The organism is Lentzea albidocapillata (genome assembly GCF_000719115.1).
Lineage (GTDB): Bacteria > Actinomycetota > Actinomycetes > Mycobacteriales > Pseudonocardiaceae > Lentzea > Lentzea albidocapillata.
In genome coordinates, this window is the sequence record NZ_JOEA01000025.1 from 1 (window position 1) to 56,804 (window position 56,804).

Sequence of the window (56,804 nt, forward strand, 5' to 3'; positions counted from 1 at the left end):
GGACGCCGGGGCTTGTTCGAGCCCGTGGTCTTCATAAGGACATCCTTCCAGGGGCAAAACCCCCTGAACTCAGATGTCCGTCAAAACGGATCAGGCCCACGCGCGATCAGCCCAATCCAACCGCGGACGCCGATTACCACGACGCAACACCGCGACCTCATGCCGCAACACCAGCAACTCGACGTCCTTGGCTACCGAAGACCGGCCCAGCAGAACCAGCCAGCCACCCAGCTGGACAAAGACGAGGTACAGCAGTCGCAGCGCCACGCTTACGATCATGCCGTTCGCACGACAGTGCCCGACCACCGCAGCTCAGCGCATGTGTACGGAGTTCTGGCACCCCACAGGCCGGGCGTTGAGGTCGATCGCGGACGTGCTCTTCTGCTACGAGACCGAACTGGACGAGCCCGCTGCCGACTGGCTGGAGAACACGCGTGCGGTATGCGAGGTCCTCGCCGTGGTCGGCACCGACAGGGCCCTTGTCCGAACCGATGAGGGGAAGCGCGTAGAACTCACCGGCCCGGAGCCGGACGTGAATGCCTCCGTCGTGTGTGGATGGCTTTCCAGCGACCAGCGCCTGGAAGATCTCCCGCCAGAACTGATCGTCCACACTGGACGGTCGAGCACTCTCGGATCAACGGCCATGTGCACAGCATGCCGTGCAGCGCCGCCGCCCGCATCGGTCGATCCACCCGTCACCGCGATCTCAGTTGGTGACAGACCTGCTACTCACCACGAGCAGCCTGTCGTCATCACGCAGCACCGCCACCGTCGGATCCTCTCCCCAGATCCGCTGGCCGCGCCGCATCACGGCGAGCACCTGATGCCCACAGGCGAGTGGCGAACGGCCGACCTCGTCCCGCGTCACCGCGCGCTCGGTCAAGATCCACTCGAGATCAGCAGACTCACCGCCGCCGTCCTGTGGCCACGCCACGCCGGGTACCCACTCGTAGACCTGACGGACATCCACAACGTGATCGGCGCCCGCATGTTCGATCAGCTCGCGAACTTCAGCGCTGCGGACGACGGTGATGATCGTGGCTGTCTCGTTGAGCGAACGCACGGCGGACGTGATCCGCACGGCCGTCTCGTCATCCGGAACCGCGACAACGACGTGATCGGCATTATGCGCGCCAGCCAACCACAAGGTGCGTAAGCGCCAGCAGGGACCGACCACCGCCGGCACGCCTTCCAGTACGGCCTGCTCGGCCCGCACGGGATCCGAGTCGACCACCGTGAAGCCGTTCGCGTGGCCGTTTTCACGCAGCGCCGCGACGACCATTCGACCGCGGACGCTGTAACCGATGAGCACGGTTCGCGAACTCACCAGATCTCCCGTCGCGGCCACTGCTCCCGATGTCGTTCCCAGGTCGGAACACGACCTCCACGTAGCGTTGTCCGGGAGCCGAACGGGTACCGGCCCGATGTTCTCCGGCCGCCGGTACTTCGTCCTCCCGGAGCAGTCTGGCGCGGGCGCTCACCACGACCGGTTCGTGTCCGCCTTCGTATTGTGGCGGAAACCCGCACTGTGCAACCTTGCGAGGTCCTTTCGATGAGATCGCGTATGTCGCGGCAAGCGCGGGCACGGGAGTCGATCGGAAACTGGACCGACAGCTGTGCATAGATCAACGGTCGCTGCGGATCATGAGACCCAGACCTGCTGCGAAGATCGCGGAGAACATGGTCAATCCCGCCCACCCACCCCAGGAGGCCAACGCCAGTACCGCCACAAGCACCACCGCGAACAATCCGGCCAGAACCGCTGGACGGAGGACGCCGCTGGAGTCGAACAAGAATCGGTGCATCACCAGCCTGGCAAACGTCCTAGAACGACATTCAGTCGGGCGGACACGCAGCACCGCAACTGCTGCTTGGCAACCAAGTAGCCTCTCGCACGAGGAGGCTCAATGGCGATGGAACCACCCGAGCACGAACCCGACTACCGGTTCTCGTTGGCCAACGAGCGCACGTTCCTCGCCTGGATCCGCACGGCACTGGGTCTGCTCGCCGCAGGTGTGGCGGTCCGGCAGTTCGTGCCCCCGTTCGCGATACCCGGCGCTACGACCGGCCTTGCACTGGGATGCGTCGGGCTGGCCTTCGTCGCCGCAGTGGCCAGCTTTCCCCGGTGGCGGCGCGTCCAGCAAGCGATGCGCACCGGGGCTCCCCTGCCGCGCAACTCGATGATCGTCGTCCTCGTGGCCGGAGTGGTGTTGATGGCGTTGTTCGCGGCGGTGCTGGTGGTGGTCGGATGAATCGTGACGCCGGCCTGCAGCCAGAACGCACTGCGCTGGCGTGGAACCGCACCGCGCTGGCCGCCGCAGCCTGCTCATTACTCCTGCTGAACACGGCAGCGCGGCACGGCTGGAGTTCGGCGATCGTTCCTGCGGTGTGCACGGCAGCCGTATCCGCATCTCTCGTCATGCTCGGCCGTCATCGTCAGTCGAGCATGACGCAATCGCGCGGACTGTTCCTGATCAGCGCTCTCGTGAGCCTCGCATGTGTCTCTGCGCTGCCACTCGTGTGGAACGGTCACTGAGCCCCGATGTGTTCAGCGGTCCCCTTGCTGATCATCGGATCAGGAGTCGTGTTGGACACTGAGTTCCGCAGACGTTGGAGAGTGGTCAGTCACCGACGGGTCCGCTGCTCAGCACGACCAGTTTGTCGTCGCCGCGCAACTCCCCGACCTCAGGATTCTCGATCCAGATCCGCTGACCGTCCCGCACGACGGCCAGCACGTCGTTGCCGCACTCCAGCGGCGAACTGCCGACCTCGTCGTGCATCACCGGACGCTCCAGCACGGACCACTCCAGCTCCGGCAACTGATCGCACACGAGGCTGTCCATCTCCAGCGCCCACTCGCCGACCCGCTCCGCGACCAGGACGTGATCGGCGCCGAGGTACTCGATGAGCTCCTGCAGTTGTGTGCTGTGGACCAGGGTGGTGGTGATTGTGGTGGTCTCGTTGAGGCTGCGCACGACCGAGGTGATGCGCAAAGCCAAAGCATCGTCGGTCACGGCGACGACGATGTGGTCCGACGTGTGCACGCCTGCCGACCACAGCACGTCCAGGCGCCAGCCTTCACCCGCCACGGCGCGCACACCGTCCACTCCGGCCTGCGCGACGCGTTCGGGGTCGGAGTCGACGACGGTGAAGTCCGTCGCGTGACCTCCGGCGTACAGCGCGCTCAGGACGACACGGCCGCGAGCGCTGTAGCCGATGAGCACGGCATGTGAGCGCATCCGACAATCCCCATCTTGCGCGGGCGGGTGCCGACCGATCCTGCCGGCCGGCACCGGATCTCCCCGTGGTGGCCTGGCACGGACGCCCGCCCCGACAGTGGCGTCCGCCCCGCCATTCTGATGGAGACCCGCACTGTGACCGCCTGGCTGCCCGACTCCATCGAGGTTGAGTTGGCCGGCCCCAACCTCATCCGCCTGTGGTTGCCGGGCCTGCACGCTGATGTCGACGTCGAGCGGCAGGTCACCATCGACTGGGAACGCTTGCGCATCACCTGGGGCAGCGAAACCACGACGAGCTGCAACGGCACCCTCCAGGTTCTCCGGCTGACCGCAGGCCGCAGCGCGGTGTCCGTACACCTGACCGGTCCGCCCGGAGCGTCACGGAGCACGGTCGACACCTGGGTCGAATCAGCGCTCGACGCCCTCGAAACCGTCGTAGCTGCCGAATGCCGTACAAAACAGGCGGTACACCAACCGGCTCTGTGATCACAGCACCGAAGTTGCGCTACAACAGTCGCATGACCCGGTCCAAGGTCGGCGCGAACGACGTCGACACGCTCACCGACGCCGTGCTCACAGCTTCGCGCCTGCTGGTCGCCGTGTCCGCGCGCTCGCTCGCGGCGTTCGAGGAGACCCTTACCCTGCCGCAATTCCGGATGCTCGTCGTCCTGGACAGCCGGGGAGCGATGAAGCTCAGCTCGTTGGCCGAACTGCTGGACGTCAACCCGTCCACCGTGACCCGCATGGTCGACCGCCTCGTGACGACCGGGATGGTCGCACGCCAGCCCAACCCGGCAACACGCCGTGAGGTCGAGACCGAACTGACCGACGAAGGCCGCCGGGTTGTGCGCGGCGTGACACGGCGGCGCCGTGTGGCAATCGAGAAGATCGTCGGGAGCATGCCCGTGGATGAACGGCGAGGACTCGTCGATGCGCTGACCGCCTTCACCGAAGCAGGCGGCGAGCCCCCGGCTGATCTCGGCTGGATCTGACCGGAGTCAACCCAGCCACCTCCCCGCATCGACGGCGACCACCAGCGACACCAGCGCGACAGCGGCTCCGACCACCACCTGGTTGATCTGGACCACCGAGCTGACGTCGATACACACGACGAACGCCGCCACGACGAGCGTCCCGGCGAGACCTGTGTTCGCCGTGCGCAACCCAGGAACGTCCAATGGCGCCAGAGCGCACAGCATTCCTGCCAGCATGATCACCACGGCCAGACCCAGCGGTATCCAGTACGGCCGGAAAAGGTGTTGTGAGGCCTGGAAATCGAGCAGCGGAGGAGCGGCGATCAGCCACACACCCGCGAGGAACGTGAAGGTTCCTGCTCTGGCTTCCGCTTGCCGACGTCCTTCTTCGCACACAACGATCTTTGCTCTCGACCAGCGGTTTACCGACCGGGCTCGACCATCGTAGGGAGTTCGCAACGTCCGCTGCCGGTGTGCGGAGCGACCGGTTCCAGCAACTAGTGCATTGCACGTCGAATACCGACGTGCCGCCACCTCATTCCTGCTCATCCGGACGATTTGGCGTCGGTCACGCGGAGCGGTATGCCCTGCATGCAGGTGGTCGGCTTCTCGAGTGCCGGTGTGCCTTCGACCATGACCTCGGCACCAGTCTGCAGCACGTCGGGATTACCGCCGAGAAGCAGGAACTGTCTGCCGTCGTCAGCCTTCAAAACCAGACAGCTCGGCTCGACACCACTCTGCACGACACCGGTCAGAGTGATCACGCCCGGCGCGCAGGACGGCGGCAGACTGGCGTCTCCATCTCCCGACGCCCCTCCACGATCGCGTCCAGGGGCGTCTCCCCTGCTCGGTCGGACTCGAACGTGACCGGGCACCGTCGTGCCCGGGAGAACCTCGTGTGAGAAGTCGACCAGGCGCAAGTGGCAGGCCAGCTCGTCGCGGCCACTCCGGTAACCCCGTCGTTGGCGGCCAGTGGGCCGTGCAACCTGCTCCCCGGAACCATCGCAGTCGCGGTCCCAGAAGATCTCGACGTCGGCGGCGACCGGCGTCTGCACGTCGACCAGCGCGCATCCGGATGATCCGCGCGGTTGAACAACGCGAGGCAGACCACACCGTCGTCATCCGGACGGAACGCATGGCCGTCAGGCGGCCGGGAGGTCGACGTTGCGCAGCTGGATCTCACCGAAGTCATCGTTCGTGCCGATGGTTCCGCTCTCGTACACCTTCTGAGGCTCACCACACGCCGTGGTTGCGAGGGCCAGCAGCGCCACCGCTGCCATCGATGTTCCTCTGGCTATCCCAATTGACGGCATGATCTCTTCTCCGCGATCCGTTCAGCTTCGGTGGGACTTGCCCGGCGATGCGAGCCCGGTAGGGGACTCCGCTCTGACTACGCCGTCGCCGGCCACACCGAATCCACAATGGATGTTCGTGACTTCGATCAGCTCGACGCCGCGCGGCCGATGACATGAGGTAGCGACGCCTTCATGTGGTGGCAACTCACCGTCGTTGGGGTACAACTGAGCCATGACTCGGTCCAAGGTCGATACCAGCAGCGTCGACGCCCTCGCGGACGCGGTGCTCACGGCGTCGCGCCTTCTCGTCGCCGTCTCCGCGCGCTCGATCGCCGCCTCTGGTGACACCATCACGCTGCCGCAGTTCCGTGCGCTCGTCGTCCTGCAGAGCAGGGGCCCGATGAAGCTCACCACGCTGGCCGAGCACCTCGGAGTCAACCCGTCGACCGCGACCAGGACCGTCGACCGACTGCTCGCGCTGGAGATGGTGGCGCGCCAGCCGAACCCCGCCACGCGCCGCGAGGTCGTCATCGAGCTGAGCGAGTCCGGCCGCAAGCTCGTCCGAGACGTGACCCGCCGGCGCCGCGCCGCGATCAGGAAGATCGTCGAGCGGATGCCGGAAGACCAACGGCAAGGCCTCGTCGACGCGCTCACCGCCTTCACCGCCGCGGGCGGAGAACCTCCGGTGAACAGCAGCGAACTCGGGTGGGTTTGACCACCCTCCTCCTTCGGTCCCACTCGCAAGCGGGTACCGCACCGGGCTCCCGACTCACCTGGCGCGATCAAGCCGTTACCAGGACAACGCCGATGCAACAGTTGCATGTACGAAACGTTTCCAACCTCGACGTTCTGACTGCGGCACGTTGACAACCACCGATCTGAGGTGGGCAAGGGAGACCAGCCCCACGAGAGGAGAAAGACGTCATGACCGAAAACATCGCCAGACTCTCCCGCAGGGTCTGTGGCCGGCATCGAGCACCGGGCTGTTCAGCATCAGCCGACGCTGAACCTGGCTGCACCGTCTTCGTTTGAAAGTTTCGAACAGCAGGCCTTCACGACCAGGCTGCGGGTCGGAGACCGGTTCGCCACGGATCAACCGTCGCGCAACCGATCGAGCGCGAGCGGTCGCCTTTCGTCTGTGCAACATTTTCTCGGACCAACGGATTGAGTCGTGCAACGCAGGCATCCACGTGCATATGGTGAAGCCTCTTGGGACGACACAGGAGCCGTGACGCTCGGCGTCCCTCCCCGCCTCCGTCGAGTTCCGCTTCGTCGTGCACCACCAGCTTGAGGTGAAGAACATGTCTGCTGCCAACCCGTTCGTGGAATCCAGTCGTCGAGGTGGTGTGGTCGCGGGTTTCGACGGCTCCGACCGCGCTCGAGAAGCGATCCGCTGGGCAGCGGCCGAAGCCGCTCACCGCCGCCGTCCGCTGCTGCTCGTTCACGCTCACCTGACGGCGGTCACGAGTGCGTGGGGCACTGTGGCCGCACCCGGCTGGGGCGCGGCAGCGGTGTTCGACGACACGCCCCTCCTGCGGCAGGCCGAGGAGCAGGTCTGCGCCGCCGCGCAGGAGTGCAGGCGGCTCGAGCCGGGTTTGGACGTCGAGACCCAGGTCGTGGCGGGGCGGGCCGCTCCGATCCTTCTCGAGGCGGCCCGGACGGTGGACGCGGACCTCCTGGTGGTCGGGAGGTCCGGACCGGGAGTGTTGCCCCGCACGGTGATCGGTTGCACGGCCACCGGCCTCGTGCACCAGGCGGACCAACCGGTCGTCGCGGTGCACAGCGGACCGGTGGACAGGAGCGGTCCGGTGGTCGTCGGAGTCGACGGCACTGCCGAAACCATTACCGCCCTGCAGTTCGCCTCCGCCTATGCAGACCGCCACGGGTGCGAACTGCGTCCTGTACACCAAGATGTCGACACGTTGCTCGCGCACTCCGAGCGAGCGCAGCTACTCGTGGTACGAGACCGCGGTCATGGCGTCGTGCACAGAGCGGTGTTCGGCTCAGTCAGCCGCGCGGCACTCAGCCGTGCGTCGTGTTCCGTCGCAGTGGTGCCCAATGTTCCAGTGAGTGTTTAGGCAGGCGGGGTGCACGAACAGTCGAGCGGCTTCATGGCAGGCCTGCGCATGCTCATCGTGTTCGTCGCAGCCGAAGTGGCGTTCCTGGCGTTGACCCTAGTGACGCTGGTCTGGTACGCGTCCGCTGATCCGACGATCGTGGAGAGGGGGCAGCTCCCCGACAGCGGGTTGCTCGTGATGCTGATCGTGCCGCCGCTGGGGTGGTGCCCCTCGCCCCCACCGGCTGGGGTCCCTCAGCGAGGCCATGACCGGGATGACGAGCAACTGACTTCCGTCCGTCCACGACGACTGGTTTCATCGAGATGGATTCAGCGGCTCTGGAACAAAGACGGACCGGTGCGGGAGGTGGAGGGTTTCCTCCACCTCCCGCTTTCGTCACGAGTCGCTGATGCCGCCGATGGGCGTGAAGTCCCTCGACGCGATGAAATCAGGTCGTGGGCTCGCTGCGGCGAAGGGCTCGACGAGCGTGTTCTCCACGCTGTTGAACACCAGAAAGATGTTCGAACGCGCGAACGGCGTGATGTTGCTGCCCGAGCCGTGCATGCTGTTGCTGTCGAACATCAAAGCCGACCCCGCCGGTCCGGTGAACTGCTCGATGCCGTGCTCAGCCGCCAGCGCGGTCAGGGCGCTTCGGCTGGGTACCCCGACCTCCTGCTCCTTCAACGACTCCTTGTAGTGGTCGTCCGGGGTCTCGCCAGTGCACGGAACGAAGGAGCGATGTGCGCCGGGCATCAACATCAGCCCGCCGTTGAACGGGAAGTTGTCGGTGAGCGCGATGGAGATGCTCACCGCCCGCATCGACGGCATGCCGTCCTCGGCGTGCCAGGTCTCGAAGTCCGAGTGCCAGTAGAAGCCGGTGCCGGTGAAGCTCGGCATGAAGTTCACGCGGCTCTGGTGCACGTAGACGTCGGAGCCCAGAATCTGCCGCGCGCGGTCGGCGACGCAAGGATCGGCGGCCAGCTTCGCGATCATCTCGCTGGTCCGGTGCACCTCGAAGATCGACCGGACCTCGTTGGACCGCTTCTCGACGATCGTGCGCTCGTCCTCTCGGACCGCCTCGCCGGTGCGCAGCCGGTCCAGCTCATGCCTGTAGGCGAGCACCTCCTCCGGCGTGAGCAGGTCGTCGACTGTGAGGAAGCCCTTGCTGTCGTAGGACTCCAACGTCGTGTCGTCCAGCGGCCCCTTCACCGCACCCGGCCAGACCACCGGTTCCGACCTGGACACCAATGCCGCCTCGTCGGGTGTGCGAGTCAGGTACCTGTCCTCGGTCCGCGTCGCGGTCATACGGGAGCCTCCTCTTCTCGCACCAGCGGGTAGACGCCGTTCTCGTCGTGCACCTCGCGGCCGGTCACCGGTGGGTTGAACACGCAGATGGCCCGGATGTCGGTCCGGGGACGTACCTGGTGCCGCTCGTTGCCGTCGAGCAGGTAGAGCGTGCCTGGGCGGAGCTGGTGAACCTCGCCGGTCTCCTTGTCGGTCAGTTCGCCCTCACCGTCGACGCACAGCACGGCCTCGATGTGGTTGGCGTACCAGAAGTCGTTGACCGTTCCTGCTTTCAGCACTGTCTCGTGCAGCGAGAACCCGACGCGGTCGCCGGCCAGGACGATGCGCTTACTGCGCCAGTTCGGGGTGACGACATCGCGGTCGGTGCTGTCGAGGTCGTGCAATGAACGGACGATCATGTTATTCCTCGTTCCGGGATCAGACGGCCGCGCAGGACAGCACCGACTCGGCGAACCGCGACAACCCGTCCTCCAGTTCTTCCTCTGTGATCGTCAGTGGTGGCATCAGCTTCACCACCTCGTCGTCCGGTCCGGACGTCTCGACGAGCAGCTCCCGCTCGAACGCCGCCTTCGCGACCTGACCGGCGATCGCGGCGTCCGCCAACGCGAGACCCCGCGCGAGACCCCGGCCGCGGGGCATGACCCCGGGAACGGATCGGGCGATGTCCTGCAGGGCCCGGTCGATCTGTTCCCCCTTGGCCAGAGTGCTCTTCTCCAGCCGGTCATCGGCCCAGTAGGTCTCCAGCGCCGCCGTCGCGGTCACGAAGGACGCGTTGTTCCCCCGGAAGGTGCCGTTATGCTCGCCCGGCTCCCACACGTCGAGGTGCGGGCGCACGAGGGTGAGCGCCATCGGGAGGCCGAAGCCGCCGATCGACTTCGACAGGCACACGATGTCCGGTATGATCTCTGCGGGCTCGAAGCTGAAGAACGGGCCGGTCCGGCCACATCCCATCTGCACGTCGTCGACGATGAGCAAGATGTCGTGCTTGCGGCACAATTCGGCGAGCCCCGCCAGCCACTCGAACCGGGCGGCGTTGATCCCGCCCTCGCCCTGCACGGACTCGACGATCACCGCAGCCGGTTTGTTAAGCCCGCTGCCGCTGTCCGAGAGCAGCCGCTCGAAGTACAGGAAGTCCGGGTAGCGGCGGTCGAAGTAGTTGTCGTAGGGCATCGGGGTCGCGTGTACCAGTGGGATGCCCGCACCACCGCGTTTCATCGAGTCACCGCTGACCGACAGCGCGCCGAGGGTCATGCCGTGGAAGGCGTTGGTGAAGTTGACGACCGACTCACGGCCGGTCACCTTCCTGGCCAGCTTCAGTGCCGACTCCACGGAGTTCGTTCCGGTCGGCCCGGGGAACTGGACTTTGTAGCCCAGACCGCGCGGAGCCAGCACGAGCTCCTCGAACTTCTCCAGGAACGCACGTTTGGCCGCCGTGTGCATGTCCAGCGAGTGGATCACGCGGTCCTCGGCGAGGTAGTCGACCAGCGCCTGTTTGAGAACCGGGTTGTTGTGACCGTAGTTGAGGGCGCCCGCGCCGGCGAAGAAGTCCAGGTACCGGCGCCCGTCCTCGGTATGCAGCCAGCTGCCGACCGCGCGGTCGAAGACGACCGGCCAGCTCCTGCAGTAGCTGCGCACCTCGGATTCAAGGCTGTGAAAGATGTCCACGCGTTCTCAGTTCCTCACCAGGTGTGGGCGTCGTCAGCTCGGCCAGGGACCGAGGCGGTACAGGTCTTCTGCCTCGTGCCCGTGGGGGAACAGCTCGCTGGGAAACAGCGGGCTGTACTCCAGGCCGACACCGAAGGCGCGGGCCAGCGACGTGAAGAGGCGGACGGAAGGTTCGTTCGCGGGAGTGATGGTGGTTTCGAGGAACCGGGCTCCGCGCGCGTAGGCACGATCGATGAGGCCTTCGAGCATCGCGCCCGCCACCCCCTTTCCCCGGTGACGCGCGTCGACCGCCACTTGCCAGACGAAGAGCGTCGTTGGCGCGTTGGGGCGCAGGTATCCGGACACGAAGCCCACGACCTCGGTGCCCATCCGTGCCACCACCGACGTCTCGGCGAAGTCACGCGTCCACAGCAGGTACGCGTACGACGAGTTCAGGTCGAGCACACCCGAGTCGCGCGCGATCCGCCACATGGCGGTTCCATCGGGCAGATCAGGCCTGTCGATGACCAGGATTGACGACGGTCCGCGGCCGTCGCCGGTGTGTTTCGTCCGGTTGCCGAACATGCTGCCGGAACGTAACAGCTCATGGCGACACTGCACATATTTTGTCATACACAACATTTGCTGAAGGGGTGCTTCATGCACCGCTGACCTGCCGAGACCCAGATCAATGTGAGGCCGCTCATAACTTGATCATCCATTGTGGACCATGTTGCGATGTCCTTTCGGTCGAACGACCTATCGGCTCGATCGTCCATTCAGGATTACAGTCGGATGGCCCTGTAGTCGAAGTTGGGACGCCACTTCGTGTCTTCATCGCAAGTGAGTCGACGACGGTTCCTCGGTGCGGGACTGCTGGCCGTCACGCTGAGCCCGGCCTGCAGCACCGTGGACCTGAAGGCGGAACAAGACGGCGGAAACCTGCTCGAAAGACTGCGCGCCGTGGGCGAAGTGCGGATGGGCTTCGCCAACGAGGCTCCCTACGGTTACGTCAACCGGGCGGGTGTGCTCACCGGTGAGGCGCCCGAGGTAGGCAAGGCGGTCTTCCGCAGACTGGGAGTGGACAGGTTCGTGCCCGCTCTCTCGGACTTCGGTTCACTGATCCCCGGCCTGCGCGCAGGTCTGTTCGACGTCATCGCCGCCGGAATGTTCATCACCCCGCCGCGATGCGAACAGATTCTGTTCTCCGACCCCGACTACAACGCGCCCGAAGCACTTCTCATCCGCTCAGGCGACGCGGACAAGCCCACGACACTCGAAGACTTCGCCCGCCGCGACGACCTCCGGCTGGGCGTGCTGCTCGGCAGCGTCGAGGTGGACGTCGCCGCGGGTTACGGCGTGCCGGCCGAGCGGGTCGTCACGTTCGCCACACAGGCAGGCGGGATCGACGGGCTGCTGGCCGGCCGCGCGGACGGTTTCCTGCTCACGGCGATCTCGCTGCGGGACGCACTGTCACGCCGGCCGGACGCGCCACTCGAACTCACCAAGCCGTTCGTCCCGGTCATCGACGGCGTCGAGCAGTACGGAGCGGGGGGCTTCGGTTTCCGGCCGGACCAGACCAAGCTCCGTGACGCGTTCAACGCCGAGCTGCACGATCTCAAGAACAGCGGAGAGCTGCTGGAGATCGTCAGACCGTTCGGGTTCTCCGAGTCCGAGATGACCGACCTGACGGCGGAACGCCTCTGCCGGCCCGCCGCCTGACCGGAAGGATCTCCCCGACATGTCCGGAGGTCTGTGGCTTCGCCTGCTCGACGGCCTTCTCGTCACGCTGCAGCTGACCGTCTACGGCGCGGCGCTGGGCCTGGTGTTCGCGTTCGGCGCCGGACTCGCCAGGCTCAGCCAGAGCCGGGTCGTGCGCGGGCTCGCGTTCGCCTACACCGAGGGCTTCCGCGGGCTGCCCGCGCTCGTCGTGCTTTTCTGGCTCGTGTTCGCCCTGCCCAGTATGGGTTTCCAGCTCGAACCGCTGTTCGCAGGCGTGCTCGCCCTGTCGTTGAACATCGGCGCGTACGGCGCCGAAGTGGTGCGCGGCGCGATCCTGTCCGTGCCCACCAGCCAGCTCGAAGCGGCGACCGCGCTCAACTTCACCCGCTGGCAACGAATGCGGCGAATCGTGCTGCCTCAAGCATCCGTGTCCATGGTTCCGCCGTTCGGCAACCTGCTCATCGAACTGCTCAAGGCGACCGCACTGGTGTCCCTGGTCTACCTGCAGGACCTCACGTTCCAGGGCCAGATCGTGCGCGCCGCGACCGGGAACACCGCGATGACCTTTCTCGGACTGCTCGTCGGCTACGGCGTGATCGCGTTGATCCTCACAGTCATCATGCGGCTGGTGGAGCGCCGTGCTGCCGCGTCGGTCGGCCGAACCGTCCAACCCGGACTGTTCACCAGGAGGGCCGCATGAATTTCGACTGGCAGACCGCCTGGGACGCGGTTCCCCAGCTGCTGCAAGGCCTTCTGGTGGCATTGCGGGCAACCGCGCTCGGCTACCTCTTCGCGCTCGTGCTCGGGCTGGTGTTCGCCCTGGCAAGGCGCAGCCACCGGACGTGGCTCAGACTGCCCGTGGCGTTCGTGATCGAGTTCGTCCGGTCCACGCCCCTGCTGGTCCAGCTGTTCTTCCTGTTCTTCGTGCTGCCGACCGCGGGCATCGAGCTGTCCCCCATGTGGACCGGAGCGATCGGGCTCGGCGTGCACTACGCCACCTACACCTCTGAGGTGTACCGCGCGGGCATCGACGGGGTGCCCGCAGGTCAGTGGGAGGCGGCGACAGCGCTGAGCATGCCCCGCCGCCGAACCTGGACGCGGATCATCCTGCCGCAGGCGATCCCCCGGGTCGTTCCCGCGCTGGGCAACTACGCGATCTCGATGTTCAAGGACACGCCTCAGCTCACCGTCATCACGGTCGCCGAGATGCTCAGCATCGTGAAGTCCCTTGGCTCGCAGAACTTCCAGTACCTGGAACTGATCACCATGGCGGGCCTGCTCTACCTGGTGGCCGCGCTGCTCATCGCCTGGCCGGTGCGGATAGCGGAACGCCGGCACCGAAGGGAGAACGCATGACGCCCGCCGACCGCGACCAGATCGTGTTCCACGGAGTCACCAAGAAGTTCGGCGAGAACGTCGTGCTGGACGACCTGTCGTTCGGAGTGAGGGCCGGCGAACGGGTCACCCTGATCGGGCCCAGCGGATCGGGCAAGACGACGATCCTGCGCATGCTCATGACGCTGACCGAGCCGGACAGCGGCACAATCACGGTGGACGGCAACCACCTCTTCCACGAGGTGCGCAACGGCACCCTCGTCCCGGCGGGCGAGCAGCACCTGCGCGCCGTCCGCCGCAAGATCACCATGGTCTTCCAGCAGTACAACCTGTTCCCCAACATGAGGGTGCTGCGCAACATCACCGAGGCACCCGTGCACGTGCTCGGCCTGTCCAAGGATGAAGCGGAAGCCAGAGCACGGGAACTGCTGGAGATGGTCGGTCTGTCCGACAAGCTCGACGCCTACCCGGCGCACCTGTCCGGCGGGCAGCAACAGCGCGTCGCCATCGCCCGAGCGCTGGCCATACGGCCCGAGGTGCTGCTGCTCGACGAGGTGACCTCCGCCCTGGACCCCGAGCTCGCCGCCGAGGTGCTCGACGTGCTCCGCGACGTCGCCAGGACTACCGAGGTCACGATGCTCTGCGTCACCCATGCCATGAAGTTCGCCAGGGACATCTCCGACCGTGTACTGATGTTCAACGAGGGACGGATCATCGAGTCCGCACTGCCTGCCGAGCTGTTCGACTCGCCGCAGCAGGAGCGCACGCAACGTTTTCTCCACTCATTGCGCGACGAGGCGTGAACACCAGTTCCACTGCGTTCACCGCTCGACCCCGCGCACGAGGGCGCGATCTCAGATTCGGGTGTTAACGAGTTCGTGTCCAGCGAAGCCCGGAGGGTCACGACAGACTGTTGGAAAGTCTGGTGAACGAAGCTGCGAGCGCGGTCTATGAAGTCTGGGTGGGTCTGCTGCACCGTTAGGTGACATCTGAGTTGGCTTGCCGTGATGGTGAGCTGGGAGGATGTCGCTGTGCCCAAGCCCTACCCCCAGGAGTTCCGCGACGATGTCGTGCGGGTCGCTCGTGACCGCGAGCCCGGCGTGACCGTTGAGCAGATCGCCAAGGACTTCGGGGTGCACCCGATGACGTTGTTCAAGTGGCTGCGCCAAGCAGAGATCGACGAAGGCGTTCAGCCCGGTGTGAGCAAGAACGAGTCGGCCGAGCTGCGCGAAGCCCGCAAGCGGATCAAGCTGCTGGAGCAGGAGAACGAGGTCCTGCGCCGGGCGACTGCGTATCTGTCGCAGGCGAACCTGCCGGGAAAAGGCTCTACCCGCTCGTGACGAAGCTGGCCGCGGACGGGATCCCGGTCACGGTGGCGTGCCGGGTCTTGAACATCGCTCGACAGCCGTACTACCGGTGGCGTGCCCGGCCAGTCACCGAGACCGAGCTCGAGCGGGCTCATCGGGCGAACACGTTGTTCGATGCGCACCGCGATGATCCGGAGTCCGGCTACCGGTTCCTGGCCGATGAGGCACGCGACGCCGGCGTGTCGATGGCGGATCGGACCGCGTGGCGGATCTGCTCGTCCATGGGCTGGTGGAGTGCGTTCGGCAAGAAACGCGGCCGCAATGGGAAGAAGGCCGGTCCGCCGGTGCACGATGACCTGGTCCGCCGCGACTTCACCGCCACGGTACCGAACCGTCTGTGGCTGGCCGACATCACCGAACATCGCACCACAGAAGGAAAGCTGTATCTGTGTGCGATTAAGGACGTCTGCTCCAACCGGATCGTCGGCTATTCCATCGACTCCCGGATGAAGTCCCGCCTCGCCGTCACCGCGCTCACCAACGCCCTCGCCCGCCGCGGTGAGGTCGCCGGCTGCGTGGTGCACACCGACCGCGGATCGCAGTTTCGATCCAGGAAGTTCGTCCGTGCACTCGCGCGTCACGGCCTGTCCGGTTCGATGGGCAGGGTCGGCGCGGCGGGAGACAACGCCGCGATGGAAAGCTTCTTCGCATTGCTGCAGAACAATATTCTCGACCGGCGTTCCTGGTCCACCCGCGACGAACTCCGGACCGCGATCGTTACCTGGATCGAACGCACCTACCACCGCCGCAGACGCCAAGCCGCCCTCGGCAGGTTGACCCCCATCGAATACGAAGCAATTATGACCACGCCAGCCAGTCAGGCTGCGTGACTACTGCTGTCACCTACTCGTGCAGCAGACCCGTTCGGTAGTGGTGCGCACGTACGGGAAGTACCGCTCGAAGAAGTCGCTGATCTTGGCGCTTCACACAGGTCTCGGTGGCGAGCGCAGCGCGCGCCTCAGCCATCCTGCGGCGCCCGCATACCGACAGCGCCGATCACGCCGTCGGCATGCCGGCTGTGCATCAGCTTGATGGCGGCGGTCAGGTACTCGTCGGCAGGTCCGAAGTCGGTGTTGCAGAAGAAGGAGACGTCGAGACGGTCGGTGCCGAGGCTGGCCGGCGTGGTCTTGAGCTGATGATGGGATCTGCGGGTCCGTGTGATCGTCGCGGTTGCAGCGGCCTGGACGCCCTAGTGATCAGGCCGGCCACCGTGGTGGCAGTAAGCCGCGACGCGGACGACCACAACTTGTTCTCCAGCGTCGGCGCGATTGAGGTCCTTACGGAGTGGTGACGTTGCGGATTGCGTTCTGCCGACGCCGCCTGCGCCTACGTATGCCCTGTCAGACAGGGGCACCAACGAGGAGGACGAATGACACACCGCGTAGTCGACAGGCGGAAGTTCCGGCTGATCGCCTCGTTGTCGGCGGTCGCCGTGGTGGCCGCCGGTACCGCCACCGTGGCACTGGCCGCGAAGGACGGTGACCCGGCGCCAGCCAGCGCGTTCGTGCGCATCGAGCAGGTCGGTAAGAACGTCGTCAACCCGAAGGTGCAGCAGGGCGGCACCAGTGGTGTGTTCACGGTCGACTGCGGCACGAACGAGAAGGGCAAGTTCAGCGCCGACAACCCGGTGGCCCAGCCGGGGCTGCCCCACGGTGCCCAGCACGTCCACGACTTCGTCGGCAACCTGTCGATCAGCGCCGAGTCGACTGACGAGAGCCTCGAGGACTCGGAGACCACCTGCAAGAACGGCGACAAGTCGTCCTACTTCTGGCCGGTCGTGCGGATCAACCCGAAGGCCAACGTGAACTCGTCCGGCTCCAGCCCGGACAAGGTCAAGGAGGCGGGCACACCGCACGTCACCTGCCCGTCGGTCAAGGACCGTCTGCCCGCCGTACCGCAGCAGGCGAGCGGCGAGGTGGACCGCAACCTCGAGCTGCTGGACAAGCAGCTCAAGGAAGCCAACGACCGGGTGGCGCGCAACGAGAACCCCGGTGGGCGGCTCGGGCGGCGACGCGACCCCGACCGTGAAGTGCCCCTCGGTGCGCGGCGCGCTGGGTGCCGTGCCGGACCAGGCGATCGCCGAGGTGGACCGCAACCTCGCGTTGCTGGACAAGCAGATCGCGGAGGCCAACCAGCGGATCGTGACCACCAAGGGGCAGGGCGGCCCGAACTTCGTCAACAACGCCATTCTGGGGCCGTTGACCGCGGCAACGCGACCAGCAAGGTCACTGCCATGCCGAAGTTCCTGAAGATGGTCGTCGGTGACGCGAAGCCGACCAGCCGCGGTCCCGCCAACGCCCGCGCCACGTGGACCTGCAGCGGGTTCGAGGACCGGCTGTCGGACAAGTACGTGATCTGCCCGAACGGCAGCAAGGTCATGCGCGTGCACGACTTCGCCGGTTGCTGGGACGGCAAGAACGCCGACAGCGCCAACCACCGCGACCACGTCGCGTTCGCGGACAAGAAGACCGGCGCGTGCCCCAAGGGCTTCAAGGCGATCCCGCAGCTGCGGATCAGCATCTCCTACGACATCGCGCGGGACGTGCAGGAGAAGGGCCAGTACCAGCTCGACGCCTTCCCCGAGGAGAACCACAACCCGTTCTCCGACCACAACGACTTCGCCAACGTCAACTCCGACCAGACGATGGCGCAGATCGTGAAGTGCGTTAACGAAGGACGGCGCTGCGGCTGACCGTTGCCGTCGGGGGTGCGGTCGCGCGGTCCGCACCCCCAACTCGGCATGACGTTCAGCACCGCCGACGGGACGTGCTGGCGGGCCCTGTTCAGGAACTCCGCGCTGGGGAACTCCAGGCGAAGGTCAGAAGTAGCAGGTTCGAGCAGCAACACAAGCAACGTGTGCACGGTGTCAGCGCCTGGATGATCTCGCGCACGCCGTCGATGCCCTGCCGATGCCGATCACGACCAGCACGTCACCTGCCTTGAACACCTCCGCCGGCGGGGGTAAGGCGATCACCTGCTCGCTGCGGACGATCGCGACGATCGACGCACCGGCGCGAGATCGGCCACACGTGTGGCCGAGCGGCTGGACCGCGTGCGCGGACGCGGTTGGCACGTCGATCTGATCGGAGTCGAGGCCTGGCACCTCCCTGGTGAGGTCGGCGAACCGTCCGGCGATGCGGGAAGCACTGAGGATCTCAGCGACCGTGTCAGCTTCCTACGTCGTCAGCCGGAACTGTAGGCGCAAGCGATCACTCAGGCGGTTGGTGCGTCTCGGGCTTCGCGACCTTGTCTTGTGTCAGCTCGACGTTCGGCGGCGAGCCGGTAGAACTCCGTGCGGATGGCGGCGATCTCGCCGCCGTGCTGCCGCCCGAACTGCTGGCCCGTCCACTCGACCAGGAAGTCCTCGATGTTGTCGGGGCCCCACCGGTGGATGTTCCAGGCGAGGTCCATGCAGAAGGACAGTCCGGCCTCCTGCCCTGCGACACCAGGTCACAGTTCCGTGCCCCATGGGCAGTCGCCGCGGTCGCGCTCCACCGCCCGCTTCTTGATCGTCTCGAAGTTGGAGACGAAGCTCGCGTACGCGGACGGCCTGTTCATGATCCTGAGGACGGTCTCGTCGTTCAGGCTGAGCGAGTTGGTGTTGAGGTTGTGGCTGCCGGTCCACACCACCCGCTGGTTCGCCGCGCCGCTGTAGTGGCCCTGGATCATCAGGTTCTTCTCGTGGACGTAGGGCTGGAGGAATCCGAAACCCCACGCCCGGACGTTCTTGTGCCCCACGAGCATCTTGCAGGCCGTCTCGTGGAACTTCGCGACGATGATCTCGATCTCGCACTTGGCCTCGGCGAGCCGCAGCAACTCCTCGGCGACCGCCTTCCGGCTGAACGAGTAGTTGGCGATCCGGATCTTGGTGCCGCCGTCGCACTTCACCGCGCGCAACGTGTTGGCGAAGGTGTCGCCGCCGTCGCCACGCGGGTAGAAGTAGGCCTTGATCCCCTCGAACTCGCGCGGCTTGCGGTGGTCGTAGTAGTTGTTGTCCCGGTTCTCGGCGAGGAGATCCTCCACGTACCCGCCGTAGTACTTGTAGAGGCCCTCGTTGTTCGTCTCGGTGTACCAGGAGTTGAACGTGTTCTCCGCAGAGTCGTCGTTGAGGTTCGCGGTGCCGACCGAGACGACGTTCTTGGCGCCGAGTGTCTCGGAGAACAAGAAGAACTTGCTGTGCATGCGGCCGCTTCCGATGCAGGCGTTGCTGCTGTCATCTGTGCAGATGACAGCGCGTGACCCGTTGCCAGCCTCCTTCAGCTTTTCGAGCAGCTTGTCCGCGTCGTCGTTGGCCGCGTCGTAGATCACCGTGACGCGGATGCCGCTCCTGGAGGCGTTGAGGAGGGCGTCGATGACCCGGCGGTCCTCGAACACCATGGCGGCGGCGACGATGCTGGAGCCCTTCTTGGCACCGTGGATCATCTCCACCAGGTGTTTGACGATCCTGTCCTCGCCGTCGCCGCGTGGATTGTTGAACACGGTTTGACTGGTCAGTTCGCGTGGTGCGGCCGCGGCGGTGCCGGTGAGGACGAGCAACCCGGCGATGGCCGCGGCGGCGATTTTTCGCAGATGCATACGCCCCACTGCGCCCGTCCCGCCGCAGGCTGGGCAAGCGTTTGGGACGGTGGGACGAAAAGTCGTGTGCCACCTGCGCGAACGGGTACCTCATCGAACGGGGAGTGGAACGTTCGAGGGGAGAAACGATGGGGCGAACGGCGTACAAGGCCGATTTCGCGGAACGGTTACGCGCGCTCAAAGATCGCAGCGGCCGCAGCTATCACGCACTGGGCAAGCGTTGCGGGGTGTCCAGCTCGACGCTGCACCGCTACTGCACCGGTGGCGGGGTGCCCGCGGAGTTCCTGCTGGTCGATCGGTTCGGCAGGGCGTGCGGGGCCAGCGGGGAGGAACTGGCCGAGCTGCGCAGGTTGTGGATGTTCGCACTGGTGCGGCCGGAGCCGGAACCCGCGGTCGTCACGCCGGTTCGCCGGTCCTTCGGGTGGCGGACCCCGGTCGGCGTCGCGGTGGTCGCGTTGCTGACGTACGGCCTGGTCACGGCCAGCCGTCCGGTGACGCCGGCGGTGCGGCAGACCGGCGCGAGCTCGGTGCCGATGTGGACCGACAAACCCATCGGCGTCGGCCGGGAGTTCGTCGGTGTCACGAAGAATTCCACGTCACGGGAGATGCCCGCGTTCGGGGTGGGCGCGGTGCGGCTGTGGAACTCGGGCACGCGGTGGGAGAAGCTCGAGCCGGAGCGCGGTCGGTTCGAGTGGTTCCGGCTGGACCGGCTGGTAGAGCCAGCGCGGGAAGCGGGCGTGCCGGTGCTGTTCACCCTGGGCGGCACACCGGCGTGGGCGAGCCCCGACGGACCGGAGACCGTGTTCGGCGACGGCTCCCGGACGTCACCGCCGGACGACCTCGACGACTGGGACCGGTTCGTCGGGGAACTGGCGCGCGTCTACCGGGGCCGGATCGACGCGTACGAGCTGTGGGACGCGGCCAACCACCAACGGGTCTACAGCGGGTCGGTGGAAACCATGGTCGCGATGACCGAGCGGGCGGCCCGCGTGATCAAGGCGGCCGATCCCGCCGCCGAGGTCGTGTGTCCCGGCATGGCCGAGCTGTGGGAGCCACAAGCTCTGCGGTGGCAGGAGCGGTTCGCGGAGCTGGGCGGCTACCAGCACTGCGACGTGCTGGGCGTGAAGCTGCACCAGCGCTGGTCAGCCGACCCGCCGGAGCGGATGCTCGAGCTCGCCACGGAGATCGACAGGACGCTCTACCGCGCGGGCGTGCCGGAGATGCCGCGGTGGAACATGGGGCAGGGCTTCGCCACCGGGGTGGAGGAGCGGCTGGACCCCGAGCTCGCCGCCGACCACGCGGTGCGGTTCTACCTGGTCAGCCTGTACGCTGAGTACACACGGGTGTACTTCTACAACTGGGGCAGCGACCGGATCCCGATCGTGCTCCAGCCCAGCGGCGGCATCCCGACCCGTGCCGCCCGGCACGTCGACGAGCTCGGTTCGTGGCTGCGGGGCGCGCGGAACACGTCTGCGGCAACGGGGCCAAGCTCGGCCTGCCCGACCACGTGTGGCAGTGCGGCTTCACGAAGGACGGCACCGAGTTCCAGATCGTGTGGACCGACGGCCCGGCCGTCCCGCTCACGCCGCCCCAGGGTGTGGAGGCGGTCGAGGTCATCGACGGGGAACGCCGGCCGGAGCTGCCAGGCGGATCGGTCGAGATCACGGGCCGCCCTGTGGTGTTGCGGCTGACCTGAGTCAGAGGTGAGCCGACAGGAAACCGTTCGCTCGCGTCACGGCCGTTGAAACTGGTGACATCGCCTATTCGACTGTCGCCAGCTCTGGGGGCGTGTAGCGGTGAGTGAACGCCTGGGGCGTAGCGGCTCCTGTGGGGTTGTGCGTGCCGAAAACTGCATCCGCGCAGGTTAAGCGGCATGGCGATACTCGTGGATGACTCCGCCGAGACGGTCCTGTCGATCTATGGTGAGGCGTTCGATCTGGTCAGGCACGAGAGGCTGAGGGCGGGCTCTCAAGGGTGCCGCGGCGGCGAGTGATCGGTGGGTGCGGTGTTCGTTGTAGTGCCGCTCGTACTCGCGCAGTGCGTGGCGTAGGTAGGTCTGGTTCCAGATCAGCGTGCGGTCCAGCAGTTCGGCGCGGAGTGTCTTGACCCAGCGTTCGATGATGGAGTTCATGCGGGGTATCCGAACACCGGTCTGTACCGTGGCGATCCCTGCGGAGCTGAGGATCTTGTCGATCAACGCAGGATATTTGGCGTCGCGGTCACCTCGACGCGCCAAGCACATGGCGTCAGGTCATCAGCTCGCGGCTATACGCACACGTGATGATGACGGCGGCCTCACCCGCTTCACCAGCCCGGGCATCCTCCTTCCAGAGCGCGGTGGCTTCAACTGTGCGACCGCATCACCGAACAGGTGCCTCATCTTCACGGCATGTTGCACGAGCGGACCGACAAGAACGACGAGCATCAGCAGGCTGACCGGGTCCGTGACCCCCTTGGAAACCGGTTCGGCCAAAGTTCTGACGGCAACCACCAGGAAGCCCGCCGCGAACGTCCAGAACACCTGCTTCGCGTGCAGGTTGAGCTCGCTTCGAGAAGCAGCAGGCATCTCGAATGCGTAGGCCACGAACCACCGGAACAGACACATGAAAACCGGCAGCATCACGACGCTCAGCGAGAGCCCGAAAAGCCAGCTGTGGCCCCGCCACAATGCCAGCACAGACACCCCTGCGCAGCTCGCCGTCGCCAGGATGTCGAAAACCAGCCCCACTCGCCTCATCCGGTACATCGCGTAGCGGGGAGAGCGCAGCCGCCACGGGCGATAGCGTCGTTTCAACCTGGCGCGCGCACGCGCACTTCTCTTGGCTGGGTATCGTCTCACGTATGCAGAGTGACATGGGCCCTCAGAAGTCCACCACTTGCAACGGTATTGAGAGTCGACATGTCGTACATCGCCTCTGCATCAGGAACCCACCGTGGGTGCAGTTCCACGTTGTCAGTCCAGATGACTCCGGCTCTGGATAAGAGCGCGAGCTCCTAGTCGCCATCGATGCCGACAGAATCAGGATTTCCCGTAGAAGATGGGTTCCTGGGCCTGTGCGTGCCGAAACTGCATCCGCGCAGGTTAAGCAGCATGGTGATACTCGTGAATGACTCCGCCGAGACGGTCCTGTCGATCGACGGTGAGGCGTTCGATCTGGCTGGGTTTGAGAGGCTCGGGCAGGATCCGGAGGGGTGCTGCGGCGGCGAGTGATCGGTGGGTTCGGTGCTCGTTGTAGTGCCGCTCGTACTCGCGCAGCGCGCGGCGTAGGTGGGTCTGGTTCCAGATGAGCGTGCGGTCCAGCAGTTCGGCGCGGAGTGTCTTGACCCAGCGTTCGATGATGGAGTTCATGCGGGGCATCTGAACACCGGTCGGCACCGTGGCGATCCCTGCGGTGCCGAGGATGCGTATCCGCCTGCCGCTACCGAGGGAGGTGCCGAGGAGAGCCTCGATCTGCGCGATACGGTTGAGTACAACCTGCGGCATGAGGCAATCCGCTCAGAAGGCCCGGGGTCAGGACTGATAGGCCGCCGCCTGCAGACGGTACAGGCTCGCGTACGTACCGCCGAGTTCGAGAAGTGAGGCGTGGTTTCCGGCCTCTGCGATGTGGCCGTTGGCCACGACTACGATCAAGTCGGCCATTTTGACAGTGGAGAAGCGGTGCGATACCAGAACGGTGATGGTGCCGTTGGCCTGTCCGATGCGGCGGCCGTGCTCGGCGTAGCGTTCGAACAGCTGGTGCTCGGCCTCTGCGTCAAGTGCCGAGGTGGGCTCGTCAAGGATCAGAAGCAGCGGGGCCTTGCGCATCATGGCACGGCTGAGGGCGAGTTTCTGCCACTGGCCGCCTGACAGTTCCCTGCCGTTGGCGTAGGTCTTCCCCAGCTGGGTCGTCAGCCCTTGGTCGAGCTGGTCGATCACACTGGCGGCACTGGCGCGGTCCAGCGCGGCGAGGACGGCGTTCTCGTCGTTCAAGAACGGGAGGTCGCCCACCCCCACGGTCTGCCCTGCGGCGACTTCGAACCGGACGAAATCCTGGAATCCGGTCGCGATCCGGCCGCGCCATGCGTCAAGCGGAAACCGGCGGATGTCGGTTCCGTCGAGCTCGATGGCGCCCGCGGTGGCGTCGTAGAACCGGCACAGCAACTTGACCAGCGTGGACTTTCCGGCGCCGTTCTCGCCCACAATCGCCACGGTCGAACCGGCGGGCAGGGTGAGGTTGACCTCGTGAAGTGAGGTCCGCCCAGTGCCTGGGTAGGCGAATGCCACGTCGGTGAGCCGGATGCCGGTGCGGATGGAATCTGGTACCTCGGCGTCGGCGGGCGGCGGCTGGTGAGCGGCTATCAGGGCGCGCAGCCAGCGCAGCCGGGTCATGCCACGCGTCATGCGCTGCAGCCGCCGGAACATCTCCAGGGCTGAGTTGATCTGGCGGTTGACCTGGGTGGCGAGGGTGATGACGAGGACGACTGAGCCGACACTGCCGTGTCCGGAGATGGCCTGGCGCAGTGAGAGCAGGACCGCCGCGATGTACGCGGCGGAGAAGGCCAGTTGTCCGGCCGCCTCGATGAGTGCTGATCTCAGTTCGGCGCGGGCCAGTACCCGGCCCTCGTCCGCCCACAGAGCGTGGTGGCGGCGCCGGAACTCGTCCTGCAGCCGGAACACGCGGATCTCCTTGGCGGGTGCCGCGCTGGTCCCGAGCTCGAAGAGGTTCCGGGCCTGCCGGGAGACGGTGGCGGAGCGTTCGCGGGCTCCGTTCTGGACGTCCTGGGCGCGGTGAGTCGCGTACATGGGCAGCAGGGCGGCCACCGGTAGCAGCATCAGCCACGGGCTGACCGATGCGAGCAGCCAGGCCGTGAACGCTGTAGACACCCCCAGCGACAGCAGTGCCATCAACCCGACCAGAGCGTCCGGATACTGCCCGATCTCCTTGCGCAGCAAGGAGATCTCGTTGGCGTAGTCGGGCCGCTCGTGGTGCTCCAGGCCCGCGGAGCCGTTCGCGAGCTCGATCAGCTCGCAGTCCATCGTGACGGTGACGAGGTCAGCGGCCTCCCCGTAGGGGATGAAAGCGAAGTGGTGCAGCATGAGTGAGCAGACAGCCAGTGTTCCGACCAACCCGCCGGTCAGGACCGCGCCCGCGACGTCGCCGGCCACCACCTGGTCGATGCCGTCCTTGAGCGCGAGCGCGAGAAGCGGCGGCGCGGCACCGCCGAGGATCATCAGCACCACCGACAAGGCCATTCGACCTGGGCTGTCACGCCAGGCGGCCGCCATGATCTCGCCGGTGGCGCGCAGTGCGGCGATCACCGCTGGATCCCTTCGGTGGCATGGTCGTCGATGTCTTCTCCGGCTTGGAACCGCCGCGCCTGGAGGTGGTACAGACCGGCGTACCGCCCGCCTTGGTCCAGCAGGCTCTTGTGGGTGCCGTCTTCCACGACCCGGCCATGCTCGAGAACCACGATGCGGTCCGCGTGCCGGATGCTCGAGAACCTGTGCGAGATCAGCAGTGTTGTTCGCCCCCTGGCGTCGGCGATGAACTCCTCGTAGAAGGCCGCCTCGGCCCGTACGTCCAGCGCCGATGTCGGCTCGTCCAGGACGAGCAGCTGCGCTCCGTGGTCCACGGCGTACAGGGCGCGAGCGATCGCGATCCGCTGCCACTGGCCTCCGGACAGCTCGGCTCCTTCCACGTACTGGCGCGACAGCAGGGTCCCGATGCCGTGCGGCAGCTTCGCGATCGCCTTGCCGATACCAGCCGTGTGAGCGGCCGCGGCCACCCGTCCGGGATCGGCCGGCTGCTCGACGGCACCGAATGCGATGTTGTCCGCGACGGACAGTTCGTAGCGGTTGAAGTCCTGGAAAATGACTGCGATCTTGCGCCGCCACGCGTCGACGTCCAGCGACGCGATGGCCCGGCCGTCGGCCAGGATCGCACCGCTCGTCGGCTCGTACAGGCGAGACAGCAGCTTCACCAGGGTCGTCTTCCCAGAGCCGTTCAGACCGACCAGAGCCGTGCACTGCCCGGCGTGGATGGTCAGATCGAGTCCGTCGAGCACCAGGCGCTCGCTGCCGGGGTAGGCGAACGACACGTTGTCGAACCGAATTCCGCCGCGGAGCAGCCCGGCTGGTTCGGCAGTCTCTGCGGACTGAGCTTCTGGGGCGTCGAGCGCCGCGGCGGCCTCCTGAAACCGGTGCAGCGCGCTCACCGACTGCATGCCGAACTGCGTGCCGTTGTCCGACTCGTGGTAGAACTCGCCGAGGGAGAGCACCCCGAGCGTCGCCTGGACCCCGAGAACCAAGTGGGTCAGGGAAAACTGACCGGCGGCTGCCGCCCGCAGCATCCAGGTGAGCACCAGCGCAGCCATGACCACGCCGAAGACGGTCCGCCACGCAAAAGCGGCTCCGTTGGCCTTCCTGCGTTCGCGCCACACCGGGCGCAGCGCGGCCAGCGCGCTAGCTCGATATCGGTCCGCGAGCCATCCGGTCAACCCGAACACCCGCGTCTCCTTGGCGGCGCTCGGCCCGATGCCCAGTTCACGGAAGTACATCGACTCACGGCGCAGCGGGCCCATCACCGGGCGCAGTCGGGTGTAGATCCGAACCACTGCCCGGTGCCCCACCCGAAAAGTCATCGTGACCAGACAGACCACGGCCGCGGCCCACCACGAAACGGCGACCCCCAGCAGGACCGTGTACGCGGCCAGTTGCACGTACTTGACCACCAACGCCACCGTGCCCGCCGCCGCGTCACCTGGGGTGCGGCCACGCTCCAGCTGCTCCGCCGCCAGCCACAGGTCGCCTGCTGCCTTGTCGTCCTCAAGCCCGGCGATCCCCGCACCCCGCAGTGACGCCGCCAGGATCTGATCGTGGAACTCGCCGTCGACCTGGTGCTTCAAGATCCGCCCGAGCGAAACCGACAGCGGTGCCAGCAGCTGCTGAACGAACAGCAGGCCAGCGGACGCCACGAACGCCGCAACCAGCGAACCCCACGCCGGCGACCCGAGCCCGCCGACGACCGCGGCCGGCGTGCTGCCGACCACGATGCTCGAGGCGATCATGAAGCCGCTGGGGAGCACACCGACCAGCACGTTCAACAGCGCGAGCCAGATCGCCAGCGGACCGGCCACTCCACGCAGCTCCCGCAGGAGGTACAGCCGCGGCTCAATTCGTTCTTCTTTGTACGTGCGCCACCACCGCTGCACGCTCAGATCCCCGCCATCGAGCTGCGAAGCTGCTTCTCAGCCTCGGCCAGAATCTGAACGGTGTCCTTGGCGGAGCGCGCATCGCACGGGTGGGTGCGCCGGCGTAAAGCCGCCACAGCGGCGAGTTCTGCGGCCGCGACCCGCAGCGACTGCCTGGGATCGACCGAGCTGACCGGCATGGTCGAACGGCCGGACGGGCCCCACAGGAAGAGATCAGGCCCAGATGCCGGCTTGGGCGCGCTCAGCGTCATCGTGGCTGTCGACGACGCGCCCGTCACGTGCTGGAGCACCAGGTAACTCACCTCGCCACCGCCCGGCACAGCGGTCACCGAGGTCACCGGGCCGAGGCACGCCCCCAGCATGTCGACCAGGTGCGGGCCGACGTCCCACAGCGCGCCCGTCTCCTGTCGCCACGGTGTGTTGAACGGCGAGCCGGGCCGCAGCGCCGTCGCCAGCCAGAGCGCGGCACCGCCGGCCCAGCCGCCTCCCGGCTCCTGCTTCTCGGCGAGCCAGGCGCGGATGTCGGGGTTGAAGCGCCAGGTGAAGAAGACCACCGAGGCGACACCCGCGTCATCGATGGCCGAGACGAGTGCATCCGCGTCCTCCGGAGTCAGCGCGATCGGCTTCTCCAGCAGCAGGTGCTTGCCCGCCTGCGCGGCGCGGATCGCCAAGGACGGCTGAGCGCGCGGCGAGACCGCGAACGCGACGGCGTCGACCGCGTCCAGGAACGCGTCGAAGTCGGTGAACGCGACCGCACCGTGCGCCGCCGCGAGTTCAGCGGCGGCATCGGGATTGCGCCCCCAGACGGCGTCCAAGGTCGAGCCGGGAGTGGAGGCGAGAGCGGGCGCGTGCGTGAAGTTCGCCCAGAAACCAGTACCAATCAGGCCGAAGCGCATGTCGGTCCTTCCTAGCTCAGCCGCTCGAGGAGGTGCTCGCCGACTCTGAGGGCGTTGGCCATGACGGTCAGCGCGGGATTCACAGCGCCCATGCTCGGCAGGAAGCTCGCGTCGGCGACGTACAGGTTGTCCAGTTCGTGCGCCTTGCAGTTCAGGTCGAGCACCGAGGTCGCAGGGTCTGCGCCGAACCGGCAGGTGCCCGCTTGGTGCGCCACGCCCGCGATCGGGTTGGCTTTGTGCCGGAAGAAGTTCTTGTCGAGCACACGGTCGGCGGTGAGGCCGATGCGGCTCATGGCCGTCGTCAGCTCACGGCGGAGTCCGTCGGTCTCGGGCTGGTTCGTCAGCCGGTAGGCCAGGTGGATGTTTCCGTCCCGATCGACGGTGACCCTGTTTCCGGGTCTCGGCAGGTCCTCGGTGGTCAGCCAGAAGTCGACGGCGTGGCCGGCGATCTCTGCCGGGTTGAGCCGCAACCCGAGCGTCGACAACAACGGATCCGCGCGTCTGGTCACCATGCTGGACTTGCCGACCATCTGGATGTTTCCCAGCGGCCACGGCCTGCCATCACCGGCGAAGTAGAAGTCGTTCAGCCCCAAGGTCTTCTGGAACGCCGAGTTGTTGGGCTCCTTGGCGATCACCACCACGGGCTCGCTGTTGTGCAGCATGAGGTTCCGGCCAACCTGGTCGGAACGGTTGGCCAGGCCGGCGGGGTGAGCTCCGGACGCCGAACTCAGCAGGATGCGGGCGGTGTTGACCGCGCCTGCCGCAAGCACCACGATGTCGCCGCTGTACGTCACGGTCTCCCCCGCGCGCGAGACGACCACTCCGGTCACGGTCTTGCCGGAAGAGTCGGTGGTCAGGCGCCGCACCTCGGCGTCGACCACGAGGGTGACGTTGTCGAGGTCGAGAACGGGCCGGACACCGATGACCTCCGCGTCCGCTTTGGCGTGCAGCAGGCAGGGGAAACCGTCGCAGGTGCTGCATCGGATGCATGCGCTCTTCGGCCGGTTGGCCTCGTCGAGCAGGATGCCGCACGGGGCAGAGAACGGGTGGTACCCAGCTCGCTCCAGATCGTCACTGAGCTGCTGGATGCTGTGCTCGTGGGAGACGGCGGGCCAGGGGTAGTCCTTCGACCAGTGTCCCCCGGGTGGGATCCTCGCCATGCGTGCCGTGCACCTGGTACAGCCACTCCGCCTTGGTGTACCAGGGCTCGAAGTCGTCGTAGCCCAGCGGCCAGGCCGGGGACGGCCCGTCGATGTGACGGACTTCGCCGAAGTCACCGGGACGCAGCCGGTACAACGCCGCACCGTACATCTTGGTGGCGCCACCGACGAAGTAGTAGACCTTGGGCTGGAACGGGCGTCCTTCGTCGTCGTACCAGGTGTCCCGCGAGACGTACCGGCCGTTGGCGCGAACCTCGTGCGGGTCCCAGTTCTCCCTCTCGCGCGGCAGGAAATCACCGCGCTCCAGCAGCAGAATGCGCTTTCCGGCGTGTCCAAGAACATTGGCGAGTGTTCCACCGCCGGCGCCGGTACCGATGATGATGACGTCGTAGTGTTCGCTCACGTCCGGATCGCATCCCAGGCGGAGAGCTGGAAGTGGCGGTACAGGTCGCGCAGCTCGGAAGCCGGGTAGTTGTCCTGCCAGGGTTTCTTGCGACCGGCGAAGTGGATGACGGCCGCGCTCTTCTCGTCCTCGATGAGTCCGGCGAGGGGGTTGACGTGCTCGGCCGGGTGGACGTATTCGGGTCCGCGGGGGGACATCGCGAAGGTGTTCCAGCGGGACTCGATTCGGTGCCAGTCGCCGTCGGCGGCGTAGTTGAGCGCGTCCTGGTCGTAGAAGTGCACCTTGTCGGGGTGTTCGGCCAGGAACTCGCGCGCCCGCTCGAACAGGCGGGAGCCGCGGATCCGGGCGAGATCCAGGAGCATGACACCGCTGTTGAAGTAGGCGCGGCCTTCGGGGAGGCCGAGCGCCTTCCACCCCGGCATCCCGGGGCCGTGCCCGATCAGCGGGCTGATCGGATCGCGTGCCGCTCCGATCGGATGGCCGCCCAGATCGCGGACGAGCAGCGGTCGCAGGTCCCCGAGCACCAGTGTGTCGACATCCATGTACAGAACCCGTGGCTCGTCCTCGATCACGTCGGGAATGGTCATGCGTGCGTAGATGGCCCTGCTGTACCAGGCGCCGATGGGCAGGTCTGGATCGGCGTCGGGAATGGAGCGGATCTCGACCAGCAGGCCCAGGCTCTCGGCGTCGCGTAGAATCGATGCCGTGTTCTCGGGCGCGAGTCCCTGGTCCAGGACGACGAGCCTCAGTTCGTCTACATCCGGTCCGTGCGCCACCGCTATGGACCGCATCAGAGTGCGCAAAGGCTCTACGTAAACGTCGTCGATCGCGCAAACGATCGGCGCCAAAGGTGTTGCCACGTTCACTCCGTCTCACTCACTGCCTTTTCCGGGCCGCCCGGCGCTCGCGCGCTTCGTCATCCCGGCTTCGGTAGACTGAAAAGATGCGCTCGGCCGCGTCAGGCCAGTCCGGGTACTTCGAATAGTTCGCGTCGCAAGAATGGAAGGCGAAGCGACTGTCCCGGACATCGATCCTTCCGTCGTGATCCCTGAGGTACTGGAGGAAGGCCTCGGACTCGCCGACGACAGAATGGTGAAGCAGCTTCCACTTCCCCGAGGAGTACGCTTCCGCCCGCTCCTCCAGGCGATCTCTCACCGACAACGTCCACTTGAAGTGGTGCACTTGGGCACAGAGATCGCCGATCGGCGCAGCCTTCCCAGTCCAAGCCCTGTGCTGGCCGTAGTCGAGTTCCACAGAGCCGCGAGCGATCGTCACCTTGGTCGGCCGCCCGTTCAGCAAGGGGAACGTGAGCAGTCCCGCCAGGGGAAACTGGTCCCACAGTGAGCGGCGTCCGACCGGTTCCACAGCCGTGAGCCGGCCGTCTTCACTGACGCGATCGAGAAAAGCGCCGGTCACGTAGTCGTAGCCGTCCTCCTCACACAGCGCGATGACATCCGTCAAACTGCGGTCGTAGACGTGAAACTCGTCAAGATCCGCGATGACCCACCAGTCATCAGGATGTTGCAGCATCAGCCCCCGGATGAGCTTCGCGTTCAGGTCTTCATGCCAGGGTCCGATTTCGATGCGGTCGAATTCGAGTCCGAAATCCGCCATGGCCGAGACGGACTGACGGAGAGCCGGGTCTTGCTGGTCCGCCACGTGGCGGACGATATGGAAGGATTCGATCCCCATGGCGGCGTAGTGCGCCAATGAGTATGGCAGCAGAGAAACGTCTCCACCCACTACCGAGACAAGCCGAACAGTCATCATGACCCTCTCAAAGCATCTTCCAGAATTCCGCCGAGCCGATCTTTGTCATATCGGTCCCATGCTGCCGAATACGAACGTGACGGATCACCCAGGAAGTACTTCTCGAAGAGGACTTGACGGGAGCCGAAAGCCTCACCGACGAGGTCCCAGGCCAGCCGGTAAACACGTGTCCGTTCGTTGCCGTCCATCGTCGCACCGCGGTAGTACTGACCGATCACAGCCGCAAGCGGGCCCTCCAGATCCGCGGAGGTGGGCGTCATGAACAAGCCTGAGGCCGACAGGTCTCGCAGCGTGTCGACAGCGGAGGCATACACGTCCTTGCTGACGCGAAGTCCTGCCAGAACCGGTTCGGTGGCGGGCACCCACATTCCCCAGTCCGTGGTGAAGGCGTCGGCCTCGGCCGCTCTCAGGCAGGCTTTGGTGACGTCGAGGCCGGTGACTATTTCACCGAGTCTGCGGCGCGGCTCATCGGCTTTCGACAGCCCCGTGCTTTCGACGACGGCGGCCGCGGTCGCCAGGACGAGCTCGATCTTCACCGCACGTCGTGCGAGCACCTGCTGCCCCACGTGCTCGTTGAAATGGGTGGCGACCTTGAAGTTCCGGTCCAGTTCGACGTCTCGGTAGACGAAGACCCGCTCCCACGGAACGACCAGATCTTCGAAGATGGCTACGCAGTCCATCTCGTCGAAGCGCGAGGCGAGAGGATGGTCGACACTTCCCTTGCGGGTGAACGGTTCCCGGCAGACCAGCTGCAACCCCGGGGTGTCCAGCGGGATCGCGAAGGAGATGGAGTAGTCCTCCTCCCCCACCTCCAGAGGGCGGCCGGCGCCGAACACCAGAAGCTCATCGGCGAGCGGCGCGAGCGTTGCCAGGCTCCGCATGCCCCGGACGATCGGACCCGAATCCGTCTCTCCGACGATCCGCAGAGGGGTGGCGACACTGCCGCCCTGCCCGGAGACCGTCTTGCTCTTGTCCGTACGCGGACCCGCGAACGTGTGGGACAGGCACAGGTCACGTCGTCGTGCGTCCTCGTGATACCGGACCAGGTTCTCCGCGAACCCCTTGTTGTCCCGGGCCGAGAAGAACTTCTGGTTCGCCGCGAAGGCTGTCAGGCAGGTCGCCATGTAGTCGGGACTGCGGCCCAGCATCCCCAACGATGCGCGGGCCCAGACCTCGAAACCTTCGCGACGGGCCACCAACTGCTCTGCCGAGCACGGAGGCATGAAGGCGCGACCACAGCGCTCTCCGTGGTGCTCCACGGAGAGCGCCGCCCGGCTCGGCAGCTCGTGCTGCAGGTCGTAAAGTTCCGCGATCTCACGAGCGGCAGGCATCAGGCCCTCGTGCGAGGTCACATCGTCGACCGTCGCACCGCCCAGCCAGACTCTGCGGCCGTCCTTCAGACGCTGCAGGTATTCCGCGCCCGTTGTGAGGCTCACGCCTTTTCCTCCACGCCGCCGGCGTCTCCAGCGCCGCCGTCGAAATCCGGGAGAACGGCCTCGTGGTCCTCCGCCGGAGGGACGGACGGGACGTGGACGACAAGCAGCACGGCGGGCTCTCCACTTGCCTTGAAACCGTGGGCCGTGCCCGGCGGAAGGTAGAGCGTCGTCCCCGCTTCGATCGCCTTGACCTCGCCGTCGACGTAGGCGGCCGCCGACCCGGACACGACGTAGACCAACTCCCCCGACAGGGCGTGGCGCGTCACCGGCGCGGGCCTGCCCGGCTGTACCCCGACATAGGACGCTCGCAACCGTGCCTGGCTGGCCGGAAAGTGGCCGATGGTGCCGAACGGTCGTTCCTGCACGGACAGTTGCCCGGCTTCGGTGGTCCAGATCTTCTCGGTCGTCACGTCTTCGACGGTCATTCTGTCTCTCCCTTGGTCAGCGCATCAGATGAGTGCCGGCGACGACCAGGTCCTGGCCCGCGAGCACTTCGTTTTCCGGGTCGAGGAGGAACGCGATGGCGCGCGCGACATCTGCGGCTTCGACCGCCCGGCCACGGGGCAGGTCCTCCTGCCTCGGTGGTGGTGATGGTCGGCCTTGCCGCTCGAACAGCCGCACCAGCCGCTCTCGGCCGGCGCGGCCCAGGTCGGTGTCCACGCCGCCCGGACTCACGCAGTTGACCAGAACCGAGTCGCCGATGACCTCGGCTGCCAGACACTGGACCGCGGCTCTCAGTGCCGCCTTGGTTGCCGCGTACGGGATCATGAACGACCGGGGCCGCAGCGGTGCGAGCGATCCGACCGCCACAATCCGGCCGAACTCGCTTCTCCGCATTGCCGGCAGGAGGTCCCGGGCGAGTTCGACGAACGCCACGACGTGCAGTTCGAAGAGGTCGCGCAGCACCTGTCCGTCGATGTCCTCCACGGCTGCCGGCATACCGCCGCCGGCACAGTGGACGAATCCCGTGATCGGAGGGCCTTCGCGGGCTGCCAGCTGCTCACGAAACCGCTGCCGCTCGTCGGGGCTCCGCAGATCCACCTGATAGGTCGCCGCAGCGGCTCCCGTGCCGGTGACCGGTGTCGTCGGGCCCTTTGTGTGCCCGACGAGGATCAGCTGTTCGCAGGAGTTCCGCAGGTGCCCGGCGGTGGCCAGGCCGATACCCCGGCTGGCTCCGGTCACCAGAACGGCTCCATGACTGCCCACGCGTCATCCGCCCAGAGGAGGATCGGCCCGGCGGACGCGCAGATCCAGAAGCGCGGGCCGGTCGGCCGCCAGAGCGTCACGGACCGCTTCCCGGACCTCGTCCAGCTTCTCGACCCGCCGGGACCACAGTCCGAGCCCCGCGGCCACGGCCGCGAAGTCCATCTCGTGGAACTCGGTCGAGATGATCCGCCCGTCGAAGTCCTGGATCTGGGCGGTGCGGATGCGGCCGAGGGCGGCATCGTTCACGACGACCCAGAGCACGGGGATGTTGTGGTTCACCGCGGTGGCCACCTCGCCGCCGTGCATCAGGAAACTGCCGTCACCGGTCACCGAGACCACGGGCCGATCCGGGTCCGCCAGCTTCGCGCCGATCGCCGCGGCGATGCCCTGTCCCATCCCCCCGAGAGACCGGCCGGGAAGGATCGCGTTGCTGTACCCGGCGCGGAAGATCTGCATCGTCCAGATCCAGTGGCTTCCGCTGTCCGGGAGCACGCGTGCGTCGGCCGGAAGGGCATCTCGTACCGCGGCGAGGGCCTCGCCGGGATGCATGTGCTCGTCGTACGAGCCGTCCGAAGAGACCTCATCGGGTTCCGGTGCGGACGTCGCCGTGAACAGCTCCGTGCGAAGCAGCGGGGTCGTCGTCTCCGAGGCGGAGTTCGTCAATGCGCTGAGCACGACCGCGGCGTCACCCACCAGGAGCTTGTCGATGGGCCACACAATGCCTGTTTCCTCGGCATCGACGTTGACCGAGACGACGCGGCCAGGTGCCGGCAACCCCGCCAGGCCGCCGAGCGACATGGCACTCAGGGACGTTCCCACCGCGAGGACGAGGTCGGGCTGCGTCCGTGCCCACCACCCGGGCAATCCCGGATCCCCGCCCGCACCCACGTGACCCAGCACCAGCGGCGTGCTGGCGGGCACAGCACCCTTACCTCGCACGGTGGTGACGATCGGGATGTTCCGTGCTCGGGCGAACCGCACGACGTCGTCTCCGGCCCGTGAGCTGGCCACACCACGGCCGGCCAGAATGACCGGCGCGGTCGCGCCGGCGAGTTCTTTCTCCAGCGCACGCAGTTCGTCGGCAGATGGGCACGGCCGGTGCTGGTCCTCGACGATGCGTGCGCGCAAACGGTCGAGATGGGGCAACGTCACCGGCTGGTCCCACAGCTCCATCGGTACGCTGATGTGCACGGGGCCGGCACGTCCATCCCGAGCTGCTGACAAGCCGCCCGCCAACAGCCTCACCAGTTGGTTGGGGTTCACCGCAAGGCTGCTGCTCTTGGTGATCGGTGAAAAGGCGGCGACGGTGTCCACTCCGCGCGCGAAGCTCGTGGATTCCTGATATGCCCTGGTCCCGAAAGCGGCCAGCCGCGACTGGCCGGTCAGGACCAACAAGGGAATGCCCTCCGAGTACGCGGTCGCGACTCCGGTCATCAGGTTCAGAGCGCCGGGACCGGTCGTCGCGCAGCACACGCCGACAGTGCCCCGGACCTGCGCCCATCCGGTAGCGGCGAAAGCCGCGCCCGTTTCGTGCGCACAGAGCACCGGCTCCGGGGCGCCGCCTCGGTCGTGCAGCTCGTTGTAGATCGACATGATGGCCTGGCCGGGTACCCCGAACACGTGGCCGACGTCGAGATCTTCCAGGACGTCAAAAAGGAAACTGACTGCGGTGGTCACTGTGCCGGCCTTTCGCTCAGTTCTTGTCCGGTCCGGCGTCCAGCCCACATGGTCCGGTCGGCATAGGTGAAGAAGAGATCAGCGGAATCGGGAATGCGGTAGCCGTTTTTCCACGGTTTCCGTTTGCCCGTGAAGTGGCGGACGCGAGGATGGCGCAGGGCGGCTTCGCTGACCGCTGGGACGGAGATCCCGCTCGCCGCGGGGTGCGGCGCCCCGTACCGGACGTCCATCATGTTCCAGGACTCGTCGACGGCGAGGAATTTGCCGTTGACGACCGCGTTGAGGGCTTCCTGGTCGAGCAGGCCTATGCAGTCGGCATGTTCTTCCACATAGGCGAGCGCCTTCGCGGCGACCTGATCTCGTCGCCACACGTCCAGGTTGATGAGCAGCATGCCGGCGTTGAAGTACGGGGCGCCGGGATCGAGACCGGCTTCCTCCCAGCACTGCACGCCTCTGGAACTGCCGATCAGAGGGTTGAACGGGTCGATGACCGCGCCGAGCGGCAGCCCGTGAAGGTCCAGCTCCCACAGATCGTCGAAGGGCGACAGGGTGATCGTGTCGGCGTCCAGGTAAATGACCTTGTCCCAGTCGCTGGGCAGCAACTGCGGCATCAGGAGACGGGCATAGGTCGCCGATGACGGATGGCTCAGGAAGGGGGATGAGGTGGGCCACGCCGACAGGCTGTTCACATCGATGTCCAGGAAACGGACGAGGCCGTTCACTCCGGTGTCCCAGGACGCTGACAGCCTTCGCTTGGACTCGGCAGAGATCCCGCACGACAGGACGACGACCTCGAGTGGCCTTTCCTCCTGCGAGTTGTCCAACACCGACCTGACCGATGCTGCCAGCGGGAATGCGTAGTCGTCGTCGGCTGCTAGAACTATCCGGATTGGTTCTACGGCCACGAAACCACCCTTTGTTCTGAAAGTCTGACAACTCGACCAGGCCGTGGAGATGCCATTACTGGACGCTTTCGGCCAGCCGAGTGCGCTTTGCGATCGAATAAGCCATGTGCCCAGGCTGCCCGGCGCCTGTATCCGTCCGGTATCCGCGCGACCGGGACGGCGGGTACAGGGGTGCGCGGCGCCGGCCTGCCGCGCTGAAAGGGAGAACCGGGCTGCGGGAGCTGACGTGCGCGCGACCTCGCTCCGCCCGCGTGGATAATTCGGGCGTGAACGATGTCGGCATCGGTGTTCTCGGGCCTTTCGAGGTGACGGTCGGCGGAGCGCCCCGCACGCTCGGCGGACATCGTCAGAAGCGGCTGCTGGCGTTGCTCCTCCTCCGCGCGAACACGGCCATGTCACCCGACCAGATGATCGACGCACTCTGGGACCACGAGCCGCCCGCGACGGCTCGAAGCCAGGTGCGCAACGCCGTCGCCAGGCTCCGGCGCGACCTCGGCAGCGCCGGGGCGGCTGTGGTGACCGACTCCGGCAACTACCGCCTGTGCATCGACGACGACCAGGCTGACGTCCTGCGGTTCTCCCGCACGGTGAAGCGCGCCCGCGAACTGGCCCGTGCCGGGGCGAACGAGGACGCCATCAAGGCCGTGCGCGCGGGCCTGTCGCTGTGGCGAGGTACTGCGTTCGCCGGGCTGGACGGCCGGGTGTTCGAGGCGGCGGCGGCATCTCTGGCCGAGCAACGGCTCGCCGCCCAGGAACTGCTGATCCACCTGCGGGTGGCAACCGGCGACACGACCGGCTTGGTCGGTGAACTGTTCGTGCTCACCGCCTCGTACCCGACCAGCGAGCCGTTCGTCGCACAGCTCATGACGGCGCTGTGCCGTGAGGGCAGGCAGGCGGACGCGCTGCGGGCGTACGAGCGGCTCCGGGGACGGCTGGCAGAGGAACTCGGTGTCGACCCCGGCCCTGGGTTGCGCGACCTGCACGAACGCGCGCTACGCGGCGACATCGCGCTCACGACGACGCCGGTCACCGAACTCTCGGCCGTGGAACCTCGATCCCTGCCACGCGACCTCCCTGACTTCACCGGCCGTCACGACGAAGTCCGCAACCTCATCATGCTGATGGAGAAGGCCTCCGACACCGCCGTGATCATCTCGGCGATCGACGGGATGCCCGGTATCGGGAAGACAACTCTGGCCGTGCGGGTCGGACACCTGACCCGAAGCCGGTTCCCACATGGGCAGCTGTTCGTCGACCTGCACGGCCACACGCCTGGACGGCGGCCATTGCCACCGGACGCGGCGCTCGATGTGCTGCTGCGAGGTGTCGGCGTACTGCCCGAGCAGATCCCGGAAGGCCTCGACCGGCGGGCGGACCTGTGGCGCTCGGTGATGGCCGACCGGCAGATGCTCATCGTCTTGGACAACGCTGCCGACACCGCACAGGTCCGTCTCCTGCTCCCGGCCTCGTCCTGTGTGCGGGTTCTGGTGACGAGCAGGCGTCGGCTCACCATGCTGGAGGGTGCGTCGTCGTTCTCCATCGAAGTGATGCCGCCGGACGACGCAGCCCAGCTGTTCTGCCGGGTCGCGGCTGTGTCACCTGCCGACGGGCCGGTCGCCGACGTGGTGGCACTGTGCGGCCACCTGCCGCTCGCCATCAGGATCGCCGCGTCGCGGTTGCGCAGCAGACCGCGGTGGACGGTCGCGCACCTCGCCGACCTTCTGCGCAACGAGAGCCGCCGGCTGGCCGAGCTGTCCGCGGAAGACCGGAGCGTCCGCTCGGCGTTCGCCGTTTCCTACGACAATCTCTCCGCTTCGGAGCAACGGTCATTCCGGCTCCTGGGCCTGCTGCCCGGCGGTGACTTCGGTGAGCACGCCGCAGGCGCCGTCATGGACCTGGAGCTGCCGGACGCACGCCGGACGCTGGAAGAGCTGGTCGACATCAACCTGCTCGTCAACCGTGCTCCTGGCCGATACCTGTTCCACGACCTGTTGCGCCAGTTCGCCCGTTCGCTCTGTGCCGAAGATGAACGCGCAAAGGCGATCGGCCGCGTAGTGGAGTACTACCTCGACCTCGGCCACACCGCCGAACAAGTAGCGCACCCGGTGGGGATCCAGGAGGAGAGACAAAGCCTTCACCCGCTGCCGGACATGCGCACGGCACACGAAGTGCGATCGGTGATCGACACCGAACACCGCGCCATCGCCGAGCTGATCGACCTGGCCGGCGAGCACGGGCTGTCAGAGGAGATCGCCGAGCTGGCGTCGTTGTTCGGGCCGGTTCTGCAGCGCCAAGGCCATCTGGACGACGCGTTGGCCGCCTATGAATCCGGCCTCGCGGTCGGGGTGTCCCTGCAGGTCAAAGCCGACCTCTACCGAGGCCTCGGGAAGTCTCTGATCACCGCTCGTCGCTTGGGCGCTGCACTGCGGGCGCTGCGCACGGGACTCGCACTCGAACAGAAACTGGGCAACGACCGAGGCGCCGGTCGCGCGCACAACAACCTCGGCATCGCGCACTACCGCCTGGGCCGCTTTCTCGAGGCGCGCACCAGTTTTCATCAGTCACTCACACTGCTGAGCGAGGTCGGCACGCCCTACGACAAGGCCACACCACTGATCAACCTCGCTGCCACGCACATCGGTCTCGGCAACTACGCCGACGCCATCTCCGCCGCCACGGAAGTGCTGGCCCAAAGCCCCGTTCTGAACAACCCGCACCTCCAGGCGGTGGCCTTCTACAACCTCGGCCACGCCCAGCTCTGCTGTGGAGACACCGACGCCGCGCTGAAGAACCTCGAACAGTCGAAGACGATCAGTTTGGAGATCGGCGCGACGGAGATCGAGGGCCGCAACCTCTACACCATCGCGGACTGCCACCGCCAACGACGCGACTTCACCGCCGCCCTCGATGGAGCGCGCGCTGCGCTCATCCTCGCCCGCCGCATAGGCAACCGCGACATCCAAAGCCACGCGCACGTGGTCCTCGGCCGAACACACCTCGACCTCGATGCCCCTGCCCTCGCCGCGGAGTGCTTCCACGAGTCGCTGAGACTCACCGCCGACGATGGAGACAACTTCACCGAAGCCGCGGCTCACGACGGCCTCGCCCGCATCGCGTACGACGAGCAGGACCTGCCCCGCGCAGAACACCATTGGCAGGCCGCGTTGAACCGCGCTCACGCTGGTGGCCTACCTCAGCGCGAGCAGTATCAGCGCAATTTGGCCGACCTCGGCACTACGGCCGACCGGCGGGCGAGATCTTGAGCCGCCGATACGAGCATGAAGCCCTCGCCATTCTGATCCCGGATTCGACGCCGGGCGTGGGCTCACCGGCGGCGCGTGGACTCGCAACCCAGCTCTGCAACCAGGTATGTCCACAAAGGATAGCCTGAGTGGTCCCGACGAGCAGGGGCGAGAGCGCTCACGACGCAGATCCGCTGGCTTGCCCGTCTGGACGTCACGGGTGCACCTCGGCGACTCCTACGACAACGCGCTGATGGAGAACTTCTTCTCCACGCTGAAGATCGAGCTGCGACAGACTCAGACAGTCGGGCCCACGCACACTTCTCGTGATCCGTTCGCAGAACGGGCATGAATAGAGCCGCTGAGTTCGGTCAATGGGCGTCCCGTCGCCGAGGTGCGATGAGCCGTGACTTCAGCAGCGATGGACAACGCTGTCTCCGCCGGCGTGTGTGCGCCCAGGTCAAGTCCGAGCGGTGACCGCAACCGACCGAGTTGATCAGGTGTGACGCCGGCTTCGCGTAACAACGAGACGCGCTCCGCATGGGTGCGACGCGAACCCATCGCCCCGACGTATGCCAGTGGCATCCGCAGGGCGCGGGTCAGCACGGGAATGTCGAATTTGGGATCGTGGGTCAGAACGCACACGACTGTGCGTTCGTCCGTTTCGGTGCGCTCCAAGTAGCGGTGCGGCCAATCGACGACCACCTCCGCGGACGGAAACCGGGCGCGAGTGGCGAACACGGGCCTCGGATCGCAGACGGTGACCCGGTAGCCGAGAAGTTTTCCTACCTCGCTGAGTGCCGCGGCGAAGTCGAGCGCGCCGAAGATCAGCATTCGGGGTGCCGGGGACGCGACCTCGACCAGCACCTCCACGGGCTCGCCGGTGAAGCGGTCGATCCAGCGGATCATGTCCGTGCCCCGGCATGCGAGAACGGCGTTGTCCAGCGCCGGATCTCCGAGGGTGACCGCCGTGACACCGTCGTCCGCGATCAGCCACCGGCCCGGCCAGCCGACCGGTCCGCGGATGACCCTCGCCACGAGCAGATGCTCTCCGCGGGCGGGGACCTCAGGTGTCGGATGCACGAACACCTCTATCGTTCCCCCACAGGTCAGCCCCACGGCGAACGCCGACTCGTCGGACCAGCCGAACCGGTGGACAGCGGGCTCACCGGTGGCCAGCGACTCGCGGCACAGGTCGTAGACGGCGCCCTCCACACAGCCCCCGGAGACGTTGCCGATCACCTCGCCGGACTCGTCCACCGCGAGCGCGGAACCGATCGGGCGCGGCGCGCTGCCGGTGACGGACACCACCGTCGCCACGGCGAAGCGGCGTTCCTCTCGGCGCCATGTCGTCAGAGCATCGACCAGTTCGAGCAACACACCCTCCTCTACAGCAGCTTGTCCTGCGTGATGGGCAGATCTCGGACGCGCCGGCCGGTGGCGTGGTAGATCGCGTTGCCGATGGCGGCGGGTACGCCCGTGATCGGCGTCTCGCCGAAGCCACGTGCGCCCAGCGCGGTGCTTCCGGGGTCGGGTTCGTCGACGAACAGTGCTTCCAGTTCGGGAGGCGCGTCCGCGCACACGGGCACCAGGTAGGTCGACAGGTTGGGGTTGACCACCCTGCCGCTGTTCCGGTCGTAGACGGTGTGCTCCATCAACGCGTGGCCGATTCCCCAGGTGACGCCACCGATCACCTGCCCGCGCGCGGTGCGGCGGTTCATCACCCTGCCGATGTCGTGTGCTGTGACCACCCGTGTCACCCGCACCGAGCCCAGTCGCGCGTGGACACGGACTTCCGCGAACACCACGCCGTAGGACAGGCCTGGAAGGTTCGGCCCACTGCCCGTCGCCTCGACCGGCTTACCCGCCCTGCTCACCACAGCGCCATAGCTGTCCCGACGTTGGTGGTTCCGGGTGTGGATCAGGTGACCGTGCCTGGTTTCGACTTCGTCCGCCGGGACCCCGGACAACGGGGATCGCTCGTCGGCCACGGCGAGCGCCACCACCGCGTCCCGTGCGGCTCTGGCCGCTCGGTCCACCGGGCCGCTGACGCTGGCGATCGTGGCCGAAGCGGCCGACAGGCCGGCGACGGGCAGGGCCGTGTCACCGATGTGTGCCTGGATGACGTCGAGTGGCATGCCCATGGCGTCGGCGACGATCTGGCTGATGACCGTGTAGGTGCCGGTGCCGATGTCCTGGGTGCCTATGCGGAGCACGACCTTGCCGTCGAGACCAACCGTGACCGAGGCAGTGGACGGCATCGCACCGAAGGTGTGCATCTCGGTGGCCATCCCCCACCCGACGTACTCGTCGCCGTCCTTCGTCGCGCCCGGCCTGCGCTTGCGCTGCGACCAGCCGAACGCCTCGGAGGCCATGTCGTAGCACTTGAGCAGGTGCTTGCTGCCGAACCGCTGACCGGTCTCCTGATTGAACTCGGTGTGGTTGCGCCGGCGCAGTTCCAGTGGGTCCATGTCGAGCGCCCAGCCGAGTTCGTCGAGAGCGGTTTCCAGTCCGAAGTGGGCGGTCATCTCCGGCGAACGCATGTAACTGGACGTGGCGACGTCGAGCCGCACGCCCTCCTGCCTGACGTGCAGGTTCGGGCAGTCGTAAAGGAAACGAGCCGACTCGCTGGTGTTGAAAATCGACTCTTCGGTGTTGCTCAACTGAGCGGTCGTCGTGCTGAGGAGGGCGGTCAGCTTCCCCGCGCGGGTGGCACCGAGCTGAAGGTGCTGACGGAACTCCGAACGGTGACCTGCCATCGTGTACATCTGGGCGCGACTGAGCACCAGCCGGACCGGGCGGCGCAGAATCCGCGCTGCCGCGGCGTTGATGATGGTGTGTGACCAGATGGGCCCCTTCGCGCCGAAGCCGCCGCCCAGATACGGGGCCACCACCCGGACGTTGTCGACCGGCAGCGCGAAGGCGGTGGCGATCGTCCCCTTGGTGAAGTGCACGCCCTGCGTCGTCTCGTGCAGCGTCAACCGGTCGCCGTCCCACTGCGCCGTGGTGGCGTGCGGCTCGATCGGGTTGTGATGCCGGGCAGGACTCGAATAGCGCGCTTCCACGCGGACCTCCGCCCCTGCCAGCGCCGCTGTCGCGTCACCGCGCTTGAACTCGTTGGGCCGGTTCCGGAACGGTGGTGGCAGGTACGGTGGCCCAGCCGCGTCGTCGATCACCACTCGCGGCCGCTCCGTGCGGCAGCGGACGGCTACCAGGGTGGCGGCCTCGATCGCCTGCTCGACCGTGTGCGCGACCACGATCGCCACGGGCTGGCCAACGTGGTGAATCGCCGTGTCCTGCATGGGAATGAACCCCTTGGGGTAGGGGAACGACGGCACGGTCAGCCGCGGCATGTCGCGATGCGTCAGCACGGCGACCACACCCGGATGAGCCAGAGCGGCCGACGTGTCGATGTCCGTCACCTCGCCCTTCGCGACCTCACTGGTCACCAGGAACCCGTGCAGGGCACCGGGAACCGGGTTGTCCGCCGGATACCGGGCGGCACCGGTCACCTTGGCCCTGCCGTCGACCCGCGCGACCGGGCGCCCCACCAGACCCGTCATCGAAGACCTCCCAGATCGAGCACCAACTCGGCCAGCGCACGCTGCACCAGTTCGACCTTGAACTCGTTGTCCTGTCTTGGCACGGCCCCACGCACGAGCACGCGGCCGGCCTGTTCGACCCTCTCCACCGTCAGGTTCTTCCCCCGCAGTTCCGCTTCGGCCTCGGCGGAACGCCAGGGCTTGGTCGCGATCCCGCCGAACGCCAGCCTGATGTCGCGCACGAAGTGCCCGCGCAGATCCAGAGCGGCCGCGACCGAGACCACGGCGAACTCGAACGTGGCGCGGTCGCGCAACTTGAGATACCGCGACCTCGTCGCGGTCGGGTGCCGCGGCACCTCGACCGCGGTGATGAGCTCCGCCGGCCGCAGAGATGTCTCGATCTGAGGCGTGTCGCCAGGAAGGCGGTAGAACTCACCGACCGGAATCCGGCGCGCGCCACCTGGTCCGAGCACGTGGACCGACGCGTCAAGCGCCGTCAGAGCCACCGCGAGATCGGACGGATGGGTGGCGATGCAACTTTCGCTACCGCCCAGAACCGCGTGCCCTCGGTTCCACCCCTGCAAGGCGGAGCACCCGCTGCCAGGCACGCGCTTGTTGCATGCCGACCCGATGTCGCGGAAGTAACCGCACCTCGTGCGCTGCAACAGGTTTCCGCCGATCGTGGCCATGTTGCGCACCTGCGGCGACGCGGATGCCAGCAGCGCCTCCGCGAGCACCGGGAAACGAGCGCGGACCGCATGGTGTTCGGCCACCTGTCGCATCCTGGCCAGCCCGCCGATGCGCAGGCCGCTCGCGGACTCGGTGACGCGAGCCAGGTCGAGCTTGTTGACGTCGACCAGATGCTGGTGGTGCTGCACCCCGTCCTTCATCAGGTTCAGCAGATCGGTACCACCCGCGATGAACGCTGCTCCGGGCGTCCGGTCAGCCAGACGAACAGCGTCGGCGGAGTCACGTGCCGAGGCATAGCCGAAGGACCTCACCGCCGCACCTCCCGTGCCGCGTCGGCCACGGCGGCGACGATGTTCTGGTAGCAGGCGCAACGACAGATGTTGCCGCTCATCCACTGCCGGATCTCTTCGTCCGACCCGGTGTGGCCTTCCCGGATGCACGCGACCGCGGACATGATCTGTCCAGACGTACAACCACCGCACTGGAACGCGTCGCGGCGGATGAACGCCTCCTGCACGGGATGGAGGCGGTCGCCGTCAGCGAGTCCCTCGACAGTCGTGATGGCGCTGCCCTGACGCATCACCGCAAGCGTCAGACAGGACTTGATTCGCTCCCCGTCAACGAGAACTGTGCACGCGCCGCACTCCCCGCGGTCGCAGCCCTTCTTCGTGCCGGTCAGCGCCAGACGCTCACGGAGCGCGTCCAGCAGCGTGACCCTCGGCTCGACCGTGACGGCGTGCTTGCGCCCGTTGACCGACAGCGTGATCTCCATGACCTCCGCTACGTCCCCGGCCGTCGTTGGCGCGGCTGCGGCCGCGACTGCAGGCGCGGGCACGAGTGTGGCGCCGGCGGCTGCCACAGCCGTGGACTTCAACACGATTCGGCGGGTGTGGGTCGTCGCAGGGTGAGGTGACTCAGGCACCGCTCCTCCTCAACCAGATCGATGTAACAGCGATACAAGAAATTAGGTAACAGCGGTAGCGTAGCCCGCCGCTCTAACATCGACAAGCCCGCGATGTAACATCGATATATGGCAAGTTCGACTCGAGAACACGTTCTCGAGGTGACGACAGCGCTGCTCAGCGACGTCGGAGCCGCAGCGGTGTCCGTTCGTGACGTGTGCCAGGCCGCCGGCGTCACGGCACCAACGCTGTACCACCACTTCGGGGACAAACAGGGCCTGCTGGAAGCGGTTGCCGAACAAGGCTTCAAGCGCTACCTCGCCACCAAACAGGGCAACGGGCCGTCGGCTGATCCGCTGGACGACCTGCGAGCAGGATGGGATCGGCACGTCGAGTTCGGCCTGACGCACCCGGCGTTCTACCGGCTCATGTACGGCCCCACCGGCAGCCGCACACACGCCGCCGAGCAGCAGGGACTGCAGATCCTGCACGCCATGCTGGTGCGCCTCGCGAAGCAGGGACGCCTGTCCATGACACCCGACGAGGCGGTTCCCGTCATTCACGCCGCGTGCGTCGGAACGACGTTGATGATGCTGGCCAACCCCGACAGCCCCGCACACCGAGGACTGCCGGACCGAGTGCGTGAGGCCATCTTCGCCGCGATCATCACGCACCAGCACTCCGACGACGATCCGGCCACGACGCTGTCAACGCAGGCAGGCACTTTGCTCGCGACGCTCGCCGGTCAGCACGACCTGGACCTGTCACCGGGCGAGCGGCTTCTGCTCACAGAGTTGCTGTCTCGTTGGATCCGATGACCCACACGCCACTGACGAGTCGCACCCGAGACAGTTGATCGGGCCGCACGTCGGCCACGACGGTTCGCCGTCTGAGCAGCGGCGCCGGCGAGCCAGGCGAAGCGGCGGGCTTGCCTAGCGGGAGGAGCCGGCATCGGCGGCCTTCCCTTCCGCAAGACCGGCGAACGGCAACGGACAGGACGGGACGTGCGAGCAGGCGATGAGGTCGTCGCAACCCGCCGCCACCGCCGCTCGCAGCGTGTCCCGGATGATTCCCAGGTCCGCGATCTTGGCCTCGACCTCGGCGAGCTTCGCGGTCGCTCTCACCTGCAACCCGGTCTTGCCATGCCGGTGCGCGCCAAGATCGAGCAGTTCGGCGACCTCGTCGAGAGTGAACCCGAGTCGCTGGGCGGCCTTGATGACCCGGATGACGGTCACTGTCTCCGGCGGATACATCCGGTGCCCGCCCAACGTCCGGTCCGGCTCGGTCAGCAGGCCGACGCGCTCGTAGTACCGCAGGGTCTGCCGGTTCACGCCCGCGGCGTCGGCAACCTCCCCTGCGCGCAGCCCGGTCATGCCGACGCCCCTTCAGCCCGTGCTGCAAGCGCCTTGAGCACATCGGCGTTCTGCTCTGGAACGGTGATTTCCAAGCACAGGCTGCCGCCGGTCGCGATCAAGCCAAAGGTGAAGAACGAACAGCAGCCAGCCTCCCGGACAACGAGTTCGGCCGCGCGCGCAGCCACCTCAGGGCTCGGGGTGAGGTCCATCGACACGGAAGTCGCGTTGATGCGCCGGACCTCACGCACTGCCTCCGTGAACAACTCGTCGAACTCGGCGACACGCAGCGGACGTTCCGCGGTGGGCAACGTGCAGGCTTGCGGGGCCCAAAGCTCAGGTTCTGCGCTCATGCATCGACGGTAAGCCTGTACCTGGGTACCGGATGCAAGTAAAGGTTGGCTGAGTCGCACATCCTCTCGTGCTCCGATCAGGTCAACAGACCTTTTTAGACCAATTTCGGCTCCCGTGAGGACAGATGGGAGACCGGTGGATAGTCGTTCGTTGGGTTTCATCACCAATGCCCGGCGACCGGAACCGGCTTTCGGCTAACGTGGGCCTAGCCAGCCGGACCTGCGCTTCTGCTACTACAGGATGATTCACAAGCGCCTGAAGGATGAGGCGTCACGGACCGGAATTGGCCAGAGTAGAACCGTGCATCCCTATCTGTGTAAGGCCAACCGGTTGTGACCATTTCTCCCAGAGTGCTGGTGGGCAGGCGCTGGCTCGTGCTGGCGATCTTGTGCGCCAGTCTGCTGCTGGTGTCCGTGGACGCAACCGTGCTGCACATGGCCTTGCCCGCGCTGTCGGAGGACCTGCGGCCCACCGCCACCAGTCAACTGTGGATCATCGCGGTCTATTCGCTGGTCGCGGCGCCCCTGCTGCTCGCCTTCGGCACGTTGGGCGATCGTTACGGTCGGCGCCGGATTCTGGTGCTCGGATACGTGGTGTTCGGGCTGGCCTCACTCGCCTGCGCGTGGGCACCCAACGTTGCGGTGCTGATCGCCGCGCGGGCCGTGCTCGGTGTCGGCGGCGCGATGATCATGCCGGCCACGCTGTCGCTGTTGCGCCAGGCGTTTCCCGACCGTGCCGAACGCCAGACGGCCATCGGCATCTGGAGTGGAGTGGCCGGTTCGGGGGCCGTGCTCGGGCCACTGCTCGGTGGCTTCCTGGTGGAGACGTTCTCCTGGAACGCCGCGTTCCTGATCAACGTGCCGGTGATGGTCGCGGCGATTCCGCTGACCTACTGGCTGATCCCGGAGTCCGCGGACCCACCGGACGGGCCCTGGGACGTACTCAGCGCGATGTTGGCCGCGCTGGGCATCATCGGGGTTGCCTTCGCGATCAAGCAGACCCCGCACGGCGGGACGATGTACGTGCTCGGCCCGGTTGCCGGGCTGCTCGGGTGCCTGTTGCTCGTGGCATTCGTCCGGCGGCAACGAAAACTGCCTGTTCCGCTGCTCGACGTGGCGCTGTTCCGCGACCGCGCGTTCAGCGTCGCGGTCGGCAGCGTCCTGCTGGTCCTGACCTCGTTGGTCGGCCTGGGCCTGCTGTTCGCCCAGTACCTCCAGCTCGTGCTCGCACTGCAGCCCATGCCCGCCGCGTTGCGACTGATGTTCGTCATGGCCTCGGCGGTCATCGGCAGCCTCGTCGCCGGGCCGTTGTTGCAGCGGTTCGGAAATCGCCGGCTGACGGTCGCCGGGTTCACTGTCAGTGCGGTGGCCCTGGCGGCCGCCGCGGCAGGCCTGACGGTGACCGAGAATCTGTGGCTGCTCGGGCCGGTGCTGGCGGCGACCGGATTCGGTGTCTCGATCTCGCTCACCGCCGCCTCCGACGCCTTGCTCGCCGCCGCACCAGCCGAGCAGGCGGGCGCGGCGGCCGCTGTCGAGGAGACCGCCTACGAACTCGGAGCCGGGCTCGGTGTCACGATTCTGGGCAGCGTCGCCACCCTGATCTACTCGGCCAGCCTTCCCGGCGCGGCGGCACAGGCGCGCGACGGCCTTACCGAGGCGACTGCCGCTGCCGCCGGACTACCGCCCGAAGCAGGCTCTCAACTGCTCGAATTAGCCCGTGCCGCGTTCGTGACAGGCCTGCGAGCCGCGCTGGTGGTCGGTGCTGTCCTGTTCGTGCTCGCCACGATCGCCGCAGCACGTGCGCTGCCCAAAACGAAGGAATCACACAACGATGACCGAGCTTGATCTCAAGACGACGCATCCGGCCCAGCCGGGTGTCAGCGGCGGCTGGCGCACACCCGACCGCCTGTACCGGCTGATCAGCAGCCCGGTGCTGCGCATGATCCTCGGATGGGACCTGCCCCGCCACGACCTGCGCGTGATCAACCGCCGCCCCGGCACGGTCTGCCTGGAAGTCGGTAGCGGAGGCGGCTTCTACACCACGGCACTCAAAACCCACCTCGGCAGCGAGAACACTTTGATCGCCCTCGACCCGTCACCGCCGGCCATGCGATCACTGCGGCACCGGCTGGACGGCGTGCCCGGTGCGCGAACGTCCTATGTGGCCGGTGATGGCTGCAAGCTTCCGCTGGCCGACGACCAGGCCGACACCCTGTTCTACGGCTACAGCCTCGAGGAGATGCCCGACCCTCTGGCAGCGATTCGCGAGGCACACCGGGTACTTCGACCGGGCGGGGAACTCGTCCTGTTCCTCTGGCGCCCTGTGTTCACCCGGCATCGCCGCCGGCCGGTCCTCGCTCTGCTGGACGAGCTCTTCGAACGCCATCGCGCCTCGGCCGGCCCGCAGAACATCCGCCTGATCTACCGAAAGCTCGCTGAGTGACAGCATTCAGGCGACTGTGAGTCCGTTCGAGCTGACGATCAAGTCCGGAGACACCGCCACGACATGCCAGGACCAGGTGGGACCTGGCGGCCGCGACGGCGCACGCCGCCACTGGGAGCACGCCCTGGGAGCAAGCAGGGAGCAGCACCGCGCGCTGGGCCAGATCGTCGCGGAGGTGTGCCGGATATCGTGGAACCGCATCTTCATCCTGGTCGCCGCGCGGAGGAAGGCCCTGATGCTCTCACTGTCCTCAGGGCCTCACCGTCCGAAGTGGTTGAAGCGCTACGCGTTCCCGCGCAGGACGGACTCTGTCATCGCACGTGCGCTGCCGAGGTAACCGGAGGGGTCGCAGAGCTGGTCGATCCGATCCGCACCGAGATACTCAAGGACGACCGGGCTGGCTCGGAGTTCCGTGGCGAGATCGCTTCGAGTGTCGATCACGCGGCTGCAGGCGGCGTAGACGAGCTCGTGGGCGTGCTGGCGGCCGAGAACCGGTGCGAGCGCCATCATCACCGCCTCCGCCATGATGAGCCCGCCGGTGATGTCGAGGTTGGCACGCATCCGGGCCTTGTCCACCCGCACGCCGCCCATGGCGTACGAAGCCTGGGCCAGCGATGACGAGAGCAGCAAGAACGCTTCGGGGACGACCGCCCACTCGACGTGCCATGGGCCCGTTGCTCGCTCGAAGTCCTGCATCATCGCGTCGAGCATTGCCGATGCCTTGTCCCGCAGCAGTTTCGCGGCGGCGACCATCAGCTCGCTGGAGAGGGGATTGCGCTTCTGCGGCATGGTGGAGCTGGCACCTCGCCCCGGTACGAACGGCTCAGCCAGCTCCCCGAACTCGGTCGAGCACAGAACGGCCACATCGGCGCCGATCTTGCCGACCGAACCGCCGATCGCGGCGAGAAGGCAGACCATCTCCACCAGACCGTCGCGGGCCACGTGCCAGGTGATCTCCGGGTCTCGCAGGCCCAGCTCCGCCGCCAGCTCCGCTCGCACTCGCAGGCCTTCCGGACCCGGACCGAGTGATGCCAGCGTTCCCGCCGCTCCACCGAACTGCACCATCAGGTCTCGTCTGCGCACAGCGGCAAGACGATCGGCGTGGCGGTCGAGCGCGGAGAGCCACACCGCGACGCGGTAGCCGAAGGTAATGGGCAGCGCGTGCTGCAGGTGCGTACGGCCTGCCGTGACGGTGTCGACGTGTTCTGCGGCAAGTTCTCGCAGACAGTGCCGGAGACGGTCGAGCTCCTCGTTTACCAGCCCAAGCGCGTCGGCGCACTGCAACACCACGGCGGTGTCCATGATGTCCTGGGTGGTGGCGCCCCAGTGCAGGTAGCCGCCGGCGTCTCCGCACTGCTCGGCGAGCTGCGTGACGATCGGCATCACGGGATAGCCGACGTTGCCGGTATCTCGCCGGAGTCGCTCGCGGTCGAGTTGCTCCGGCAGGCACGTGTCCGCAATCGATTCCGCCGCCTCGTGAGGGATCACACCGACACGCGCCTGCGCCGCCGCCAAGGCGACCTCCGTGCGCACCACAGAATCCACAAAGGACTCATCGCTGAACACGGCCCGCATCGCCGGTGTCCCGAACATGTCGCGGAACAGGAACGAGTCGAAGACCGTGCTGGCGGACATCAGGCACGCTCCAGTGCCGCACCGGCGTCGATCGCGACGTACTTCTGCTCCAGGTACTCGTCGATGCCCGTGTTGCCACCCTCTCGCCCGACTCCGGACTGCTTCATCCCGCCGAACGGGGCGCTGGGGTCGGACACGTAGCCGCGGTTGAGACCGATCATTCCGGTCTCGAGCTCCTCGGTCATGTGCAAGGCCCGCTTCAGGTCCTGGGTGTACAGGTAGCTCACGAGGCCGAACTCGGTGTTGTTGGCCTCGCGGAGCGCTTCGGCCTCGCTGGTGAACACCCGGATCGCGGCGACAGGACCGAAGATCTCCTCTTGGGTGATCCTCGCGACTGCGGGGACTTCGGTGAGGACGGTGGGCGGATAGAAGTAGCCCGGTCCGCTGGGAACCACTCCCCCGGCGCGCAGGCGTGCGCCGGATGCGACTGTCTCGTCGACCAGGTCAGCGACACGGCGTCGTTGACGCTCGTCGACCAACGGCCCCATGTCGACTTCGGGGTCGGTCCCGTCGCCCACGGTGATCGAGCCCATGCGCACGACGAGCTTCTGGCTGAAGTCCTCCGCTACGTCGGCGTGGACCAAGAAACGGTTGGCGGCGATGCAGGCTTCCCCCATGTTGCGCAACTTGGCGGTCATCGCCCCTTCCACCGCGGCGTCGACGTCAGCGTCCTGGCAGACGATGAACGGCGCGTTGCCGCCCAGCTCCATCGAGGTGCGCAGGACGGTGCCCGCCGCCTGGGCCATCAGCAGCCGCCCCACCGGCGTGGATCCGGTGAACGACAGCTTGCGCAGGCGTCCGTCGCGCAACAGCGGTTCGGTGACGGCGGCCGCCCGCGTGGTCGGGATGACGTTGAGGACACCGTCCGGAAGTCCGGCCTCCCTGAGCACCTCCGCCAGCGCCGCGGTCGTCAGCGGTGTCTGCGCGGCGGGCTTCACGACCATCGTGCAGCCCGCCGCGATGGCCGGGCCGATCTTGCGCGCGGGCATCGCCAGCGGGGCGTTCCACGGCGTGATCAGCAGGCAGGGCCCGACCGGTTGACGGGTGACCAGCACACGGGCGGTGCCGTCCTCACTGACCTTCCAGGTGCCGTCGATCCGGACGGCCTCCTCGCCGAACCAGCGCAGGTAGCGGGCTCCGTAGGTGACCTCGGCCCTGGACTCGGCCAGCGACTTGCCCATCTCCAGGGTGATGAGCCGCGCGAACTCGTCGATGCGCTCGATCAGCAGGTCGTGCGCCCTGCGCAGGACGTCGCCACGGCCGCGCGGGGGCACTGCGGCCCAACGACGCTGTGCGGCATCGGCTGCGTCGAGTGCTGCCAGGGCGTCGGCCGGCGTTGCGTCGGCCACCTCGCACAGCGCCTGGCCGGTGGCCGGGTTCTCGACCACGAAGGTCTCACCCTCCGCGGCCGGGCGCCACCGCCCGGCGATGAGCAGCCCCTTCTCGACCTGGTCGATCACGTCACTTCTCCTCGGTCAGGGCCGCGACGATCTCCTCGGCCATCGGTACACTCGACGCGGGGTTCTGGCCGGTGAAGAGATTGCGGTCCCGGACGGTGCAGGCCTGGTAGGCCGGTCCGCCCGAGTGCAACGCGCCTTTGTCCTTCAGCGTGGCGGCCAGTAGCCACGGCGCGTTGTCGGCGGTGCCGAACAGCTCCTCCTCCTCGTCGGTGAACGCCGCCATCCGCCGGCCCGCGAACACCCACCTGCCCTCGGCGTCGATCGCGGAGAGCAGTCCGGCGGGTCCGTGGCAGACCGCACCGATGACCTTCCCGGCCGCGTCCGCCTCCGTGAGCAGCTTGCCGAGGCCGGGGTCCTGGTAGAGGTCCACCACGGGACCGTGGCCGCCGGGGAGCACGACGGCGACATAGTCGGCGATGTCGACCTCGTCGAGCTTGAGCAGCGGGCCGAACTCCCGCAGCGCGCGCTCGGCGTGCTGGACGTGGTGCGCGCAGTCCGGTCCTGCGATCTCCGGATCGGCGCTGTGCGCGTCGAGCGGCTGGAGCACGCCGCCGGGAGAGGCGAAGTCGACGGTGAAGCCCGCCTCGGTGAACTTCTCGTGCGGCGCTGCCAACTCCTCCGCCCAGTACCCGTCGGGTAGGCGGAGCCGTCGGTGCGCTCCCAGACGTCGGCGGCGGACATGACGATCAGGATCTTGCTCATCTGTGGTTCCTCTCGAAGACGGGTCAGGCGGGGAAGTCGCTCGCGGACGCGGTCTGGGCGGCGGCGTCGAGGTTCGCCTGCAGTGCCTGGACCTTGGCCGTGGCGTAGGCGTGGGAGTCCGAGCCGAGGATCTGGCGCAACGGGCCCTCGCCGGACACGACGCGCTCGATCATCAGCTGGGCGCCCCTGACCGGGTCGCCAGGCTGATTGCCCTGCAGCTTCAGGTGGTTCTCGACCATCTCGCGGATCTCCGGGTAGGCCGCGGTGGTGTCGCCGGGCAACGCGAGCGAATCCGTGGTGAGGAAGTCGGTGCGGAAGTAGCCGGGCTCGACGATGGTGACCTTCACGCCGAACTGGGCGACCTCACCCGCGAGGGCCTCGGTCAAGCCCTCCAGCGCGTACTTGCCGGCGCAGTAGAGCCCCCACCCCGGCACCGAGGTGAGGCCGAGCACCGAGGACACGTTGACGACGTGGCCGCCGCGCTGCTCGCGCAGGATCGGCAGGGTGGCGCGCAGCACGTTCCACACGCCGACGACCTGCAGGTCGAGCATCTCGCGCACGTCGCGGTCAGTGGTCTCCTCCACCGCGGCGAGGTAGCCGTAGCCGGCGTTGTTGACGACGACGTCAAGGCCGCCGAAGCGTTCGGTCGCCTTCCGGACAGCCTCGGCGACGGCCGCTTCGTCGCGGAGGTCGACGGCGAGCGCCAGCAGCCGGGTGGTGTCGGCGTCCAGCGCCTGGAGGAGGCGGTCCGTCGAGCGGGTCGTCGCGACGACGTTGTCGCCTCGCTCGAGAAGCTGCTCGACGAGTTCGAGGCCGAGGCCGCGGGAAGTGCCGGTGACGAACCAGGTGGCGGGACGATCAGTGGGGAAGGTCATGGCACAAGCCTGGTGCAGCGAAAGGTCCTTTTGGGACGCATCTCGGGCCCTGTACGACCTCGGACTCGCGAACCTAGGACTGACAGGTCCACTCGGAAATCCGGATCGTCGACGACAATTCGGTGTCATGACCGGTCTCAACCGTGAACTCGCCGACTTCCTGCGCCGTGCACGCGACCACGTCGACCCGTCCCGGGCCGGCCTGCCCTCCGACGGCAGGGTCCGCCGGGTAAAGGGTCTGCGCCGCGAAGAGGTCGCCCTGCTCGCCGGCGTGTCCACGGACTACTACGCCCGGCTCGAGCAAGGCAGGCGCATCAACCCCTCCCCGGCCGTCGTCGAGGCCATCGGCCGCGCACTCGAACTCGACGAGGCGGGGCGCACCCACCTGCGGGACCTGATCGGGCTGCCCTCCAGCCCGACCAAATCCCGCAGCGTGCAGCGCGTGCGTCCCGGTCTCTACCAGCTCATCGACGCGCTCGACGGAGAACCGGCGCTGGTGCTCGGCCGCCGCACCGACGTGCTCGCGGCGAACCGGATGGCGAAGGCGCTGTTCGCGGACTTCGACAAGATCCCGCCGAAAGAGCGCAACTACGCGCGCTGGATCTTCCTCAACGAGGACGCGCGCTCACTGTTCGCCGACTGACACGACCAGGCCCGCGCCGCCGTGGAGAGCCTGCGGTTCGAGATCGGCAGGGACCCCTCCGACGCCGCCACGAACGCCCTCGTCGCCGAACTCCGCGAACGCAGCCCCGACTTCGACAAGTGGTGGGAACAACACCGCGTCCACCAGCGCACCTACGGCTCCAAGCGGCTGCGCCACCCGCTCGTCGGCGAACTCACGGTCGACTACGAATCCTTGGTACTGCCAGGCGATCCGGACACGATGCTCTATCTCTACACCACCGCGCCCGGCTCGCCGTCGAGGCAGGCCATGGACATCCTCGCCAGCTGGACGGCGTCGAGTCCCGGCACGCGACTGAGCCGATCCGAACCAGAGGCCTGAACCAGAGCGTGTCCGGCTGTGGTGAAGCGGTACGCACCGTCGGCGACGTGTTCCGCGAACGTGAAACGAGATAACCGTTGTGCGCCAGGCAATCCCGTCGTGATGCCACACCTTGTCAGACATCCTGGCCGGCGCCGACCCTAGGGCCGTGACCTGGCGGCTCGGCCAGTACGGCGCGGAGGCGGGCATGCCGGAACTCGTAGGAGGTACCCACCTGCCGCAGGACGCCTCGGGAGTGTGCGTCGTCGAGGAACCGCATGAGTCGACAGGGAAGGATCCCGTGCAAGGCGAACTGGATCTTGACGACCGCGAAGGCGAACCAGTCGCTCTGGCCGACCATGGCTGCACTCAGCGCGATGAGGAGTCCTGCACCGAGCCGCAATCCGCGGTCGACGCCGATCTGTTCACTCCCGGTGGGCGCCAGCGGTGAGAGGATCACAACGACCGCCATCGACAGGCACAGGATGAAGAGGCCGACGCCGACGGTGGACAGCAGGTCCGCGTACCCGATGGCGCGTAAGGACGTGCGGGGGCTCGCTGCCCGGACGGCGCCGACCGGCGCCAACCGCTTGTCCAAGCCTTCGTGCACGCTGTAGAGGATCGCGATGGCCACTGTGAGAGCCGCTATTGCGGCGAAGAGCTCAAGAAAACCGGCCCAGCCAAGCCACATCGTCGAGATCGTCGCCACGACCAGTCCGAGCGCCACACCGGTCCGGACCACCTGATAGAACACGATCCACATCGACCGCAGGGTCGGTGCCGTGCCCCCAGGACGCCCAGCCACGACGAACGGCGTCGATCCGCGCCCAGCGCGGGAGGCGTTCCACGCGCCAAGGGCTGCCGCCCACACGGCGCCACCAGCCACGACCCACGGATTCCCAGGTGAGGCGACGAACCCGCCTACCAGGCCGCCAATGCCCCCGATGCCGCCGCACAGCAACGGCAGCACCCAACGCGGCAACGTGTCCCGGAGACGCCACCAGACGAAGCCATCGGTGCGGCGCAGTTCGAGGTAGCGGGCGACGGTGCCCAGCCACTCGCGTGCCATGGCCGGTTCGTACGTCGGCGGTTTCCCGCGCCGCAGTCCAGGCGTCGGCCTGCGCGGGTGATCGGTGCGATAGCGCGTGTCGACGAACGACGCCAGCAGGTGACGCTCGATCGCTGCGGGAGCGGCCAGGTCGAGCAGCTCCGCCGGGTCGGTGCGGGGGTCCCGGTACGTCGTCCTCGCGAGCCAAGCCAGCAACGGGCTGGCCAGTGAGGCCGCGAGCGGGCCGGTCGGCGCCGCGCACATGTGTGCGGCGACCGGCCGCCAGCGCGGGTCATCCGGCGCGCCACACGTCACGTAGTTGATCAGGGTATCGGCTTCCGCTGCGCCGAGTACCACCTCCCGCGCGTCGCCGAGGACGCGTCCCGCGATCGCCAGCGCGTCCCGGTACTGGTCGCCACGCGAGGTAAGTACCACCGGTCCGGCGAGTCGGTCGATGCTGATCACGGCCGGCACCCTGGCCTCGGCGGACAGCTCGTCCAACCCGTCGAGTACCGGCAGCACGAGCCCAGCGGCGACCAGGTGCGTGGCCATCTCCTCGGTGAGGCCGGTGTGATCCTCGACGAGCCGCCGGACGATCCAGTCGTGCAGGTGCTCGGCCGGGTCCCATCTTGCGATCGGAAGCAGTACCGGAACGGGATCGTGGGGAGCGCGTCGCTCAAGCAGGTCGAGCGTGAGAACCATGGCCAGCACGGTCTTGCCGGCACCCGGCGGACCCAACACCACCAGCCGTCCCCGGCGTCCGGTGGCGAGTTCCCCAATGCCGTTGAGATCGCCCGGTATGTCGCCAGTGGACCAGAGCACCGGCATGAGCGCCTGGCCGACCAGGTCCTGCAGCTCCAGTTCCGCCTGCCACTGCTGGCGGACTCCTGCGGCGAGTGCGGCGGCCGCCCGCGCCAGCACAAGCCCGTCCTGGGTACCGGCCGTCTCACGTCGAACCTGCTGAACAACAAGGACGACGGCGAGCAGCGCTGAGACGGGCCAGGCAACCCAGAGGTAGGGCTGCCACGCCCCAGGCAGCGAACTGGTGGCGACGTTGACCGTGACGGGAAGAAGAAGAGCGGCGATGACCGCGCTTGCAGCGATCGCTAGATAACGCCGCATCTGCCCTCCAGCGACCTGGTCACCATGCTTCGTCACCTTGCCCTCGTATTGGCGGCCGCGGCCGTTACGTTGGACCGGACGAGCTCGGCTATTGCCTCCTGGGAGCTCGCCGTGGTTCCCCGCTCGACGTTGTGCGTGCCGAAACTGCATCCACAGCGTTCGACGATGGAGTTCGTGCGGGGCGCCACTACATCACGGGCCGGTAGCGGAGCCACATCAGACGGCCCTCAAGGGTTTGGCTCGCGATCAGGTCGAACCGGGTGGCTGTCGGCGCATGTCCGTGCCAGAACCGATCGGTG

At 67.0% G+C, this 56,804-nt stretch carries 58 protein-coding genes and 1 pseudogene (1 of these 59 running past the window's edge); 19 read left to right on the forward strand and 40 right to left on the reverse strand.

The annotated features are described in order from the left end of the window. Positions 1-90: 90 nt before the first annotated feature. Both IG04_RS0134965 and IG04_RS0134970 read right to left on the reverse strand, forming a co-directional pair. Positions 91-267 (reverse strand): hypothetical protein, encoded by a 177-nt coding sequence (locus tag IG04_RS0134965; RefSeq protein ID WP_030481024.1) that lies wholly within the window; start codon positions 265-267, stop codon positions 91-93. A gap of 439 nt (positions 268-706) precedes the next feature. Beyond that, positions 707-1,348, reverse strand: a complete 642-nt coding sequence (locus IG04_RS0134970; RefSeq protein ID WP_030481025.1) for an NAD(P)-binding protein — start codon at positions 1,346-1,348, stop codon at positions 707-709. Positions 1,349-1,907: 559 nt separating this feature from the next. Between IG04_RS0134970 and IG04_RS0134980 the strand changes: the two genes are divergently transcribed. After that, the gene (locus tag IG04_RS0134980; RefSeq protein ID WP_030481027.1) at positions 1,908-2,252 is read left to right on the forward strand and encodes a YidH family protein; all 345 of its coding nucleotides are present in this window, start codon (positions 1,908-1,910) and stop codon (positions 2,250-2,252) included. Then, positions 2,249-2,536, forward strand: coding sequence for a DUF202 domain-containing protein (locus tag IG04_RS45865; RefSeq protein ID WP_084401875.1), 288 nt, complete (start codon positions 2,249-2,251; stop codon positions 2,534-2,536). Before IG04_RS0134980 ends, IG04_RS45865 begins: the two co-directional genes overlap by 4 nt. Positions 2,537-2,621: 85 nt before the next feature. Here IG04_RS45865 and IG04_RS0134985 read toward each other — a convergent pair whose 3' ends face one another. Next, on the reverse strand, positions 2,622-3,239 hold the full coding sequence (locus tag IG04_RS0134985; protein ID WP_084401874.1) for an NAD-binding protein: 618 nt from the start codon (positions 3,237-3,239) through the stop codon (positions 2,622-2,624). Positions 3,240-3,374: 135 nt separating this feature from the next. On the opposite strand from IG04_RS0134985, the gene IG04_RS0134990 reads away from it, so the two are divergent. Continuing rightward, positions 3,375-3,725, forward strand: coding sequence for a hypothetical protein (locus IG04_RS0134990; protein WP_084401873.1), 351 nt, complete (start codon positions 3,375-3,377; stop codon positions 3,723-3,725). Between the two features lie 32 nt (positions 3,726-3,757). Then, positions 3,758-4,231 carry a MarR family winged helix-turn-helix transcriptional regulator gene (locus tag IG04_RS0134995; protein ID WP_030481030.1) on the forward strand — a complete coding sequence of 158 codons (474 nt, stop codon included), beginning with the start codon at positions 3,758-3,760 and terminating at the stop codon, positions 4,229-4,231. 6 nt (positions 4,232-4,237) lie between these two features. Here IG04_RS0134995 and IG04_RS0135000 read toward each other — a convergent pair whose 3' ends face one another. The 3 genes from IG04_RS0135000 to IG04_RS46850 form a co-directional block, all read right to left on the reverse strand. Continuing rightward, positions 4,238-4,546: a hypothetical protein gene (locus IG04_RS0135000; RefSeq protein WP_030481031.1), complete on the reverse strand. Its 309-nt coding sequence runs from the start codon at positions 4,544-4,546 to the stop codon at positions 4,238-4,240. 212 nt (positions 4,547-4,758) lie between these two features. After that, a complete protein-coding gene (locus IG04_RS0135005) occupies positions 4,759-4,977 on the reverse strand; it encodes a hypothetical protein (RefSeq protein WP_051771318.1) in 219 nt (72 codons plus the stop codon). Positions 4,978-5,355: 378 nt separating this feature from the next. Next, the gene (locus IG04_RS46850) at positions 5,356-5,493 is read right to left on the reverse strand and encodes a hypothetical protein (RefSeq protein ID WP_157513060.1); all 138 of its coding nucleotides are present in this window, start codon (positions 5,491-5,493) and stop codon (positions 5,356-5,358) included. A gap of 247 nt (positions 5,494-5,740) precedes the next feature. Here IG04_RS46850 and IG04_RS0135015 point away from each other — a divergent pair, with 247 nt between their 5' ends. Further along, a complete protein-coding gene (locus tag IG04_RS0135015; RefSeq protein WP_030481033.1) occupies positions 5,741-6,223 on the forward strand; it encodes a MarR family winged helix-turn-helix transcriptional regulator in 483 nt (160 codons plus the stop codon). A gap of 586 nt (positions 6,224-6,809) precedes the next feature. Further along, entirely contained in the window at positions 6,810-7,586 is a 777-nt protein-coding gene (locus IG04_RS0135020) for a universal stress protein (RefSeq protein WP_144065535.1), read from the forward strand. 375 nt (positions 7,587-7,961) lie between these two features. Here IG04_RS0135020 and thpD read toward each other — a convergent pair whose 3' ends face one another. From thpD to ectA, 4 genes are read right to left on the reverse strand one after another with little or no spacing between them, the layout of a single operon-like run. Next, entirely contained in the window at positions 7,962-8,870 is a 909-nt protein-coding gene (thpD, locus tag IG04_RS0135025; RefSeq protein WP_030481035.1) for an ectoine hydroxylase, read from the reverse strand. After that, positions 8,867-9,268 (reverse strand): ectoine synthase, encoded by a 402-nt coding sequence (locus tag IG04_RS0135030; protein ID WP_030481036.1) that lies wholly within the window; start codon positions 9,266-9,268, stop codon positions 8,867-8,869. The genes thpD and IG04_RS0135030 overlap by 4 nt, the downstream gene beginning before the upstream one ends. 19 nt (positions 9,269-9,287) lie before the next feature. Beyond that, positions 9,288-10,535 carry a diaminobutyrate--2-oxoglutarate transaminase gene (gene ectB / locus IG04_RS0135035; protein WP_030481037.1) on the reverse strand — a complete coding sequence of 416 codons (1,248 nt, stop codon included), beginning with the start codon at positions 10,533-10,535 and terminating at the stop codon, positions 9,288-9,290. Positions 10,536-10,568: 33 nt separating this feature from the next. Further along, a complete protein-coding gene (gene ectA / locus IG04_RS0135040; RefSeq protein ID WP_051771320.1) occupies positions 10,569-11,099 on the reverse strand; it encodes a diaminobutyrate acetyltransferase in 531 nt (176 codons plus the stop codon). Between the two features lie 258 nt (positions 11,100-11,357). Between ectA and ehuB the strand changes: the two genes are divergently transcribed. The 7 genes from ehuB to IG04_RS0135085 all read left to right on the forward strand — a co-directional run bounded on the left by ehuB (position 11,358) and on the right by IG04_RS0135085 (position 17,630). Then, entirely contained in the window at positions 11,358-12,236 is an 879-nt protein-coding gene (gene ehuB, locus IG04_RS0135045) for an ectoine/hydroxyectoine ABC transporter substrate-binding protein EhuB (RefSeq protein WP_245816456.1), read from the forward strand. A gap of 19 nt (positions 12,237-12,255) precedes the next feature. Beyond that, positions 12,256-12,936 carry an ectoine/hydroxyectoine ABC transporter permease subunit EhuC gene (ehuC, locus tag IG04_RS0135050; protein WP_030481040.1) on the forward strand — a complete coding sequence of 227 codons (681 nt, stop codon included), beginning with the start codon at positions 12,256-12,258 and terminating at the stop codon, positions 12,934-12,936. Continuing rightward, a complete protein-coding gene (gene ehuD / locus IG04_RS0135055; RefSeq protein WP_030481041.1) occupies positions 12,933-13,592 on the forward strand; it encodes an ectoine/hydroxyectoine ABC transporter permease subunit EhuD in 660 nt (219 codons plus the stop codon). The genes ehuC and ehuD overlap by 4 nt, the downstream gene beginning before the upstream one ends. After that, on the forward strand, positions 13,589-14,374 hold the full coding sequence (ehuA, locus tag IG04_RS0135060; RefSeq protein WP_030481042.1) for an ectoine/hydroxyectoine ABC transporter ATP-binding protein EhuA: 786 nt from the start codon (positions 13,589-13,591) through the stop codon (positions 14,372-14,374). Before ehuD ends, ehuA begins: the two co-directional genes overlap by 4 nt. Positions 14,375-14,602: 228 nt before the next feature. Then, positions 14,603-15,768, forward strand: a protein-coding gene (locus IG04_RS0135070) for an IS3 family transposase (protein ID WP_144065534.1) whose coding sequence is annotated in 2 segments (ribosomal slippage) — positions 14,603-14,887 and positions 14,890-15,768 — 1,164 coding nt in all. Because the reading frame shifts where the segments join, the coding sequence is not laid out codon by codon here. 107 nt (positions 15,769-15,875) lie between these two features. Continuing rightward, the gene (locus tag IG04_RS46855) at positions 15,876-16,229 is read left to right on the forward strand and encodes a hypothetical protein (RefSeq protein ID WP_144065533.1); all 354 of its coding nucleotides are present in this window, start codon (positions 15,876-15,878) and stop codon (positions 16,227-16,229) included. A gap of 78 nt (positions 16,230-16,307) precedes the next feature. Then, positions 16,308-17,630 (forward strand): DUF1996 domain-containing protein, encoded by a 1,323-nt coding sequence (locus IG04_RS0135085; RefSeq protein WP_030481045.1) that lies wholly within the window; start codon positions 16,308-16,310, stop codon positions 17,628-17,630. Positions 17,631-17,804: 174 nt separating this feature from the next. On the opposite strand, the gene IG04_RS47800 is transcribed toward IG04_RS0135085, so the two are convergent. The 3 genes from IG04_RS47800 to IG04_RS0135100 form a co-directional block, all read right to left on the reverse strand. Then, positions 17,805-18,041 (reverse strand): cation:proton antiporter regulatory subunit, encoded by a 237-nt coding sequence (locus tag IG04_RS47800; protein ID WP_051771322.1) that lies wholly within the window; start codon positions 18,039-18,041, stop codon positions 17,805-17,807. Positions 18,042-18,151: 110 nt separating this feature from the next. Beyond that, entirely contained in the window at positions 18,152-18,361 is a 210-nt protein-coding gene (locus IG04_RS0135095; RefSeq protein ID WP_276326732.1) for a glycosyl hydrolase 115 family protein, read from the reverse strand. Positions 18,362-18,388: 27 nt separating this feature from the next. Next, the gene (locus IG04_RS0135100; RefSeq protein ID WP_030481047.1) at positions 18,389-19,513 is read right to left on the reverse strand and encodes a phospholipase D-like domain-containing protein; all 1,125 of its coding nucleotides are present in this window, start codon (positions 19,511-19,513) and stop codon (positions 18,389-18,391) included. 128 nt (positions 19,514-19,641) lie between these two features. On the opposite strand from IG04_RS0135100, the gene IG04_RS46865 reads away from it, so the two are divergent. Continuing rightward, the gene (locus IG04_RS46865; RefSeq protein WP_030481048.1) at positions 19,642-21,204 is read left to right on the forward strand and encodes a helix-turn-helix domain-containing protein; all 1,563 of its coding nucleotides are present in this window, start codon (positions 19,642-19,644) and stop codon (positions 21,202-21,204) included. Between the two features lie 173 nt (positions 21,205-21,377). Here IG04_RS46865 and IG04_RS0135110 read toward each other — a convergent pair whose 3' ends face one another. From IG04_RS0135110 to IG04_RS45875, 15 genes are all read right to left on the reverse strand, one after another. Next, complete coding sequence (locus IG04_RS0135110) at positions 21,378-21,710, reverse strand: integrase core domain-containing protein (RefSeq protein WP_051771323.1); 333 nt, start codon at positions 21,708-21,710, stop codon at positions 21,378-21,380. A 57-nt stretch (positions 21,711-21,767) separates the two neighbouring features. Continuing rightward, the gene (locus tag IG04_RS0135115) at positions 21,768-22,241 is read right to left on the reverse strand and encodes a hypothetical protein (protein WP_030481050.1); all 474 of its coding nucleotides are present in this window, start codon (positions 22,239-22,241) and stop codon (positions 21,768-21,770) included. 354 nt (positions 22,242-22,595) lie between these two features. Further along, positions 22,596-22,997 (reverse strand): integrase core domain-containing protein, encoded by a 402-nt coding sequence (locus IG04_RS47805; protein ID WP_063758352.1) that lies wholly within the window; start codon positions 22,995-22,997, stop codon positions 22,596-22,598. Between the two features lie 27 nt (positions 22,998-23,024). Then, positions 23,025-24,812 (reverse strand): ABC transporter ATP-binding protein, encoded by a 1,788-nt coding sequence (locus tag IG04_RS0135125; RefSeq protein WP_245816455.1) that lies wholly within the window; start codon positions 24,810-24,812, stop codon positions 23,025-23,027. Continuing rightward, a complete protein-coding gene (locus IG04_RS0135130; RefSeq protein WP_030481053.1) occupies positions 24,809-26,704 on the reverse strand; it encodes an ABC transporter ATP-binding protein in 1,896 nt (631 codons plus the stop codon). Before IG04_RS0135130 ends, IG04_RS0135125 begins: the two co-directional genes overlap by 4 nt. A 2-nt stretch (positions 26,705-26,706) precedes the next feature. Further along, entirely contained in the window at positions 26,707-27,600 is an 894-nt protein-coding gene (locus IG04_RS0135135) for a Gfo/Idh/MocA family protein (protein ID WP_030481054.1), read from the reverse strand. Between the two features lie 11 nt (positions 27,601-27,611). Beyond that, complete coding sequence (locus IG04_RS43250) at positions 27,612-28,760, reverse strand: GMC oxidoreductase (RefSeq protein ID WP_211257870.1); 1,149 nt, start codon at positions 28,758-28,760, stop codon at positions 27,612-27,614. After that, complete coding sequence (locus tag IG04_RS47810) at positions 28,672-29,163, reverse strand: GMC family oxidoreductase (protein WP_211257871.1); 492 nt, start codon at positions 29,161-29,163, stop codon at positions 28,672-28,674. Before IG04_RS47810 ends, IG04_RS43250 begins: the two co-directional genes overlap by 89 nt. After that, positions 29,160-30,029, reverse strand: a complete 870-nt coding sequence (locus IG04_RS43255; RefSeq protein ID WP_084401869.1) for a glycosyltransferase — start codon at positions 30,027-30,029, stop codon at positions 29,160-29,162. The genes IG04_RS47810 and IG04_RS43255 overlap by 4 nt, the downstream gene beginning before the upstream one ends. A 10-nt stretch (positions 30,030-30,039) precedes the next feature. Beyond that, on the reverse strand, positions 30,040-30,855 hold the full coding sequence (locus IG04_RS44515) for a hypothetical protein (RefSeq protein ID WP_144065532.1): 816 nt from the start codon (positions 30,853-30,855) through the stop codon (positions 30,040-30,042). Between the two features lie 74 nt (positions 30,856-30,929). Next, positions 30,930-32,369, reverse strand: coding sequence for a 4-hydroxyphenylacetate 3-hydroxylase family protein (locus IG04_RS0135155; RefSeq protein WP_051771328.1), 1,440 nt, complete (start codon positions 32,367-32,369; stop codon positions 30,930-30,932). Further along, on the reverse strand, positions 32,366-32,794 hold the full coding sequence (locus IG04_RS0135160) for a cupin domain-containing protein (protein ID WP_030481058.1): 429 nt from the start codon (positions 32,792-32,794) through the stop codon (positions 32,366-32,368). The genes IG04_RS0135155 and IG04_RS0135160 overlap by 4 nt, the downstream gene beginning before the upstream one ends. A 16-nt stretch (positions 32,795-32,810) precedes the next feature. Further along, the gene (locus tag IG04_RS0135165; RefSeq protein ID WP_051771330.1) at positions 32,811-33,551 is read right to left on the reverse strand and encodes an SDR family oxidoreductase; all 741 of its coding nucleotides are present in this window, start codon (positions 33,549-33,551) and stop codon (positions 32,811-32,813) included. A 27-nt stretch (positions 33,552-33,578) separates the two neighbouring features. Further along, positions 33,579-35,252, reverse strand: coding sequence for a thiamine pyrophosphate-binding protein (locus IG04_RS0135170; protein ID WP_030481060.1), 1,674 nt, complete (start codon positions 35,250-35,252; stop codon positions 33,579-33,581). Then, positions 35,249-36,157 carry a glycosyltransferase family 8 protein gene (locus IG04_RS45875; protein ID WP_159460494.1) on the reverse strand — a complete coding sequence of 303 codons (909 nt, stop codon included), beginning with the start codon at positions 36,155-36,157 and terminating at the stop codon, positions 35,249-35,251. Before IG04_RS45875 ends, IG04_RS0135170 begins: the two co-directional genes overlap by 4 nt. A 266-nt stretch (positions 36,158-36,423) precedes the next feature. Between IG04_RS45875 and IG04_RS0135180 the strand changes: the two genes are divergently transcribed. After that, positions 36,424-39,420, forward strand: coding sequence for an AfsR/SARP family transcriptional regulator (locus IG04_RS0135180; protein ID WP_051771332.1), 2,997 nt, complete (start codon positions 36,424-36,426; stop codon positions 39,418-39,420). 276 nt (positions 39,421-39,696) lie between these two features. On the opposite strand, the gene IG04_RS0135185 is transcribed toward IG04_RS0135180, so the two are convergent. The 4 genes from IG04_RS0135185 to IG04_RS0135200 are packed head-to-tail and all read right to left on the reverse strand — an operon-like array spanning position 39,697 to position 44,553. Continuing rightward, a complete protein-coding gene (locus IG04_RS0135185) occupies positions 39,697-40,776 on the reverse strand; it encodes an XdhC family protein (RefSeq protein WP_051771352.1) in 1,080 nt (359 codons plus the stop codon). Between the two features lie 11 nt (positions 40,777-40,787). Beyond that, complete coding sequence (locus tag IG04_RS0135190; protein WP_030481064.1) at positions 40,788-42,962, reverse strand: xanthine dehydrogenase family protein molybdopterin-binding subunit; 2,175 nt, start codon at positions 42,960-42,962, stop codon at positions 40,788-40,790. Next, on the reverse strand, positions 42,959-43,942 hold the full coding sequence (locus IG04_RS0135195; protein ID WP_030481065.1) for an FAD binding domain-containing protein: 984 nt from the start codon (positions 43,940-43,942) through the stop codon (positions 42,959-42,961). Before IG04_RS0135195 ends, IG04_RS0135190 begins: the two co-directional genes overlap by 4 nt. Then, positions 43,939-44,553 (reverse strand): (2Fe-2S)-binding protein, encoded by a 615-nt coding sequence (locus IG04_RS0135200; protein ID WP_084401865.1) that lies wholly within the window; start codon positions 44,551-44,553, stop codon positions 43,939-43,941. Before IG04_RS0135200 ends, IG04_RS0135195 begins: the two co-directional genes overlap by 4 nt. Before the next feature lie 141 nt (positions 44,554-44,694). Here IG04_RS0135200 and IG04_RS0135205 point away from each other — a divergent pair, with 141 nt between their 5' ends. Next, the gene (locus tag IG04_RS0135205) at positions 44,695-45,351 is read left to right on the forward strand and encodes a TetR/AcrR family transcriptional regulator (protein ID WP_051771334.1); all 657 of its coding nucleotides are present in this window, start codon (positions 44,695-44,697) and stop codon (positions 45,349-45,351) included. Positions 45,352-45,465: 114 nt separating this feature from the next. On the opposite strand, the gene IG04_RS0135210 is transcribed toward IG04_RS0135205, so the two are convergent. Both IG04_RS0135210 and IG04_RS0135215 read right to left on the reverse strand, forming a co-directional pair. Next, positions 45,466-45,906, reverse strand: coding sequence for a MerR family transcriptional regulator (locus IG04_RS0135210; RefSeq protein WP_030481068.1), 441 nt, complete (start codon positions 45,904-45,906; stop codon positions 45,466-45,468). Then, positions 45,903-46,238, reverse strand: a complete 336-nt coding sequence (locus tag IG04_RS0135215) for a hypothetical protein (protein WP_030481069.1) — start codon at positions 46,236-46,238, stop codon at positions 45,903-45,905. Before IG04_RS0135215 ends, IG04_RS0135210 begins: the two co-directional genes overlap by 4 nt. Before the next feature lie 351 nt (positions 46,239-46,589). Between IG04_RS0135215 and IG04_RS0135220 the strand changes: the two genes are divergently transcribed. Together IG04_RS0135220 and IG04_RS44520 are read left to right on the forward strand one after the other, a co-directional pair. Continuing rightward, on the forward strand, positions 46,590-48,083 hold the full coding sequence (locus IG04_RS0135220) for an MFS transporter (RefSeq protein ID WP_051771337.1): 1,494 nt from the start codon (positions 46,590-46,592) through the stop codon (positions 48,081-48,083). Continuing rightward, positions 48,070-48,681 carry a class I SAM-dependent methyltransferase gene (locus IG04_RS44520; RefSeq protein WP_030481071.1) on the forward strand — a complete coding sequence of 204 codons (612 nt, stop codon included), beginning with the start codon at positions 48,070-48,072 and terminating at the stop codon, positions 48,679-48,681. The genes IG04_RS0135220 and IG04_RS44520 overlap by 14 nt, the downstream gene beginning before the upstream one ends. Before the next feature lie 282 nt (positions 48,682-48,963). Here IG04_RS44520 and IG04_RS0135235 read toward each other — a convergent pair whose 3' ends face one another. The 4 genes from IG04_RS0135235 to IG04_RS0135250 all read right to left on the reverse strand — a co-directional run bounded on the left by IG04_RS0135235 (position 48,964) and on the right by IG04_RS0135250 (position 53,353). Next, positions 48,964-50,316 (reverse strand): class-II fumarase/aspartase family protein, encoded by a 1,353-nt coding sequence (locus tag IG04_RS0135235; RefSeq protein WP_030481073.1) that lies wholly within the window; start codon positions 50,314-50,316, stop codon positions 48,964-48,966. Next, a complete protein-coding gene (locus IG04_RS0135240) occupies positions 50,316-51,776 on the reverse strand; it encodes an NAD-dependent succinate-semialdehyde dehydrogenase (protein WP_030481074.1) in 1,461 nt (486 codons plus the stop codon). Before IG04_RS0135240 ends, IG04_RS0135235 begins: the two co-directional genes overlap by 1 nt. Before the next feature lies 1 nt (position 51,777). Next, a complete protein-coding gene (locus IG04_RS43265) occupies positions 51,778-52,389 on the reverse strand; it encodes a type 1 glutamine amidotransferase domain-containing protein (protein WP_211257872.1) in 612 nt (203 codons plus the stop codon). A 112-nt stretch (positions 52,390-52,501) separates the two neighbouring features. Then, positions 52,502-53,353, reverse strand: coding sequence for an SDR family oxidoreductase (locus tag IG04_RS0135250; RefSeq protein WP_030481075.1), 852 nt, complete (start codon positions 53,351-53,353; stop codon positions 52,502-52,504). Between the two features lie 127 nt (positions 53,354-53,480). On the opposite strand from IG04_RS0135250, the pseudogene IG04_RS43270 reads away from it, so the two are divergent. Beyond that, a pseudogene (locus tag IG04_RS43270) lies at positions 53,481-54,356 on the forward strand (helix-turn-helix transcriptional regulator). A gap of 115 nt (positions 54,357-54,471) precedes the next feature. Here the strand turns inward: IG04_RS43270 and IG04_RS0135260 are convergent. Both IG04_RS0135260 and IG04_RS0135265 read right to left on the reverse strand, forming a co-directional pair. Continuing rightward, on the reverse strand, positions 54,472-56,505 hold the full coding sequence (locus IG04_RS0135260) for an NACHT domain-containing protein (protein ID WP_159460493.1): 2,034 nt from the start codon (positions 56,503-56,505) through the stop codon (positions 54,472-54,474). 187 nt (positions 56,506-56,692) lie between these two features. Further along, a protein-coding gene (locus tag IG04_RS0135265) for a dihydrofolate reductase family protein (RefSeq protein ID WP_030481077.1) crosses the window boundary here: on the reverse strand, positions 56,693-56,804 show its final stretch. It continues 536 nt past the right edge of the window; the window shows 112 of its 648 coding nt (coding positions 537-648); its start codon lies off the right edge, out of view — the gene reads right to left on this strand; its stop codon occupies positions 56,693-56,695.

What these genes read in the sequence shown, in the direction of transcription:
- IG04_RS0134980 (WP_030481027.1), top strand. Translation starts at nt 1,908, where the DNA reads ATGGCGATGGAACCACCCGAGCACGAACCCGACTACCGGTTCTCGTTG.
- IG04_RS45865 (WP_084401875.1), top strand. Translation starts at nt 2,249, where the DNA reads ATGAATCGTGACGCCGGCCTGCAGCCAGAACGCACTGCGCTGGCGTGG.
- IG04_RS0134985 (WP_084401874.1), bottom strand. Translation starts at nt 3,239, where the DNA reads ATGCGCTCACATGCCGTGCTCATCGGCTACAGCGCTCGCGGCCGTGTC.
- IG04_RS0134995 (WP_030481030.1), top strand. Translation starts at nt 3,758, where the DNA reads ATGACCCGGTCCAAGGTCGGCGCGAACGACGTCGACACGCTCACCGAC.
- IG04_RS46850 (WP_157513060.1), bottom strand. Translation starts at nt 5,493, where the DNA reads ATGGCAGCGGTGGCGCTGCTGGCCCTCGCAACCACGGCGTGTGGTGAG.
- IG04_RS0135015 (WP_030481033.1), top strand. Translation starts at nt 5,741, where the DNA reads ATGACTCGGTCCAAGGTCGATACCAGCAGCGTCGACGCCCTCGCGGAC.
- IG04_RS0135020 (WP_144065535.1), top strand. Translation starts at nt 6,810, where the DNA reads ATGTCTGCTGCCAACCCGTTCGTGGAATCCAGTCGTCGAGGTGGTGTG.
- thpD (WP_030481035.1), bottom strand. Translation starts at nt 8,870, where the DNA reads ATGACCGCGACGCGGACCGAGGACAGGTACCTGACTCGCACACCCGAC.
- IG04_RS0135030 (WP_030481036.1), bottom strand. Translation starts at nt 9,268, where the DNA reads ATGATCGTCCGTTCATTGCACGACCTCGACAGCACCGACCGCGATGTC.
- ectA (WP_051771320.1), bottom strand. Translation starts at nt 11,099, where the DNA reads ATGTTCGGCAACCGGACGAAACACACCGGCGACGGCCGCGGACCGTCG.
- ehuC (WP_030481040.1), top strand. Translation starts at nt 12,256, where the DNA reads ATGTCCGGAGGTCTGTGGCTTCGCCTGCTCGACGGCCTTCTCGTCACG.
- ehuD (WP_030481041.1), top strand. Translation starts at nt 12,933, where the DNA reads ATGAATTTCGACTGGCAGACCGCCTGGGACGCGGTTCCCCAGCTGCTG.
- ehuA (WP_030481042.1), top strand. Translation starts at nt 13,589, where the DNA reads ATGACGCCCGCCGACCGCGACCAGATCGTGTTCCACGGAGTCACCAAG.
- IG04_RS0135085 (WP_030481045.1), top strand. Translation starts at nt 16,308, where the DNA reads ATGACACACCGCGTAGTCGACAGGCGGAAGTTCCGGCTGATCGCCTCG.
- IG04_RS0135100 (WP_030481047.1), bottom strand. Translation starts at nt 19,513, where the DNA reads ATGCATCTGCGAAAAATCGCCGCCGCGGCCATCGCCGGGTTGCTCGTC.
- IG04_RS46865 (WP_030481048.1), top strand. Translation starts at nt 19,642, where the DNA reads ATGGGGCGAACGGCGTACAAGGCCGATTTCGCGGAACGGTTACGCGCG.
- IG04_RS47805 (WP_063758352.1), bottom strand. Translation starts at nt 22,997, where the DNA reads ATGCCGCAGGTTGTACTCAACCGTATCGCGCAGATCGAGGCTCTCCTC.
- IG04_RS0135135 (WP_030481054.1), bottom strand. Translation starts at nt 27,600, where the DNA reads ATGCGCTTCGGCCTGATTGGTACTGGTTTCTGGGCGAACTTCACGCAC.
- IG04_RS43250 (WP_211257870.1), bottom strand. Translation starts at nt 28,760, where the DNA reads ATGGCGAGGATCCCACCCGGGGGACACTGGTCGAAGGACTACCCCTGG.
- IG04_RS44515 (WP_144065532.1), bottom strand. Translation starts at nt 30,855, where the DNA reads ATGGGGATCGAATCCTTCCATATCGTCCGCCACGTGGCGGACCAGCAA.
- IG04_RS0135160 (WP_030481058.1), bottom strand. Translation starts at nt 32,794, where the DNA reads ATGACCGTCGAAGACGTGACGACCGAGAAGATCTGGACCACCGAAGCC.
- IG04_RS0135190 (WP_030481064.1), bottom strand. Translation starts at nt 42,962, where the DNA reads ATGACGGGTCTGGTGGGGCGCCCGGTCGCGCGGGTCGACGGCAGGGCC.
- IG04_RS0135210 (WP_030481068.1), bottom strand. Translation starts at nt 45,906, where the DNA reads ATGACCGGGCTGCGCGCAGGGGAGGTTGCCGACGCCGCGGGCGTGAAC.
- IG04_RS0135215 (WP_030481069.1), bottom strand. Translation starts at nt 46,238, where the DNA reads ATGAGCGCAGAACCTGAGCTTTGGGCCCCGCAAGCCTGCACGTTGCCC.
- IG04_RS44520 (WP_030481071.1), top strand. Translation starts at nt 48,070, where the DNA reads ATGACCGAGCTTGATCTCAAGACGACGCATCCGGCCCAGCCGGGTGTC.
- IG04_RS0135235 (WP_030481073.1), bottom strand. Translation starts at nt 50,316, where the DNA reads ATGTCCGCCAGCACGGTCTTCGACTCGTTCCTGTTCCGCGACATGTTC.
- IG04_RS0135250 (WP_030481075.1), bottom strand. Translation starts at nt 53,353, where the DNA reads ATGACCTTCCCCACTGATCGTCCCGCCACCTGGTTCGTCACCGGCACT.
- IG04_RS0135260 (WP_159460493.1), bottom strand. Translation starts at nt 56,505, where the DNA reads ATGCGGCGTTATCTAGCGATCGCTGCAAGCGCGGTCATCGCCGCTCTT.